This is a genomic window from Fusibacter fontis (assembly GCF_055378735.1).
In genome coordinates this window covers 3,229,606-3,287,276 of record NZ_AP042445.1, presented here as the reverse complement: position 1 = coordinate 3,287,276, position 57,671 = coordinate 3,229,606, and the positions used below count along the sequence as shown (strand labels likewise).

The window sequence follows — 57,671 nt, the reverse complement described above, 5'->3', positions numbered from 1 at the left end:
TTCATCATTAAAAGATAAACGGATTCTTCGTCGATAAATCCTGTTAATTTGAGCGCATAGTCCATTATAACAACAAGTACTGCTGAAATTGTGACACCACTCATACATCCAATAATTGAAACCAGTGTCTTCAAATTCACACCACTGACAATCACTAATGTCATAACAGTTGAATAAAGACATACTAAAATAGACCAAAAGTAGATATTATATCCAGAAAGGACTGCAGGAATAAACACCATAAAAACTGCTAGCACTGTAAACACTAAAGAAACAAGTGTTTGAAGTCCTTTAAGTCTACCAAATAGTAATATTAATCCTGCAAAAACAAGCGCTAATATCAATAGTTTGTCTGTTCTTAAATATTCACCATACACCCAATCAATGCTATATTGTTCACTCGAGATCTGATACATCAAAATTTTATCGCCAACTTCAACTTCTTTTGGCATAAAGGCAAAATAATTGTTGATGTTTTGTACAGCCTCAACTTCTTCACCTTCACGATTACCCGCTAGAATTTGCGCCTTAAACAAAATATCTTTATTTTCAATGGTGTCTTCTCCACTCGTTGGCACATCCATCTGTATTTCTTCGACAATTTCTGTGATTTCAGCTTTTACGACTTCCGTTTTATTGTCTCCACCAAATGCAGTCATCTCTCGACTCGCGATTTTATTCCCCACATAAATAAAAACAATCGATAAAATAATCACTGCGATGTAGACCAATGTCTGAATATGCTTTGTCTTGTTCTTCTTTTCTTTGATGATGATTTTTGCCATATGCCACCTTCATTGTTTTTTATTCATTATAGCTTGATTTGAGGTAGAGGTAAAGTTTTACATTCATAGTTGCAACTTATGTAATTGTTAGTATATAATTATACTATATTATATTTATGATTTCTCGTTTAAAAGAGGTTCGATTATGATTATAAATAAAGTCATCGGCATCGTCCATGAAGAACAGCTTAAGAAGTACCCTTCTTTAAAAGTCTTCATGAATGATCTTAAAAAAACACTAAATCAAGAAGCAATCCCCTTTTATTACTTCGGAGAATCGGACGTATGGATAAATGAGTCAAGATGTGATTCTTACAATCATCGTAATTTACTCATTCTACCAGCAGAGGACTATCTTCGTATTTTTAGTGACACCGATGAGGGCTCTCATAAACCTTTATCCATTCACGATTTTAACATTCTTTACACGTTTGTGTATTCGAACTCAAATCTAGTTGATGTGGTTGAAAAGTCTCTGAAAATGGGTGCTGATGATTATCTAGATTTAAACGCATGTCCAATTTTGAATTGTCTGCGTGTAAAACATACACTTTCGAAAATCAATACTCATACAAGTTCTCGAGACCAAAACACATCCTATGATTATTTTCAAATAGATCCATTTTCAAAGCAAATTATTTTTAAGCAACAGTTACTCGATTTAACACAATCCGAGTACTGTCTTTTTTATACCTTAGCGAAAAATCCTCATCGCGTATTTCCGATGGAGTATTTGTTTCAGATGATCTCAGGTCAAAAGAGTTGTGGCGACTACAATGCACTTATGACACAGATCAGTCGATTGCGAAAAAAACTGACACAAGTGGATGATTCTCACGCATATATTGTCAATGTTAGAAATCAAGGGTATCAGTTTAGACCCAAAGAGTCTCTGAAATAAAAGGCGTTCCCTTACTATGAAGGAACGCCTTTTGTTTATTTAACGACGATGTTGAAAATTTTTCCTGGAACAAAGATTTCTTTCACAACGGTTTTTCCATCGATGAAGATTTTAATTTTATCATCTGCCATTGCAAGTGCTTTCGCTTCTTCAGCAGTAGCATCGATTGGAAGTTGGATCAGACCTCTTACTTTACCATTAATCTGAACGGCCATTTCGATGACATCATCGACGATTTTATTCGGATCGTATTTCGGCCATGCTTGATCGATAATCATGCCTTCAAAGCCTAGTTGTTGCCATAGCTCTTCAGTCACATGGGGTGCCACTGGATTGAGAAGCGTTAAAAGTGTTTTATACTCTGCTTTATTCACTGTTCCCACGCGTTTAAAATCATTGATCAATCCCATCATGGCAGCGATAGCTGTGTTAAATTTCAGAGTTTCATAGTCTTCAGACACTTTTTTGATGGTTTTATTCATGAGCACTTCAAGCTCTTTTGAATACGCGTTTCCTTCAACGATTTCATCTGAAAGATTCCAAACTCTGTCTAAAAATCTTCGACAACCTTTAACGCTGTTTTCAGACCACGGTACACTTTTTTCGAAGTCTCCGATGAACATTTCGTACATTCTGAGCGTATCGGCGCCAAACTCTTCGATAATGTCATCAGGATTTACGACATTGCCCCTTGATTTAGACATTTTTTCGTTATTTTCACCCATGATCATCCCATGAGAGGTTCTTTTGTTATACGGTTCTTTCGTGTTCACCACACCAATATCAAATAAGAATTTGTGCCAGAATCTAGAGTAAAGTAAGTGAAGGGTTGTATGCTCCATTCCGCCATTGTACCAATCTACAGGCATCCAGTATTCAAGAGCTTCTTTACTTGCAAGCGCTTGATCGTTGTGTGGATCACAGTATCTCAAGAAGTACCAGCTCGACCCTGCCCATTGTGGCATCGTATCTGTTTCACGGTGAGCGTGTCCACCGCACTTAGGACATGTCGTGCTGATCCAATCTGTCATAGCCGCTAGTGGTGATTCGCCATTATCTGTTGGTTCATAACTTTCTACTTCTGGTAATGTTAATGGCAATTCTGATTCAGGTAACGTCACCCAACCACATGTTGGGCAGCTTACGAGTGGAATTGGTTCTCCCCAATAACGTTGTCTTGAAAATACCCAGTCTCTCAATTTGAAGTTGACTTTTCTCGTACCGATTCCTTGATCTTCTAAGAATTTCGCTATAGTTTCTTTTGCTTCAGCGACTCTCAATCCGTTGATAACTGGTGAATTCACCAATACGCCATCTTCAGTATCTGTAAAGGCTTCTAACTCAACATTTCCACCAGCAACAACTTCTCGAATTGGCAAATTAAATGCTTTTGCAAATTCCCAGTCTCTTGTATCATGACCAGGAACAGCCATGATCGCACCGGTTCCATAACTCATTAAAACATAATCTGAAACAAACACTGGAATTTCCTCTTTTGAAGCAGGATTGATTACTTTTAAACCTTGGATCATTACACCCGTTTTTTCTTTATTCATTTCTGTTCTTTCAAAGTCAGATTTTAACTTAGCTGAATTGCGGTACTCAAGTAGTTCAGCGTAATTTTCAATCAAATCTTTTCTTTCCTCAATCATAGGGTGTTCTGGACTTACAACCATGTAAGTCACGCCGTAAATGGTATCAGGCCGTGTGGTAAATACGCGAAGCTTATCTCCAGCAGTAGTTGAAAAATCAACTTCCATTCCGATGGATTTTCCAATCCAGTTCTTCTGTTGTGCTTTAACGCGTTCAATATAATCAAGATCATCTAAATCACTAATTAAACGATCCGCATATTCTGTAATTTTAAGCATCCATTGTGATTTTGCACGTTTGACAACTTGACCACCACAACGTTCACATGCGCCACCAACAACTTCTTCATTTGCAAGACCTACCTTACATGAAGTACACCAGTTGATATCCATTTCTTTTTTATAAGCCAATCCATTTTCAAAAAGTTTGATAAAAATCCATTGTGTCCACTTAAAATAATGGGGGTCTGTCGTATTAATCTCTCTTGACCAATCAAACGACATCCCTAGACTTTTAAGTTGTTCTTTAAATCGCTTGACGTTGTTTTCAGTGACAATTGCTGGATGGATTTTGTTTTTAATCGCAAAATTTTCAGTTGGTAAACCAAATGCATCCCAACCCATGGTATATAAAACATTATATCCTTCTAATCTTCTCTTTCTTGCAACGATATCAAGCGCTGTATAAGGTCTTGGATGACCTACATGCAATCCTTGTCCTGATGGATATGGAAACTCCACTAGTGGAAAATACTTTGGCTTTGAATAATCATTACTCGCTTTAAAAGCTTCTTTGTCATCCCATATTTCTTGCCATTTTTTTTCTATGACTTTGTGTTCGTACTCTCTCATACTCTATCCCCTTTCAAAAAATAAAAGGACCCTTCGTTTAGAGACGAAGGGCCCGCGTTACCACTCTATTTGATTGCGACTGCAATCCACTCAATGCTGTAACGGCGCAAACCGGCTGAAGCTCATGTCGTCATCTCTCAATGAAATAACACTTACATCAACAGCTCCAAGATGAGTTCAAGTCATTCAATCTCCGCTTTTCACCAACCAGCGGTTCTCTATGCATTGTATCTACTCTACTACTTCTTTTCATAGCTATTTTATTATCATTGAGAGTATTATAATACAGCAAATGGCGTTTTTCAAGAAATGTTTTCAAATTGACTATAGATGTTCTCAAAACAACTTATAACTTTGTATTTTTCACTTCTTCTTTCCATCTATCAAATGATGAATTCATATCCAGTTTATCTTTATTGCCATATTTTTCAACGTACTCTATGATTTTATTTTCATCTAGTCTTGAGGCATCTAACAAAACCATTTGATTTAAACCTTCGCCCATGAAAGTAACTGGATCCATTTCTTCATATTCTTCATCAATTCCATTGAGAATGGTGATTCCGATATTTTCACCGCCATTTCGAAATGGTACGACTTCAAATCCTTTTGATTGTAATGCGTTTTCTAAATTTTCCATTCCTGTTTGGATTGCAATTTTCATAAGTCCATCCTCCTTTTGATTCTTGTAATAATCAAACTAGAATAATATATTTTTCTAAACTTATTTATTGATTACCCCTTTTTTCTAAAATAACACCTCTTTTACCTTTATTCACCGCTTTTTGTACTTTTCGATCTGTTTTAGTTTCCATCACAATACTCAAGTCATAATCTTCAGGATATAAATCCTTAGAATCAATGTATGGAGCGACGCGCTTAACATTGACTTTCACTCGATTTCCCATGATTAAGAGTGTCATTTCACCTTTTTTATTCTCCGTTTCACAAACAGTCCCTTGTCTTTTCATGGTTTTGACATATACAACATCTCCCACTTTATATTGACTTTTAGGAGCAGGTGCATACTTCGATTTCGACAGCTCCGAAGACATGGATACGAGTTCCTGAGTGGTTTGCTTTATGGATTCTGACGCTTCATTTACAAGCTGCAAACTGTCAGCAAGCTGCAAATTGTCAGCAAGCTGCACTTCGTCAGCAAGCTGCATACCGTCAGCAAGCTGCACACTGTCAGCAAGCTGCATACCGTCACTATCGGCACCTTCCACCATAAGATTAGGCTGCATTTGTCCTTTGTTCGCCACTTCATAGGCACGTTTAACGAGCGTTTCTGGCAAACCAATTCGACTTGCAATATTAATTGCATTGCTATTACCACTCGTTCCCACTTCTAATTGATAGAGGGGTTTGAGTGTTTTCAAGTCAAAGCCCATACTTCCATTGATAAAATCTGGATGTTCTGTGGCAAATCGCTTAATTTCATTGTAATGTGTCGATGTCAATGTGAATCCTAATTTTGCATTCATTGCTTCAAGTACTGCAATGCCAATTCCTGTACCTTCTGAAGGGTCAGTACCTGAACCGATCTCGTCAAAAATAGATAACGAATTTTCAGTGGATTCCTCTAGAATCTGTATAATGTTGGTAATATGTGATGAAAACGTACTTAAATTTTGCTGAAGGCTTTGTCCATCGCCAATATCGCATAGTATTTTGTCTAAAATTGGGAGCGTTGTGCCTCTTTCACATGGGATGTGTAGCCCTGCTTGTGTCATCAAACAAAGGAGCGCGATTGTTTTCATGGTGACGGTTTTTCCACCTGTATTTGGCCCTGTAATCACTAAATTACGCTGCTTTTGAGTGAGTTTCACCGACATTGGCACGGCATCACGTCCCAACAAAGGATGTCGCCCTTCTATGATGTGAATGATTTTATTTGTATTAACAACACAAGGAACCGCTTCATAACGGCGAGATAGCTTTGCTTTTGCGAAGATAAAATCATAATGGGACATGATTTCAAAATTCAAATGTAGAGATGGATAATTATCCGCTATGCTATTTGTCAACTCTGAAATAATTCGATACACTTCATTTTCTTCATCAATTCTGAGCTGCGAAAGTTCATCTGATAGCTTCTTGATCGCAACTGGTTCAACGAAAAACGTTCCACCACTACGCGAACGATCGAGTACCATGCCATCGATAGTTTTTTTATGTTCGCTTTTAACAGGAATCACATATCGTCCATTTCTTTGACTCACTACATGATCCGCCAAAACGTTGGCATATTTAGAATTTACCAAGTAATCATTTATTTTTGTCTTAATCCGATCTTCTGCAATTTCAATTTTCTTTCGTATTTTTGAGAGTGCCGTCGATGCATTATCATCTACTCTTCCATATGTGACGCTTCTCACAATTTCGCTATAAAGCGTTTCAAGAGAAACAATACTCAGGGCATAATTTGCCACTTTTTCAGAGACATGCACTTTGTCTAACATAAATTTCTTAATGCGATTTGCATCTTTAATAAAATTTCCCATTGTTTCAATTTCAGCGACTCTTAAGACTTCATGTCTTGGAAGCTTATCGATAATCGTCTTGATGCCCTGCAAGCTATGAATTGGAACGCTGCTTGCATCATCTAAAATTTTACGGGCTTCTGTTGTTTCCTCAAGATGCCTTTGAATGAGGAAATAGTCCGTGTAAATTGGCAGTTGGTCGATGGTTTGTTTAACCTCATCTGATACGGCACATTCTTTTAGCGCTTCCTTGATCTGGTCAAAATCAAGACGCTGAATAGATGCTTTGATAATTTCATTCATTTTCATCGTACCGGTTATTTTCATCGTACCATTTGTTATATCATTATTTTGTTGATTCATTTTCATTTTCTCCTTATACCAGTTTTATAGTTTTACGTGTGTCTGGTATAGAACCATGTGAAATTATAAATGGGAATTATAAATAGGAACAATCCATACTTACAAAAAACAAAAACAACAGACCCACTGTCTGTTGTTTAATCGCTCAGCAATTTATCGTATATAAACACAGTGTTCTAAACCAAACTAGAATTTTTCGTACAACAATTAAGCCAATTAAGGCCCCTGTACAAAAAACTCATCTTAAGTTATGCGTTTAGAACGACTCCACTCATATTATACCTCCATTTAGATAGTTTCCCTATCTACTCGCAGTATAGTCTAATTTTGTAGTTGAGTCAATATTCCTTTTATCAATGTAATCCATTTGTTATAATTGAAAGAGATGGAATAAGAAACACAATACGCATCTGATAAGTTCATACATGAAAATATACATCTACAGAGCGTTCATCAATAAGGAGTCTACTATGGGAAAAACAGTATGGAGACCAGGAACGATGGTTTATCCAGCACCTGCCGTTATGGTTACTTGCGGCACAATGGAACATCCAAATATTATCACGATTGCATGGACCGGAACCGTTTGTTCTGACCCTGCAATGACATATATCTCAGTTAGAAAAGAACGCTATTCTTACGATTTAATCAAAGAAAGCGGCGAATTTGTCATCAATTTGACCACAGAGGCACTTGTTAAAGCGACCGATTATTGTGGTGTTAAATCCGGTCGGGATGTCGATAAATTTAAAGAAATGGGGTTAACGGCTATTTCAGGCACTTACACTCAAGTTCCACTTATAAAAGAATGTCCAGTGAGCATTGAATGTCAAGTAACCCAAGTGATAGAACTCGGTTCTCACGACATGTTTCTTGCAAAAGTTTTAGGTGTGACGATTGAAGATGATTACCTTGAAGGAACCGGTAAATTCCGATTAGATCAAGCAAATCCCATTGCTTACTTGCATGGTGGGTATTATACATTAGGAAAACAACTCGGAACTTTTGGTTACTCTATCATGAAAAAGAAAACTCAAAAAAAGCGAAGTCAAGTGTCTAAGAGAAAGAAGGATCTCCATGTTTAAGCGACAAACTGCTTACATCGACATTGTAGCAGAAGCAAAGAATTACAAAAGAATTCTAAATACTATCGACAAAGCAGGTCCGCAACTCGAGTCTATTACGCACCTTTCATTCACTCTTGAGCGCCCTAATTTTGTTTATGATCTATTAATCATCGACTACCACTTGTTAAAAAGCGCTTCTGAAGAGGCACATTTTTCCATGGAGGCACTCAAATCTTCTTATCGGTATATGATTGTCATCAATGTGCCAGTGGAAAACGACATCTATGAATGGCTTTACGAAAATGGGATTCAATTTTATTTAAGAGACAATTATTTCAACGCTGAATTTGATGCTGTCTTTGACTTATTTTTAAAAGCTCTCAATCACTCAAATCGCATACAACTTTTGGACAGTATTATCGACAGCGCACAAAATTCGATTGTCATTACCAATAAAAAAGGCTATATCGAATACGCGAATCCCTATTTCGTGAATCTGACCGAATACGAAACAGAGGATCTCCTTGCAAATTCACCCAATATAATTAAATCCGGACAGCATCCATCTGAATTTTATCAAAATCTTTGGGACACCATTTCATCTGGGAAGGTATGGGAAGGTACCTTTATCAACACGTCGAAAAATCGACATCTTTTTTACGAGGAAGCTACCATTACACCCATCCTTAACTCTCACAACCAGATTGAAAAGTATCTCAAAATCGGAAAAAATATAACGCGAGAAAAAATGCTTTTGGAATCTCTTTCACACGATGTTCAAATTGCCAAACGCGTTCTTAAAACTTTTCTACCTCACTCTTTTAAGCATTCAGATTTTCATTTTGAGTATTCACTGTCAGAATACAATGAAATAGGTGGCGATTTTGTCTATTTTGCCCGTGGTCGAGCAAACAAATTCAATTTTATGCTCATAGACGTCATTGGTCACGGTGTATCTTCAGCACTCATTGCACTTGTTGTTACTCAGCTTTTTGATGCACACATCAGTTATCTCACGTTAAAAGATGCCGTGTTTGAAATCAACAACAATCTTTGCGCATTAAACGATACAGACGAAGAAGATGGCAAGTACGTCACCGGTATATTTATTGAAATTGACATCGCGCTTCATACAATCCAAATCATCAACGCAGGACATCCACCTCTTTTAATCGAGAATCACGACAAATCCATACTGACCATCGAGTCTTCCAACATGATGCTTGGGGTACTCAATCAGCAAATTTTTACATCGCAAACTAAGTCTTATCCTGATATCAAAAAAATAATCGCATTTACAGATGGTCTCTATGAAAATCACAACCTAGATATCAACAAGGCTGTTCCTCATATTTCTCATCAAATAAATGCGATTGAAAATAGTCGCGATGTGCTCAATTTGTTTCAATCAAACAATCCCATGATTGATGATGAAACAGTTTGCATCTTCACTTTTAATTGCCAATAAACACGTCTTACACAATATTCACGTTCTTCATGAGATCGTGAATATTTTTATGTGTATCAATCAAATCGCTAATGGATTGATCAAAATTTAAACGATATATAATTCTCGCCATGAGTTCTGACATATCTACTTCTGCAAACCAAGGTGATTGTCTTGCTGCCTCAGGGACGTAAGATAAATTCGTCGTATAGAGCCTGTCAATCAAGCCCTCTTCATAAAATCGATTAAACTTTTCAACACCCTCTGTAAACAACGCGTACGTCGTAGCAACAAAGATTCGGTTTGCCTGGCGTTTTTTGAGTTCAATTGCGATGTCAAAAACAGATTCTCCAGACGCCAACATATCATCTACAATCAAGATATTGCAATCCTTTACATCTCTACCAATGTACTCATGTTGTACAATTGGATTTTTTCCTTTAACAACTTTACTATGATCGCGCCTTTTGTAAAAGAGACCTATATCCCAACCAAGAACACCATTGTAATAGACCGCACGATCCATTGCACCTGTATCCGGACTGATTAACAACATCTTTGATGGATCTTTAAAAAGCTCCGTTTCATCTGTCATAAATCGTTTAACAATATCAAGAGTTGGATACATGTTTTCAAATGAAATGAGTGGCACTGCATTTTGAATGGTCGGATCGTGTGCATCAAATGTCAAAATGTCGTTTACACCTAATTTTTCAAGTTCTTGAAGGGCCATTGCACAATCAAGAGATTCTCTTCCTTTTCTACTATGTTGGCGCGATGCATAAAGTAGTGGCATCATCAAAGTAATTCTTCTAGCCTTTCCTGCCATAGCAGAAAGTACACGCTTGATATCTTGCAAATGATCATCTGGACTTTTTCGATTCTCGTATCCATACATCGTATAGGAGACATTATAATTTCCAATGTCCGTGACAATATAAATATCTTTTCCTCTCACAGACTCCTCTAGAAATATTTTTCCCTCACCATTTGAAAATCGGATTTCCTTTTTCTTGATGATAAACGTATCTGGTATTAAACATTCATCCTCTACACAGTTACGTCGCATCTCAATCAAGTGATCATCAATGTATTTTCCAACGGTTTCACAGTTGTCCATGATAATTAATCCCAGTTCGCCAAATGGTGCATTTTTTTCAAAATCCTCTTTTCTCATTTTACCCTCCGTCAAACGAGTTTCTTCATACTCTATATTACCCAATGATGACAGTTTTATCCAGTGTTAAAATGATAATTTCATATTTTCATAAACAAGCTATAATGAATATAGGAGGTATATTATGAAACTGAATCAACTCATTGTAATTGGAATCTTATTCATGCTTTCTCTCATCTTATGTTCATGTAGTTCTAATCCTTCAACTCCCGTTGAAGATTCAACCGAGGCATCTACAGAGGCAACTACTGAGGAAATGACCGAGACGTCTACCGAGGCGTCTACCGAAGAATCTGCTGCAGTTCCATTAACACTTCTTGAAACTGCCACAGCTGTAACCAAGGCAATCGCATCATCTGATTATACAACTCTCGACACTTATGTTCACACAGAAAAAGGGCTATCATTTTCACCTTATGCTTATATTATTCCTGATGAAGACCAGCACTTTGATCAAGGTCAACTCTCTATTTTAGAAGAATCTGACCCAGTTTATACTTGGGGTGACTATGATGGTTCTGGCGAACCCATGGTATTGGACGCACCAGAATATATTCAAACTTTCGTTTGGAATGCCGACTATCTCAACGCCCCACTCATCGGCCAAAATCAAAAAATCGGTTCCGGAAATACATTATTTAACGTTTTGGATGTTTATCCCACTGCTTCTTATGTTGAATTTCACTTTCCGGGTTTCGACGAAACATATGAAGGGATGGACTGGAGCAGTTTGATTTTAGTCTTCGAACAAGTGGATGGCGATTGGAAATTATTTTACATCGTTCATGATCAATGGACAATATAAATGGAGTTACTGCAATCTAACACAGATTTGCAGTAACTCCATTTTTTAAGGAGAAGCTAATTCATTTTACTTTTCAACATCTACGTTAAAGATAAAATAGTAAGTTCCAACGTAAGGCATAATTTGGAATGTTTTATCTTCTGCTAACAATCTTGGAATTTCAGAAGTTGGCATATCATCTAAGATATCGAGTTCGTTTGCTTCATAAGCTGTTAAACCAGTTGATTGATCTACGATCATCATTGCTTCGATTTTTGTCAACTTAGTATCAGCTGCTTTCCAGTAGTTTTTATTTGGAACAAGTATAATTCTATCACCAGTTTTGTATTCTGATAATACAAATGGTCCATTTGATACAGTCATAGCTGGATCAGATGCCCAACCTTCTGGATTTTTCTCTACAACATCTTGTCTTACAGGCATAAATGTATAGAAAGTAGTTAAATCAAGGAAGTAAGGTGTTGGTGAGTTTAAAGTCACTTCAAATGTTTTATCATCAACTGCTTTGATCATAACATCTTCAATTTTACCAGTACCTTCATAGTACTCTTGAGCACCTTTAATGTAGAACATTTGGAAACCATATTCAGATGCAACAGCTGGATCGAGCGCACGTTTCCAAGCATATTCGAAATCTTGTGCTTTCACTGGTTGACCATCTGACCATTTAGCATCTCTCAATGTAAATGTGTAAACCAAACCATCGTCAGATACTTTGTAACTTTCAGCCATAGCTGGTTTAACGCCTTCATCATCTTTTCTCATCAAACCTTCAAATGTGTTGTTGATAATGTGACCACCATCTACAGCACTGTTAAGAGCTGGGTCAATTGTTTTAGGCTCAGAACCTAAATTCCATTGTAATGTACCATCATCAGTTGTTGTATTTCCAAAGTACCAGTGGCCCAATGTTGATAAATACCAACCTTTAACATGTTCTTTAACCATGATTGGGTTTGTGTAGTAGTAAATTGGTAATATAATCAAATCATCCATCATCATTTTCTCTGCGTCATATAAAAGTTGATCTCTTTCTGCGCCAGAAGCCAATTTTGATTTTTCAATCATATCATCATAAGCTTTTACTTTCCAGTGTGCATCATTGTTACCTGAATAAGATAACCATAAATCCAAGAATGTCATTGGATCTTCGTAGTCACCAATCCAACCAGCACGTGCTACAGAGAAGTTTCCTTGATGTCTTGTATCTTGGAATACTGCCCATTCTTGGTTAGAAATTTCTACGTTGATATTAAGATTTTTCTTCCACATTTCTTGAACAGCTTCACAAATTGCTTTGTGGCTTTCACTTGTATTATAGATCAGTGTTAAAGTTGGGAAGTTTTCGCCATTTGGGAATCCCGCTTCAGCTAATAATCTTTGTGCTTCCTCAACACCTGAACTATCTGCAGGTATGCCAAAGTCCCCAGCAGTTTCTCTAAAATCTGCTCCAGTAGAATCTTTTAATCCAGGAGGTACAAAACCAGATGCTGGTAATTGTCCTGCTCTTGCAACTTGTTCACAAATCAAAGTTCTGTCAATTGCAAGTGTCAATGCTCTTCTAACTTCATAGATTTTTACCACTTCTTCAGCAGTATATGTCTTAGGTGCTGCAGTTGTACCTTCAGTGGTTGCAACTGTCTCTTCTTCTGTCTCAGTTTTCTTGCTACAAGCAGTAAACGAGAACACTAACATAAATACTAACAACAATGCTAACAATTTTTTCATTAATCAAAAACCCCCTTTAATTATGATTGTCTGGTTTATACTTAAAACGCCTTAGCGTCAAGTAACAAAAAATAAATTATTCATCACACTACAAATATTTATCCAATATTTTTCAGAATATTCAATTATTTTAGAAATTCTATAAAAATGTTTCTTACTTAGAACGATTCAGATGACAAGCAGAAAAATGATTAGGCGAAACCTCAATAAATTCAGGTTCTTGCTCTTTACAAATTTCCATTGCATACTGACATCTCGTTCTAAAACGGCATCCAGTTGGTGGATTGATCGGAGATGGAACATCCCCTTGCAAAACAATTCGCTGCGATTCACTGGTTACGTCCGGATCCGGTATTGGAATTGCAGATAAAAGCGCTTGAGTATACGGGTGAACCGGATTGTCATAAAGCTCATCCGAGCTAGCAAGTTCCACCATTTTACCCAAATACATAACTCCAATTCGATCCGATATGTGTTTCACCATCGACAAATCATGTGCAATAAATAAATATGTTAACCCCATTTCCTTTTGTAAATCTTGTAGCATGTTGACTACTTGTGCTTGTATCGACACGTCAAGTGCTGATATAGGCTCATCACAGATGATAAAATCAGGACTTACAGCAAGCGCGCGCGCTATGCCAATTCTTTGCCGTTGCCCACCAGAAAATTCATGAGGGTAGCGATTGGCGTGATCTTTGCTTAATCCAACCTTTTCAAGCAATTCATATATAATTCTTTGTCTTTCCTCACCTTGTGCCAATTTATGGATATCAAGCGCTTCACCAATAATATCTCCAACGGTCATCCTAGAGTTCAGAGAAGCATAGGGGTCTTGAAAAATCATCTGCATTCTTTTCCTATAAGGTCTCATTTCCTTTTGACTTAATTGACTCAAATCCGTTCCATCGAAGATCACTTCGCCTTCTGTTACATCATAGAGCCGAATGACGGTTCTGCCAGTTGTTGATTTTCCACAGCCGGATTCACCCACAAGTCCTAGGGTTTCGCCTCTTAGGATTTTGAAGCTCACACCATCAACCGCTTGAACAGTTACGACATTCTGTCCTAAAATTCCATGCTTACTTACAAAGTGCTTTTTGAGATTCTTCACTTCGAGCAGCACATCATTTTGATTTAATTGTTTAGACATGTTGATCCCCCTTTGTAAAGACTTTGCTGAAATGCTCATTTGCTGGAGCGTCTTCATGTAAACGCCAACACATAGATCGATGTCCTGGACCTGCGCTAAAATAAGGTGGTTGTTGTTCTTTACAAATTTTCATTGCGTAATCACACCGAGCATAAAACGGACATCCCGAAGGAGGTTTCACCAAGTCAGGTGGTGTTCCATCAATTGGAATCAATCGTTCTTTATCTTTCTTGTGTAATTTCGGAATAGATTTTAAAAGTCCCATAGTATATGGATGTTTAGGATCGTAAAACACTTGTCTTGCTGTGCCTTCTTCCATGATCAGCCCGCCATACATCACGATAATTCTTGAGCATAAATCTGCCACAACGCCCAAATCGTGCGTTATGAGAATGATCGAAGTATTAATTTTCTCTTTTAAATCTTTCATAAGTTCCAGAATTTGCGCCTGAATCGTCACGTCCAGCGCTGTGGTCGGTTCATCTGCAATTAAAAGTTTCGGTTCACAAGAAAGTGCGATAGCGATCATCGCTCTTTGTCTCATACCACCACTAAACTCGTGAGGATAATTATTCAGTCGTTTAGCAGGCGATGGTATACCAACAAGTTCTAGCATTTTAATGGCTTTTTGTCTTGCTTGCGCATGCGTAACATGTTGATGTTCTAATATTGCTTCTATGATTTGATTCCCTATTGTATAAACTGGATTGAGCGAAGTCATCGGATCTTGAAAAATCATTGCGATATCATTACCTCTTACGCGACGCATCTCTTTTTCACTTTTGTTCACCAGATTCGTCCCTTCAAACAATATTTCACCATCAATAATTTTTCCAGGAAACTGCAGCAACTTCATAAGCGACATAGAGGTGACGCTTTTACCACTGCCAGATTCTCCTACAATACCAAGCGCTTCTCCTGCATTTAATCCAAAACTCACACCGCGAACTGCCTGTACTTCACCTACATGTGTAAAAAACGATGTTTTTAAATTGTTGACTTGTAATAATTTATCTGCCATTGTCTACACCTCTCTATTTTCTCAGTCTTGGGTCTAAAGCATCTCTTAATCCATCTCCCAAAAAGTTAAATGCGAGCATGGTAAATGATATTGCTAAAGAAGGATAGAACAATTGATAAGGATACGATCTTAAACCACCAAGTGCATCATTTGCGAGCGTTCCCCACGAAGCAAGTGGTGCGTTTACACCCAGTCCAATAAAACTTAAAAATGCTTCTGTAAAAATAGCACTTGGAATCATCATCGTCATGGATACAATAATCGGACCCATGGCATTTGGAATCAAGTGACGAATCATAATTCTAAAAGAACTTGCACCTAAAGTTCGAGCTGCTAGAACATACTCTTGTTCTTTTAAACTCAGCACTTGACCCCTAACAATCCTCGCCATGCTCACCCAGTAAACCGAGCCAAGTGCGATAATGATGGATTTGAGACCAGGCTCAAAAATAACAGATAACAAGATAACATATAACAGGAGCGGAATAACGTCGATGGTATCGACAATACGCATCATAAAATTGTCCACGCGTCCACCAAAATATCCCGATACGCCTCCGTATAACACGCCGATAAAGAAGTTTACAACTGTTGCAATCAAAGCAATAAGAAGTGAAATTCTCGCTCCATAGATGACTCTCGCAAGCATATCACGACCAAGCGCATCTGTTCCCAATATATAGGTTTTATTTCGAACTTTATCTGCGACAGTGGCTTCTTCACCGTCAATAAAAATTTTAAATTTTACACCTTCTGGATTTTCTTCAGGTGTTTTAGAAGCAAAGCTATAATCTAGAATCACTTCATGCCCATCAATGTTATAAACGCGATTTCTTTCATTGAGATTATTTTGAGCTTCTTTGATTTTCTCTCCTAGGACACCATTTTCAGTGACATTGAACAACTTGTATTCGCTGTGCATATAAAAATAAGTATCTTCAGTTACCCGATAAATTTCAATAGAAGGTGGTATATTGGCAAGAGTCAACTCTTGAGTTGAATAATCATGCTGAATCACGTAAGGTCCAAAAATTGCCGTTAAAGACATGAGTACAATAAACAACAATCCAATCATCGATAATTTATTCTTTTTAAGCCTTCTCCAAGCATCTTCCCAGTAAGTCATGCTCGGTCTAGAAATGACTTCACTTTCTTTATTTTCCTTGGGAATCGATTCCCACAATTCGCTTTTGATCGTCTGTTCTGCCATGTTGTCCCCCCATTACTCCATTTTTATTCTTGGATCAATAAAACTGTATACAATATCAACAATTAAAACCATAATGACCAAGAACAATGCATAGAAAATCGTAATTCCCATGAGAACGGTATAATCTCTATTTCCTACACTTTCAACGAAGTGTTTTCCCATTCCAGGAATTGCAAATACTTTTTCAATAACAAACGAACCTGTAAGAAGTGTTGCAATCATCGGTCCAAGATAAGTCACTACTGGAATCAATGCATTTTTAAGTGCATGTTTATAGATGACTTTATTATTGGAAAGACCCTTTGCCCTTGCTGTTCGAATATAATCTTGCTGTAAAACCTCTAGCATACTCGAACGCATAAGCCTTGCAACAAAAGATAATGAGAATCCCGATAAAGCAATTACCGGACCAATCATATGTTTCCACGATGTTAAACCATTGGATGGTAGAATATTATACTTCGCACTAAAGATATAAATAATTCCCGTAGCCATGACGAATGATGGTATGGTCACCCCCAGAGTCGCTAAAAACATAACCAATCCATCTTGCCATTTATTTTGCTTAAGCGCCGATACAATGCCAAGCGGTATACCTAACAAGATAATGACGATCACCGACCCCAAACCGATTTTTAGAGTTGCGGGAAACCCTTCATAAATCAATTGATTTACAGTTACGCCAGCTCTTTGAAATGACGGTCCTAGATTAAATGTCACAACGCCTTTCACATAGTCGAAAAATTGTTTCCAGAGTGGATCATCTAGATGATACTTTTTGTTCAGTGCTTCTAATACGGCGTCTGGAAGTTGCTTTTCCCTTGTAAATGGTCCCCCTGGGATAGCATGCATCATGATAAACGTAATCGTAATAATTACGAAGAGCGTTAATATCATCGCCAGAATTCTTCTCACTAAAAATCTGCCCAATTCTTTCACCCCTTAATTTTAGTCTGTTCTTCACTTTGCGCAATAATATCTATTATAATAATCCAATTGTTTGAATATTGCAATTAATTTCACTTTCGTAACACCGCACAATTGTCATATAAATTTATTTATACATCGTTCATTTGTGGGTTATTACAAATCGTTCATTATTTTTTGCTCTTCACATCTCTCCCAGAGAAATCATTTATGAATCATTGCTATCAGAAGATTTCATTTAATTTCATTTTTTATCAAAAATAGCCTGATTTTAAATTTGATCACGTGGGATATTTTCAGTCCTTGTGCGAATATGAACTTTTCGTAACACGAGTGTTTCGAGTTGTTTTTCGACTTCATTGCTTTTTCGTATTTTATGACATTTCAATCGAGTTTGAAATGCAATTGTCTGAATTTTCTGATACATGCCAATTTGCAAACTTTGGATTATTTTAATAAATGAATTGATTTTACATTTAATTGGTATATATAATGTTAATAATTATTTTAATGCGCCATTTAACGAACAAGTCAAATAGGATCGTATTTGCTCCCATTAATATGTCTATTTATAAAGAGGAGGCCACCCATGAAGCTCGATACAAATATGGAAAAAGTAGATCGCATGCATCTCAGAGCACGACTTGCATCAGGTAAAGTACCTGTTGATCTCGTTCTTAAAAACTGCAAAATCGTCAATGTTTTTAACGGAAAAATTGTAGAATCGGACATTGCCATTGATCATGGAAAAATAATTGGCATCGGTCATTACGAAGGGAAGAATTGTATTGATCTGAATGGTGCTTTTGTTGCGCCGGGATTAATTGACGCGCACATGCATATGGAATCGACTTTAGTTACCCCCGATCAAATGGCGCGAATCATTGTTCCTAGAGGCACGACAACTGTCATCGCAGATCCCCATGAAATTGCAAATGTTTTGGGGATTGAAGGCATTCAGTACATGATGGATTCCACAGACAGTTCCATACTCAACGGTTTCTTTATGCTGCCTTCCTGCGTACCCGCAACGCCTTACGAAAATTCAGGCGCTGTGCTAAAACGCGAAAATTTGGAAGCGCTTATCCACAATCCAAGAGTTTTGGGCCTCGGTGAAGTGATGGATTATCCAAGTGTCATTGAAGGGTCTTTAGAAATGCTCGACAAAATGGAAATGGCGGATCGCATGATCATCGATGGACATGGTCCGAGTTTGAGCGGAAAATCTTTAAATGCATACATGATCAATGGTATAAGAACGGATCACGAATGTACCACTATGGAAGAAATGGAAGAAAGAATCGGCCTTGGTATGTATATTGCCATTCGAGAAGGGACTGCAGCTAAGAATCTCGACACCCTAATCAAAGGCATCAATCACCAGACTAAAAATTTATGTATGTTCTGCACAGATGATAAACATCCTGAGGATATTCTTGAAAAAGGTCATATCGATTATAATGTGCGTCGCGCAATCGAACTGGGCATTGATCCAATTACAGCGATTCAACTTGCCACTATAAATCCCGCTAGATGTTACCAACTTCGCGATATAGGCGCGATAGCTCCTGGTTATGATGCCGATTTAATTGTTTTTGATAACTTTCAAGATTTTAATATCACTTCGGTTTATAAAAAAGGCATCAAGGTTGCTGAAAACCGAGTTGCGTTATTTGACTCGAATCCGATAAATTCGACGCACGTTCAAAATACAGTTAAACTAAAGCCTATTACCACAGAACAACTGAAACTCAAACTACAAAGTGACGTGGCACATGTGATCCGCATCACTTCTGGCTCAATTGTTACAGAGCATGCGATTCGTCGAGTTTACGTCGATGAAAATCAATATTTCAAACCAAGTGAACACCTTGATATTGTCAAGATCGTCGTTGCAGAAAGACACGGTCATACAGACCACATTGGAATTGGACTAGTTGAGAATTTTCATATTAAAAATGGTGCAATTGCAACTACTATCGCACATGATTCTCACAACATCATCGCGATTGGCGATAATGACAAAGATATTGCATGTGCCATCAATGAACTCATTCGACTTCAAGGTGGAATCACCATAGCCACTAAAGGCGCAATTTTGCATTCACTTGCCTTACCAATTGCCGGACTCATGGCGACAAACTCCATGGAATTTGTCTCTGAAGAACTCAAAAAACTACGTCTACTCACTCAAGAGTATTTGTCCATTCCAGAATCTCTTGAACCTTTTATGACTCTCAGTTTTTTAGCTCTACCGGTTATTCCAGAACTCAAAATAACCGATCGTGGTTACTTTGATGTTAAAAAATTTGACTTCATTCCAGTTTCTGAAAAGATATAAAAAAATGTTTGGTTAACATAATTCTGGGTATCATATAGATAAGCAAAACATAAGAAATTATGTGGCGCAAAACTGAAGGATCTAAATGATGAATTGTGAATTCGCTCACCTTCATCACATGATAGCCAGTTACCAACAAAAACTTTTCGGAATCATAGCAAAACATAAGAAATTATGTGACGCAAAACTAAAAGGACCTAAACTTTAAATCATCATTCAAATATGACACGATTTAAAGCATGGTAGCCAGTCACCGAGAAAAGTTTTTTTGTGCGTATTTTTTGCAGAAAACTACTTTTACAAAAAATAAAAAGGAGTTATTGCCATTAAATCATTTGAGATTTAACCGGCTATAACTCCTTATTTTATTTAGATCATTTATATCATTTTGTATACAGACTGAGCGATTGCAGATTGAAACATCTAGAAATCAACTGCTCAAAGCCTTTGTTTTTTCAATAATATGATGGTATCTATCGTATGCTCTTCCAACAGCTTCATCCCAAGACAAATAAATTTTTTCGGCCGCATTCGTTCCGATTTGTTTCAATCGTTCCCTATCCTCAGCACCTCTTAAGATTTCATTAGCCATCTCTTCAACAGTCTCTTTGATGACAATCCCCGTATCTTCGTGTTGAATTCCCTCTGCTGCACAACTTCCTTCAATTAATAAAGCTGGACAACCACAAGCAGCTGCTTCTCTCACCACGATTCCGTTGGTATCATAAGTCGATGGAAACAAAAATAAATTTGCACGACTAAAATAAACTCTTAACTCTTCTCGATCATAGACCGGTCCAGTGAAAATACAACGTTCACTCAAACCCAGTTCATCCACATAGGCCATAATATCTTTACGATCGACGCCTTCACCTACAAAGAACATTTTAAATTGCCCACCTTGATCCATAGCTGCCTTTAAACTATCAATGGTAAATTTTAAATTTTTATACCACATCATACGACCAACAAATAAATAGACGGTTTCATCCGATTGAAGCTGATATTTTTCTTCAAGCTTACGAACCGCTTCATGACTTGAAGCACCTCTCGCGAAATCCGTACCATTTTCCATCAAATAATACTCGCCTTTATATCCCAAGCTGCGTAAATTTTCACCAGCTCCTTCAGATACGACCCAAACTTCATCGCATGCGTTGATATTATTGAGAATAATTTTAACAGAAACATTTTTAACAGGTGTCAACGCTACTCGTTTGTCAATATCGACATCAAATTTAGTATGATATGTGAATACAATCGGTGCGCCTGTGTATTTTCGAACAATTCTCGCCAGCAAAGCAGACGTAAACGGACTATGAATATGCATAATATCTAATTGCTCTTTTTGGATTCGCTTAATTAAAAGAGGGTTGAATGGATTGCCAAAACGATATCCAACTCGTTTGCTTATATTGGCACTTGAATAACGAATCACCTTAAAAGCATACTCATCTTTCACTTTCGGATACCACGGTGTCGCAACAATTGCTTTTCCATATAATTTTTGAATGGTTCTCGCATAATTAACTGCCGTATTGGCAACACCATCTAAAATTGGTGGAAATGAATCGTTAAAGATACCGACATTTAATTTTTTCATAAAAACCCCTTATCACTCAATAGACTTACACCTAAATTTTATCATCATTCTAATCAACATCATAGTTAAAATTGGATTAGAACCGTTTTTAACTAAAACTTTTGGGTAATAAATACACGAATCGAATTTAAGAAAAGGAGCTCAATTTATGATTAAGAGAATGAAAGAAAAAAAACAAGCTGAGTTAAAAAAACAAAAGAAACACGTTTTCATGAAGGTGTGCGGTGCATTTGCTCTTGGTAGCATTATTTCAAGTGTAATCACTTTATTCACTGCTCCAAAATCAGGCAAAGAAATGAGACAAGATGTAAAAGACAAAGTGCTAGATGGCGCGGATTATTTGAAAGAAAATGCTTCAAATTCCATTAAAAAAGTAGGAACATCACTTGAAAATTTAGCACCTGTACTCAAAGAAAAATTCACTAAAAAACCTGCACCCCAAAACGATGTGACACCTACAGTTTTAGATGAACCTGAAGAAGAACTCATGTATGATGAAATTAAAAACTATGAAGATTAATCCACTTGAAAATAGGCTGTAATAGCCTATTTTTTTTCGACGATTATTATAAAAGGCGCATCTTTCGGTTGATTCATATAATTTAACATCATGACGTGAAATGCTTTCGCATCTAAATCAGCTGTATACTGTTTAACCCATTCTGCCTCTTCTCTCCCTTGATCATGCCCGCAATATACCGTGATAATCACAACCCCACCCTTTTTCACCACCAATAGGGCCTGCTCAATGCTTTGTCGCGTCGATGCAAGAAGTGTTGTAATCGATTTATCATAGCTGGGTAAATAGCCCAAATTATATAAGATCAAATCTTGTGAATTCATAGGACAATAGGTTAAAAGATTTTCATGTGATGCACAGTAGAGTTTAAAATTCATAAATCTTCCAGTTAATCTCTCGTAGGTTACATCAACCGCTTGCCTTTGTATATCAAAACCAATCACAGTCCCTGTAATTCCAACTTTTTCACATAAAAATTCTGTATCCTTTCCCTTTCCAATGGTTGCATCGACAACTTGCATACCACTTTCAAGATATCCTTCAAGTAACCCGTGTAAAAATGCATTTAAATTACGTATCATATCACGAATCTCCTTAAGTGACTTTTTTTATTGATGATACAGAATTAATGTATGTATCATCATAACGCGTTAATATTATACCTCTGAAAAATAAAAGGGGCTATATCTAAACGATATCTCCCCCAATTTGTTAAAGCAATTTGTTCTATAAAATCTTAATATCACATGGCTGAGATTTGGTATTACAACTCGATCCGCTACCACATCCGCTACACCCTGCACATTTTCCACTTTTTAAGTCTTTCAATGCGCGCTTTCCTGAAAAAAACAGAATAAACAAAAATATTGCACCAACAATCAATGTTGAACCCATATTAACCTACCATTTCTATCGCACCTTTTTTCTTTGCACGATTTATCAAATACACAATACTCACACCGTAAGCAATAGCAATAATCACAGCTGGTACAAAACCAACCGCTGGTTTTCCATATGCTATTAAGCTACCAATTTGAGTAATGAACATCGCGACGAGATATCCCACACTAAACTGGAAGAATAACCCTTTTAATAACCATTTTCCACTTTTCATTTCGCTTCTCATTGCACCCATTGCAGCAAAGCAAGGTGGTGTAAATAAATTAAATGCTAAAAATGCATATGCGGTTACAGGTGTAAAGAAACCCGATAATACACCTCCCGGAACATGTAAAGCATCTTCAGATGCAACTGTAAGTAATACTGCAAATGTCGCAACAACGTTTTCTTTTGCAATAAAACCCGTGATTGAAGCAGCGGCTAATTGCCATCCAACAAAGCCAAGAGGAATTAAAATTGGAGCGATAAAACGACCGACATACGCTAATATACTTGCACTTTGATCTGCAACTGGTTGGAAGTTAAATCCATATGCCTGCATAAACCAAACGAGCGTATTCATGACGAGAATAATGGTAGAGGCTTTAATAATAAATGCCTTTGCCTTATCAAACATTTGAATTGTAGCATGTTTAATACTTGGAATTTTATATTCAGGAAGTTCTAAGATAAAATGCGTCTCACTTTCGAAATTGAAGATGCGTTTTAAAAGCAATCCCCCAACGATAATCAATGCAAATGCAAGAACATATAAACTTGGACCAATCCAACTCGCATTTGGGAAAAATGCCATTGCAAACAACGTGATGATCGGTAGTTTCGCACCGCACGGAATAAATGGTGTTAAAATAGTCGTCATACGTCTTTCATTATCATTTTCAATCGTTCGAGTTGCCATGATTCCAGGAATTGAACAGCCAGATCCAACGATCATCGGGATAATCGATTTACCAGATAAACCAATTTTCTTGAAATAACGATCCATTAAAACAGCTACACGTGACATATACCCGCTGTCTTCAAGTAAAGACAAGCAGAAAAAGAGTACCATGATAAGTGGCAAGAAACCGATTACGGCACCCACACCTCCAATGGCACCATCGACGATGAGCGCTTGGAGCAACGGATCCACATGGATGCTTTCAAAGAATGAATTGGCAGCATTCGGAATGATTTCACCAAATAAAGTGTCATTAAAATATCCTGATAAGAATCCACCTAAACCCTCAATTGAAAACCAATATACAGCCCACATAATAAGGAAAAAGATTGGAAGTCCCCATAACTTATGTGCGACAATTCGATCCACTTTATCTGAAAAAGTGATTTTCGACATATCAGTTGCGGTAATGGTAACACTTTGAACAAGTTCAGATATATAGGATTGTCTGGCTTTATCCGCTTCAATACCGTCCTTATCCGTGGAAAAATCAAGTGCTAGTTGACGCTGTTTTGCAGTCCCTGCTTTGAGTGCAGCTTCGGTTAGTTCAACTAAACCTTTGTTCTCACTTGCAACTGTTTCAATAATAGGACAGTGCAATTTTTCACTTAATTTTTTGAGGTCTAATTGATTATTTCTTCTTTTAAGTACATCCGTCTTATTCAATGCAATCACAACAGGAATTCCTAACTCAATTAATTGAGTGGTAAAAAATAAACTTCTCTCAAAATTTGCACCGTCGACAATATTAATGATCACATCTGGCGATTCACTTAAGATAAAATCTCTCGTAACAGCTTCTTCATTGGTATACGGCGAAATTGAATAGGCTCCAGGTAAGTCAACAATTCTTACTTTGTCATTTAGCTTGTTGTATTTCCCTTTCAGAGGAGATTCTTTCTTCTCCACGGTTACGCCTGCCCAGTTTCCAACGTATTCTCTTTTGCCTGTTATGGCATTAAATAAGGTTGTTTTGCCGGAATTGGGATTGCCGGCGAGTGCGATCTTCATATGCTCTCTCCTTCGTTAATGATAATCATTATCAAGTTGTTTCCGAATTAAAACCGCCTTATCAGCGGTTTATATTTTTTGGTGATACTAATCAGCTAAGACAATTGCTTTCGCCATCGCTTCATCTAAAGCATATCTTGAATCTTTGATATTGACGATATAATTTCCTGCCAATATTGAAATCAGTGTAATTTCTTCACCTTCACAACAGCCTAGCGTAAAAAGAAAATTCTTTGTCTTGTCCTTACCTTCTACTTTCGCTATTGACTTTGTTTGACCCACTTTTGCTTTGGATAACATCATAAATTCACCCTCTTTTTTAATCCTGCTAATGATAATCATTATTATCTGCTCTTATTGATAAAGATTATCATATTCATTATTAACTGTCAATAGCATTGTGTTTTTTTTAACATTTGAAAGCTGTTAACTCTTCTTAACAGAATTTTCCTCTGAACGTTGAATAAGTTCAGCATCCCATTCAAGTAACAAAGCATGCGTTTTCAGCCACTCTTGTTTTTCTTTATATTCTGGATCAATACATGCAACAGCTTGCCAAAAATTTTTAGAATGATCTAAATGCTTTAAGTGACATAATTCGTGAACAATGACATAGTCCATGACGAACAAGGGGGCAAAAATCAAGCGCCAGTTAAGTAGAATATGCCCACGTGACGTACATGAGCCCCATCTAGATTTCTGACTTTTAACGGATACCTGTTTCGGTATGAGTCCAGTTGCTGCAGACATTTGTTCCATTCGATTTTTAATCGTATCTCCAGCAATTTTTTTGAGTTCTCTTTCCATTAAATGAAACAAAGCCATTTCATTAAAATCTGCACTAAACATGTGAATGCTATTTAAGGTGTCATCAATTACAACTTTTTCATCCCGCTTGAAAGCGACCTGATCCTTTTTCAGTGAATAACATTTACCCAGAAGTTCCCATTGGGCATTCTCATTAAAACTTAGTTGTCTTTTTGGTGTTAACTTTTGATGATTGAGATGCTTCATCACCCAATCTTCTTTTTGCTCAACGAACTGAAGGACAACGTGTTCAGGGCATTTATTAGGCGCCATCACTCGAATATTTCCTTTTTTATCCATGCTAATTGCGATTGATTTACGTTTAGAATACACCATCGTATAGCGAAACAATGTTTTATGTTGTTTATGATTTTCACTACTAGAATGTCTTTTTGTCATGAAAGTTTCCTTTATTTATGAATTTTCTGTTTTTTTTCCTTAAATTATCGTATATATTATATATTAAATAAGTCTTTCTACAAACACCATAGAAAACGATACAGCAATTAAGAAACAACAACAAAGAAACACCAACCATCCCGAAAGACTTTTCGAAAGACAATAAAGATTGAATTTGATCCAGAGATCCTGTTTTGAGTATATGAGGAGGTATTTATGCGTTTAGTAACTCGTTCTGATTTTGATGGTCTAATTAGCGGCATGCTTTTAAAGGAAGCTGGCATTATTGATTCATGGGTGTTTGTACATCCAAAGGATTTACAAGATGGTTTATTTACACCTACGGAAAATGATGTCCTTGCAAACGTCCCATTTGTTCCTGGTTGTGGGATGTGGTTTGATCATCATACCTCAGAGAATGAGCGTTTAGGCTGGACACAAGAAGTAAAAGGCGAAAGTCGATTGGCACCTTCTGCAGCTCGCATTATATATGAATATTATGGCGGCGCAAAACAATTTCCAAAGTACCAAGACATGATCGAAGCCGTTGATAAAGTGGATTCTGGTCAATTGACAAAAGATGAAATTCTTTCACCTACCGGTTGGATATTACTTGGATTTATTTCCGATCCAAGAACTGGTTTAGGTCGTTTTAGAGATTTTAGAATTAGCAATTATCAATTAATGGAAGAATTGATTAATCACTGCCGCAATATGAGCATCGATGAAATTCTAGCTCTTGAAGATGTGAAAGAGCGCGTCGATCTCTATTTCGAACAAGATGCGTTGTTTAAAGAGATGGTACAAGCCCATACGAGAATTGAAAAGAACGTCATTGTAACTGATCTTCGAGATGTTTCTCCAATTTATACTGGCAATCGCTTTCTAATTTACAGTTTATATCCAGAACAAAATGTGTCCATGTGGATCGTAGATGGCAAGCAAAAACAAAATGTTTCCATTGCTTGCGGTTATAGCATCCTCAATCGCACTTGTTCGGTTGACATCGGAAAGTTAATGCTCGAAAACGGTGGTGGTGGGCATAAAATGGTAGGTACCTGTCAAGTTGCTTACGATGGAGCAGACACGTCCATTGAAAATATCATTCTTGCATTACAAGCATAGTATCCTATTTATAAGCTTTGAATCAGCCATATTCGCGGTTTGCATCAACCGTATTACGCGATTGGCATTAACCATAAACCGGTTTTAACAATCTAATGTTACTCATAAAATAAAGCATCTAAAATGTCGTATGAAAGGCGTTCAAGATGCTTTTTTATGTGATTAACACGGGATTTATGATATAATATTATGATTCATATTACTTTAATCACATTGAACCATTTCATTTACTATTTACATTTTGAACCTAAGGAGTTATTTATGTATTATTCAAAACCTATTGAATCCACTTTAGAAGAGTTTCAAGTAGACCCTTCAAAAGGTTTGAGTGAATCTCAAGTCCAACAACGCCTAGAACAGTATGGCAAAAATGCCCTAGTTGGCAAAAAGAAAAAGAGTTTATTCTCATTATTTATATCTCAGCTAAAAGATGCTCTTATTTACGTCTTATTAGGAGCAGCGGCTGTTACCATTGCCATAAAAGAATATACAGACGCAATCATTATATTACTCGTTGTCATACTAAACGCAGTTATTGGCGTTTTTCAAGAATACAAGGCTGAAAAAGCCATTGAAGCACTTCAAAAGATGTCGTCTCCAAAGGCCTTAGTTAGAAGAGACGGACTAATTAAAGAAGTCAACTCGGAAGATATCGTCCCTGGAGATATTCTCATATTAGATGCAGGGCGCTACATCCTTGCTGATTTACGCTTAATCGAGAGTGCAAATTTACAAATTGAAGAAGCTGCGCTTACTGGCGAATCACTCCCAACAGATAAAAATGCCCTGAGTGTCTTAACAGAAGGAAAAACTTCATTAGGCGATCAGGAGAACATGGCTTTCATGTCAACGGTTGTAACATACGGCCGTGGTGAAGGAATTGCCATCGCAACTGGTATGAACACAGAAATCGGAAAAATTGCAAAGATTCTCGATGAAAGCGTCGAAGAAATGACCCCTTTACAGCGTCGATTAGATGAACTGGGAAAAATCCTAGGCATGCTTGCTTTAGGTATCAGTGCACTTATTCTCGTGATCGGTTTCTTCCAAAAAAGAGAGCTCTTCGACATGTTTTTAACGGCTATCAGTTTAGCAGTTGCCGCTATTCCAGAAGGGTTAGCAGCAATCGTAGCCATCGTTCTTGCCCTCGGTGTAACGAGGATGTCCAAGATCAATGCCATCGTCAAAAAACTCCCCGCTGTGGAAACACTCGGTTCTGTAAATATCATCTGTTCAGATAAGACCGGTACATTGACTCAAAATAAAATGACCGTTCTCAATACATTCGTTTGGGATAAACTCAGTCACCTAGATCCAACAATTAAAATCTCATCACACAGCTTAACAGAGGATGAAAAAATGCTGATTGAAGCATTGGTTCTATGCTCCGATGCGACATATGACGGAAAAGAAGGCACTGGAGATCCTACAGAAATCGCTTTAATTGCTCTTGGTTATCAACACGAGATGACCAAGCAACTTCTGAATGAACGACATCCAAGAATTTCGGAATTTCCATTTGATTCTGACCGCAAATTGATGTCAACACTTCATAAAGAAGCAACTGGATATCGCATCTTTACCAAGGGAGCGATTGATAGCATTTTGAAACACTGTACACATATTCTGATCAACGGGACTGTTGAACCTTTGACAGATGCGCACAAACAGACACTTATGCATCAAACCAATTTGCTCTCTGATCAGGCTTTAAGAGTCATCGCTTCTGCAACACGAGTTGTCGATCAACCCGTTGATTCTTCTGAAATGGAACGAGATTTAACCTTTGTAGGTTTGGTTGGTATGATTGATCCACCAAGACTTGAAGTAAAAGCTTCTATTGAAGAAGCCAAAGCAGCAGGCATACGTCCTATCATGATTACAGGTGATCATAAAAATACAGCTGTTGCCATTGCAAAAGAACTCGGAATTGCCTCTTCCATTGAAGAAAGTATTACAGGGGCAGAGATCGATATGCTCTCAGACGATGTGTTTACTCAAAATATCAATCAATATCGCGTGTTCGCCCGCGTATCCCCTGAACACAAAGTAAAGATCGTCAAGGCGTTTAAATCACATGGCAATATCGTATCCATGACTGGAGATGGCGTCAACGATGCCCCTTCTCTAAAATACGCCGATATCGGTGTCGCAATGGGAATCACCGGTACGGATGTTGCTAAAAGTGCAAGTGATATGATTCTAACGGATGATAACTTTTCAACGATAGTCAATGCCATTGAAGAAGGTAGAAATATCTATAACAACATCAAAAAAACTGTTGTGTTTCTATTATCTTGTAATTTAGGTGAAATTGTGACCATCTTGGCCTCTATTTTATTCTTTTGGCCAGTTCCATTGTTGCCAACACAAATTCTATGGATCAATTTGATTACGGACTCCTTACCGGCAATTGCACTTGGAATCGATCCAGGCGATAAAAACGTCATGAAACAAAAGCCAAGAAATCCAAAAGAAAGTTTCTTTGCTGAAGGCGCTGGATTACGCGCAATCTTAGGTGGTGTTCTCATCGGCGCACTGACTTTGATTGGATTCTATATCGGACTTTCTGAACATGGATTTAGCTTAGGATCAAAAGGCATCCCAGAAGATGTCATTAACTATGCACGAACGATTGCATTTGTTGTACTTGCTGCTTCACAACTATTTTACTCACTTGCAATGCGACATCGCATTCAATCGATTTTTCAAATTGGATTGTTTAAGAACAAAGCCCTTATCGGCGCAATTGTGTTTGGATTAGCACTTCAATTTATTGTAATTAGCGTTCCAACTTTGGCGAATGCCTTTAAAGTACAAATGTTGTCTGGAAGAGATTGGCTCATCGTTCTCGGTTTATCGCTGATTCCATTAACATTAAACGAAATCATCAAAGCGTTTAATCGTCTATTAAAAAGACAATAAAAACTCATAAAATACATGTTTGGAGGTACCTATGTACACAACACTTCCCCCTACCGGAATGCGTGATTTTTTACCAAGAGAAAAAGAAGTTCGCGAATATGTCATGAGAGAGATTCGCGACGAATATAAAAAAAGTGGCTTTACCGAAATTGAAACCTCTTTTATAGAGAATATTGAGAATTTAACAGGTGGTGATGGTGGTGAAAATACCAAACTGATCTTTAAAATCCTCATGCGTGGCGACAAACTTAAAAATGCTGATTTAGGCGATTTGGATAAATTGGCGGACCTTGGATTAAGATTTGACCTTACGCTTCCGCTAGTGCGTTTTTATTCAAATAATCGAAATGAACTGCCTCAAATTTTCAAGTCAATTCAAATGGGCACAGTATTCCGTGCTGAGCGCCCTCAAAAAGGTCGATATCGTGCATTTACGCAATGTGACATCGATATCATCGGCGATGAATCTAATCTCGCTGAAATCGAGATTATTCAAACAATTGCTAGCACTTTAAAACGTTTAACTTTTGAAAACTTCACGATAAAAATTAACGACCGTAGAATTTTAAGAGCACTCGTCACATCTGCTGGTTTTTCAGAAGATGAGTTTGCCGATATCGCCATCACACTTGATAAACTCGACAAAATTGGAAATGAAGGCATTCAAAAAGAACTGCTATCCAAAAATTATAATGAAGCTCAGGTAATCAAACTGCTAGATCAGTCCAATAAAATGGCGACTCTTGGCTTAGAAGGCATAAAAGACATTTGTTCTGAAGGATACGAGAATTTAACAGAAATTATTGAAGTAATCCAGTCATTAGAAGATCAGTTTAAAATTGAGTTCGATCACACGCTTGTAAGAGGCATGGGGTATTATACGAGCACTATTTTTGAAATCACATATGGCGATTTAAGTTACTCGATTGCTGGTGGTGGACGATATGATAAAATGATTGGAAAAATCTCTGGTTCAGATGTACCTGCTGTAGGTTTTTCAATTGGTTTCGAGCGCATTGTGGATTTAATCTTATCTGAGAATAAGGCACAAAGCAACGAAACGCGAATCGCCCTACTTTATGATGAAGCCTATCCGCTTAAAGCCGTAGTCCAAAAGGCAATTGAGATGAGACAAATTTACAACATCGTATCCATTTATAAACAAAAGAAAAAGTTAGGAAAACAGCTTATCCAACTAGATCGATCTGGATATAATGGTTATACACTCTATGGTGACGATATGATCGTTAAGCCATTTGAATCCAGATAACGATTTGAATCAAAATAATTTTTGAATCAAATGAGCCTTTAAACTCCATAAGCAATTTAGAAAATTGCATAATTCTTATTTGTGAGAATCGAGTTCTAATTTATTAGAATCTCAATTTTTGAAATGGCGTGATTGAGCCATTTTAATTTTAACAACACATGATTTTCACACACAAAAGGTAATTATGCAATTTCCACAATTATTAAAGCCACTACTCGTTAGTGGCTTTTTATTACTTTAATTAATGAACAAAACTTAATTTTTATGAATTAAAATTTATACTGTTCATATAAAACATTTTGAGGTAGTATAAAAGTACTACATTCACCATTGGAGGTCCTATATTATGAAAAGCATCAAACTCAGACTTGTAACACACATCTCTATCTTAGTGATCTTATCTCTCAGTATTTTAGGCTCACTCAGCTTGTTACAGGCAAAAAATGCCATTGAAAATGAAGCAATTGGTGGACTAGAAAGACTCAATAAAGAATCCAGTCATTCGATGAGTACGTCAGTTAATAGCCAATTGGCTTTTTTAAAACTCTTTGCTGCAAGTGACGAGATTCAATCTATGGATTGGGAAACTCAAAAGGCCTACTTGAACGCTCAAGTAAAAGGCAGTGATTTTATTTCATTTGCAGTGGTGGATCTACAAGGTAATGCAACATTTAACGACAATCAATCTGCCAACATCGCAGAAAGAGCTTACTTTAAGAGCGCATTAGCTGGTGATACCTTGGTATCCGATATGGTAATCAGTAAACTTACAGGTAAGCCAGAGCTCGTTTTTGCAACACCTATCTCAGTGGGTTCAAAAATTGAAGGCGTTCTCATCGCACGTAGAGATGGCTACATACTCTCAGATATTACCGATCAACTTGGGTACGGCAAGACCGGCTATGCCTATATGATCAATCAAGATGGGGCTGTCGTTGCTCACCCTGACCGCGCGCGAGTAGATGCGCTTCAAAATACCATCGAAGAGGCGAAAACAAACCCAGCACTCAGTGAAGTTGCTCAACTCATGAAATCCATTATTCAGAAAAAAACTGGTTTTGAAAAATATACATTTAACGACAAACGACTGATTGCTTCATTCACACCTGTTGAAAATACACCTTGGATACTCGTCGTAACAGCTGATGAGTCTGAAGTATTGAAAAATGTGTCATCTATCGTGAAAACTATTTTCTTGATCATTCTCGTATTTTTAGCAATCGGAATTGTCAGTGCTTATTTTATCGGTGCGAGCCTTGCAAAGCCAATTGTTCACATCTCAAAAGCCGCTGATAAAATTTCGCAATTAAATATCCGTGAAAATATCGATACGACCATTATTAAGAGACGTGACGAAATCGGGCTATTGGGAACTTCTCTCCAAAGAATCACAGACAACTTGAGATCCATATTGTTTGAAATCAACACATCATCTGAGATGGTAACAGCAGCGTCTGAAGAGCTCACAGCCAATTCACAAACGACGTCACTCTCAATTGATGAAGTTGCTAAAGCCATCAACGAAATCGCAGCAAGTGCAAATAGTCAAGCAAAAAATGTCGAAGAGGGTGTCGCGAAAAGTATTTTGCTAGGTGAAAATATCGAAAAAGATCAGCATGAGATGCACGCACTTAATCTCAGTTCCAACAAAGTGTCTGAGCTTGTAAACGAAGGTCTTTCAGAAATTGATCACCTCACGGCCATCTCACAGCAAACAGCAAATTCTACTGATTTAGTTCGACACGGAATTTTAAAAACAAATACAAGTGCTCAAAAAATTGAAGCAGCCAGTCAAGTTATTTCAAATATTTCGACTCAAACTAATTTATTGGCGTTAAATGCAGCGATTGAAGCAGCAAGAGCAGGTGAAGCTGGAAAAGGGTTTGCTGTAGTGGCAGAAGAAATTCGTAAACTCGCTGAGCAATCCTCACAGTCTACTCAAATCATTGATGACGTTGTGAAAGAGTTGCAGCAAAACTCTACTGAGGCGGTTAGAATCGTTGAAACCGTTGTTGAACAGATGAAAGTACAACAATCAAGCGTTGAAAGCACACATTCAAAATATCTCAATATTTCAGATGCGATCGGAAAGTCCGAGCAAATTGTCACTCAACTTAATCAGTCCTCTGTGCAAATGGATTCCATCAAAACTCAAATTATGCAGTCGATGGAACAGCTCGCTGTGATTGCAGAGCAAAACAACGCATCTACTCAAGAAGTTGCTGCATCCATCGAAGAACAAACAGCTTCTATGGAAGAAATTGCGAACGCAAGTGAAAATTTGTCGGAGCTCGCACAAAAATTATCCGGAATTATTAAACAGTTTAGATTATAATCAAAAAGACTAAGACGCGGAGGCTGATTCAATCTCGTATTCGCATCTTAGTCTTTTTATATTTTATGATGTTTATTTCCAAATTTTTATTCCTAAATTTTATTCCTAAATTTTATTGAAAAATCATCTTCAGATTTCATTGAATTTGTCTACTCAAGGACTTGATACTTCAGTTTAGCAAAACCCGAAAGCAGTTGTGGATCGATACTTTCTACTAGTTTTTCAGCATCTGACCAAAAATATTCCTGGTCTTCCTTTTCAATCTCAAAATCTCTTCTACTTAAATCTAGTGAATACAGGTAGCAAACATGATCGCTATTGCGCTTAATTGCACAAACACCCAAATAGAACAGTTCAGATTCATCAACGACTAGATTAAGCTCTTTTTTCATTAACTCTACCAGATCGCGTTCACGCGTCTCAGTTGCCTCTAAACTGATGCCACAAGTATCCGGATGTAGATCCCAACCAGGTATAAATTCATTTTTTAGTAAGTATTTATATTGCCCACTTTTCTTTTTAAATGGAATGATCATGCTTAAATTTGACATAAACGCCTCCTAATTGAGTTAATTTCATTTGAATCGGACAGAACCATGATAATTTCTTAAACTATTATTAAGATACCCAGAAAGCATAGGCATTATGCGAGTTATTTGATAAAATAATCCTAGCATCAGATATATTGACTCTTGAGGTGACTATGTATAACATTTTAATTATTGAAGACGATCTGACGATATCAAAATCTCTTAAAGCATTAATGGAAGATTGGGGATATACCGCACATATCGCAGATGATTTTAAAGATATCATGCCAACATTTTTATCATTTTCACCACATCTAGTGTTGCTTGATATTTCACTTCCCTACTTCAATGGATACCATTGGTGTAATTTGATTCGCTCTTACTCAAAGGTGCCGATTATCTTTATTTCATCTACGTCCGACAACCTAAACATCGTTATGGCAATGAACATGGGCGCCGATGATTTTATCGCAAAACCTTTTGATAAAAATGTTCTCATTGCTAAAATCCAAGCACTACTCAGACGCTCCTATACATTTGTTGGCCAAACGCATGCCATCGAGCACAAAGGCGTGATGCTCAATTTAAACGATACGACTTTGACCTATCAGTCTCACAAAATTGAGCTGACCAAGAACGATTTTAAAATCATTCAAATTTTAATGGAAAATGCAGGGAAAATCGTCACAAGAAATGACTTAATGACCAGACTATGGGAAAGTGATCATTACATTGACGACAACACCTTAACCGTCAATATCACGCGTCTACGAAAAAAACTTGAGGAAATTGACCTAAATGACTTTATCATAACAAAAAAAGGCATTGGATACCTGATTGAATAAGGATAGGAGCCCCGTATGAAGCACTTTACCAATCGAACACTTTTAGAATACATTCGTCGAAATTTGAAATTCGGACTTCTATTTATGCTCTATATGTTGGTATTTTCCGTCCTTTTTTCACTTCAGAACATTCCGCTTGACGCCATATTATACGGCATCATTCTTTCTACTTTTTTTGTCATCGTTATCTTAGTCTTCCGATTTTCAAAATTTCACTTAAAACATCAACATCTCCTTCATGTTTCAAAAAGGGCCACTTTAAATATCGACGACTTGCCCAAACCGAGGGATTTAATTGAAAACGACTATCAGACGATTATCAAAGAACTTCATCAGGCCTATCAAAAACTCGATACGGACTCCAATTATCGCCATCAGAACATGCTCGATTATTATTCAATGTGGGTGCATCAAATTAAGACCCCTATTTCAGCTCTTTACTTAGTGATCGATCAACAACAAAATGAACAAAGTTTATCCATGAAAACCGAACTCTTTAAAATCGAACAATATGTCGACATGGTCTTACAATATTTAAAACTTGAAAGCGAAACTTCTGATTTGCGCTTTGATACCGTTGATTTGGTGTCCATGATTCGCGCATCCGTTCGAAAATACCGCATGATTTTCATCGAAAAAGGAATCAGTCTTCACTTCGAAGAAATGAATCGCTTGATGATTACCGATGAAAAATGGTTTTGTTTTGCACTTGAGCAAATTCTGTCAAATGCGCTCAAATATACACATAAAGGAAGCATTACCATCAAGCTTTCTGAGACGCAACCGGATGTACTCCTTATTCAAGATACAGGCATCGGCATACACGCTGACGATCTGCCTCGTATATTTGACAAGGGATTTACTGGATATAATGGTCGACTTGATAAAAAATCTTCGGGAATTGGCTTATACCTCGTCAAACGTGCGCTTAACAAACTTTCTCACGACATACAGGTAACTTCTGAAGTGGGTAAAGGAACGACTGTAGCGATAGATATCAGCCGAAAACCACAAAGGTTCGAATAAATATTAAACCTTACAGAGATGTAAGATTGCTAAAAGAAATGTAAGCCAGTGTTATGGCATGGCATTTCTTTTTTTATTAAACTAAGAGTATCAAATAACAAACTAACAATTAACCTTTTGGAGGACAATATGTCATTATTAGAAGTCAATAATCTTAAGAAAGTCTACACAACACGCTTTGGCGGAAATCAAGTTACCGCTTTATCCAATGTCACTTTTTCAGTTGAAAACGGCGAATATGTTGCAATTATGGGGGAATCTGGTAGTGGAAAAACCACACTTTTAAATATACTCGCATCACTCGATAAACCTACTAGCGGAGACGTACTCCTCAACGGTAAATCGTTCTCAAGCATCAAAGAATCTGAAATTTCGGCCTTTAGAAGAGATCATCTGGGATTCGTTTTTCAAGATTTCAACTTACTCGATAACTTTAATCTTCAAGACAATATCTTTTTACCGCTTGTATTAGCAGGAAAAGACTACAAAGAGATGAAAAAGAGACTTGATCCAATCAGCAAGCAACTGTCTATTGAAGACCTTTTACACAAGTTTCCATATGAGGTTTCAGGTGGACAAAAACAACGAGCAGCAGTTGCAAGAGCGCTTATTACACAACCTGCAATTGTGCTGGCGGATGAACCGACCGGCGCGCTGGATTCAAAAGCAACAGATCATTTGTTGTCTCTATTTACAGAAATCAATCAACTCGGACAAACGATTCTCATGGTCACACATAGTACGAAAGCAGCAAGTCACGCTAAGCGCGTCTTATTTATCAAAGACGGCGAAGTTTTTCATCAAATCTATAAAGGCAATATGAGCAATGAAGCGATGTATCAAAAAATTTCCGACACACTCACAGTCCTAACTACCGGAGGAGAACAACATGAATAGCCTTTTTTATCCCAAATTGGCATTATCCAATATCAAAAATAACGTCAAATTATTTTTCCCCTATATTCTCATGAACGTCGGCATCATTGCCATGTACTTCATTATGCATTCACTTTCTGTTGATCCAGGTATCAAAAACATGTCTGGAGGTAGTTCACTTCAGCAATTATTGAGCTTTGGCACCGTTGTAATCGCCATTTTTTCAGCGATCTTTATCTTTTATACCAACAGTTTTTTATCTAAAAGACGTAAAAAAGAAATTGGACTTTACAACATCCTCGGAATGGGGAAACGCCACCTGAGTAAAATGCTTTTCATTGAAACGCTTTTCATTGCCTTAATTTGTTTAACACTCGGATTAATTACAGGCATTGTGCTCAACAAACTCATGGTTCTCATTTTACTAAAACTCGTTAAAGTCACTGTCACTTTAAAATTTGTTTTATCCATAAAATCAATTTTAGCAACCATACTTTTATTCTCAGTCATCTTTTTAGTGACGCTCATTTTCAACTTAGGCTCCATCCATTTGACCAATCCAATCGAGCTTTTAAAAGGTGGACAAACCGGTGAAAAAGAACCTAAAACGAAATGGCTCATGACACTTATAGGCATCATCACACTTGGTGCAGGTTACTATATCGCCCAAGTTGTTGAATCTCCTCTAGCCGCACTTGGATGGTTCTTTATCGCAGTCATCCTCGTCATGATTGGAACCTACTGTCTTTTTACAGCAGGCAGTATCGCTTTACTCAAATTACTCAAAAAGAATAAAAAACTCTATTACAAAGCCAATCACTTCAACTCAATTTCAGGAATGATATACAGAATGAAACAAAATGCTGTAGGTCTTGCTAATATTTGCATCCTCAGTACAGCTGTTTTAGTTACGCTTTCTACCACACTTTCGCTTTATGTAGGATTGGAAGATTTATTAAAAACTCAATATCCAATGGATATTAAAATTACCAATTTTGAAGCAACACCGGATAGTATCAGTGCAGTTGAGCAAATCATCGATCAAACAGTCGCTGAGTTTCCAGTGACTATTGATGGAAAAATGAGCTACCACTCCATCGGATTTCCTGTTATGAAGACAGATACCGGCTTTGAACCTACTGACGAGATCTCAGGGTGGTCGAATCTCAATTTTGTGACATTACTCACCCTTGACGATTACAACATCGCCTACAACGATTCTATCGAGTTAGACGACGATGAAATATTATTTCTCACAAGCGACTCCTCTTATAAAGATTCAACCGTTCACTTAGGAAGTGAAACATTGACCATCAAAAAACAATTGAGTGCCCTCTTTGACTACACTGGAAAAGAAGACGCACAGATGCAAATTGGGAGTTTAGTCATCGTCGTAAACAGCATGGATCGCTTACAAACGCTCTATGACACTTTTTACTCAGATGCAGATGAAGAAGCTACTGATAAAATTCAACACTTTACTATTTTCGATGTGAAAGGTGAAGAATCTGATGTCATCGCCTTTAATGATACCCTGTATCAAAACTTGAATGATAAAACATCAAATAATTCTATCAGCAGTATTTTCGCTGCAAAAAACGATTTTCTCTCCCTCTACGGTGGTTTGTTCTTTATCGGAATCTTTTTAGGAACACTGTTTTTAATGGCCACTGTGATGATTATCTATTACAAACAAGTGTCTGAGGGTTATGATGATAAATCGCGATTTGAAATTATGCAAAAAGTGGGAATGAGTTCAAAAGAAATCAAACACACCATTCGCACACAAATTTTGATGGTCTTCTTCTTACCGTTGATCTTTGCAGTGATTCATATTAGTTTTGCATTCCACGTTATCACAAAATTAATCGCATTATTTGGGTTTACGAATATTCCACTGTTCTTTTTATGTATGGTTGCAACCATCATCGTATTTGCCTTGATTTACTTGGTCGTTTATTTATTAACTGCACGAGTTTATTATAAAATAGTGAAATAAAAAAAGCTCATGTTCGAAACTGGTCGCAAATCGTCATCATCCACGCGCCACTCGACATGAGCTTATTTTTATTCATTTTCAACGAATCTATAGGCCGTCTCATCAGTTATCTGATACTTCAACTGATTGGGAATGCGGATTGTCAATGTTTGATTTTCAAACCAAACCTCTCCGTACCCTTGCTTGTCATCATAAGTAATTTCAGCCGTATACACGCCGTTATTGCCCCTAACTGCAACGGTTACATCGCCATCAGACTCTTGATCCCCATTCACATCATACAAAATGTCAAATGCCCATTCCTTTATCACATCTTGGTCGTTTGTTAATAGCAAGTGCATTTCACAAAAGGAGGCATCTGTTTTTAATATGCTGCTCAATACAGTTAGAGATGATATTTCCAAATTTTCATACGTCATTTTTCCAACCGTATAATCTGAAGGCGCCACCTCAGTCTCTATGATTACAGGATGATCCAGTTGTGTTTTAAGAAAAAAGCCCACTGCAACGACTGCCACGATTAATAAAGTTAAGTCGATGAATTTCTTTTTTTGGTAATCCGTTAGTTTCATAGAACTCCTATTATTGTTTAATTGCTTAATTGCTTAATTGCTTAATTGTTTAATTGTTTAATTGCTTAATTGTTAAATGTTTAATTCTTTCTATTCTTCAATTTTACCTTTGATTCTTAAATTTTTGCCCTTTAAATACTCGACAAAATCCTGATAGCTTCCTTTTACAAATCCCTTTTTATCCAATCGTATGGCCAAATCATTGACGAGAACTAATGCCACATATTCTTGATTAATGACGACATGAGAAATTTGATTCCAGTGAAATTCCGAGAGGGTATTGAGATCTTTCATGATGATTTTATCACCAACTAAAATATCTCTTTGCCAAGCATCTCCCCCCATCTGCGTTACTAATTTTTTATAGGTTTTTGAAGCGACATGCGCCTGTCTAAAAAAGGCATTATACGCAGCGAACAATAAAATTAAACCATAATAAAAAAAGTATCCCGATTGTCCACCTACCACAGACATCACAGCCATTACAAGGGATATTATCATAAAAACAATCCACATGATCTTCATGTAATTCATCTTAATCGGGTTTTTGTAAAACGAAAAATAGCGTTCTTTTGTCATTTGATATTGATTTTCAAAAAGTGTTTCCATTGTCTGCTCCATTCATGAGTTTCAGTTTTAGATGCGAAATTCCGTTTTGGTCGCTAAATTTTACATCCACATCTGTTGTAATTCAACACATTCTGTAAATTTCCTCTATTTTATTTTATTCAATTCTAAACGCGATTACAACATCATTTAAAATACTGAAATGATTAGGTGAAATGATTATCAATCCATTCGATTGAGTAACTTAAAAAAGAACAGACTTCGCTTAAGAGATTTCAGTTTTTGTCGATGTTTCAATCGAATCGTCTTTGACAATACTTCCCTCTCGTCAGAAGACAATTCAACGCTCTCAAGGATTTTTTTGAAATCCTTTAAATCTTGTATGTCTCCAGATATTTTATGAAAAACTTCAATTTCTTCACGTATTTTGAATGCCTCAAATACGATGAGATGACTTTCACTTAAAGTTTTAAATTTCTTTCCCTGAATGCGCGCAGAATGAATCCCTGATGGATGATTAAGCGCTACTCTCGCAAGTGTTCGTGTGTAATCTCTAAATTCATGCATCCACAGATCTTTTTTGCCTTGATTTTCAGCTATTTCATAGTGTATGTTTCTTAAATCGTAGCTCTCGCGAGGTGCATGGATATATTTCAAATGTGCTAGTTTTAAAGAATTGAGTAAATAGCTTTCTATTTCAGTATGTCTAAATTCCTCTTGTTCATTGATTCGAAGGCAGACGTGAAGTCGCCTTATGTCTTCAAGGGCTTTCAATTCACGCATCAACTGTTTGCTAATGTCTTTCATGAAACGAAATGCCTTCTGGTCATAGTTCCTTAAATACCAGCAGATTCCTTCCATTTCTCGAATCCGAATGCGCCTTTGATGCACCCAGTGATCCAATTCAATCTCCGTTTCATCATCTATTTCATGTAACTCAATTTGATTGTCGTCATATAAAAGCATTTCTAAGCGACGCACCCAATCTTCTATTGGTTTTACCTCGATTCGAACAGCCCGCATATTGCTAACTACCACACGTTGCTGCTGAATCCAATCGTTCGCTTCAATCAATCCTTCTAAATTATGTGCCAATGCATCCGCATCTTTAATCAGTTCATCATAAACATGATGAACTCGATTTTTTTTCGCGTGATGTTTTATTGCGTGTAAAATCAAGGCCTGCTTTTTCGTCGACAAATGTCCATCCGAGCGCAAAAGAGCCTGAGTCATAATCGCACTCATTTTTGCATGTCCCTTCCCAGAAATGCCACCCATAATGCGCCCTAAATCATGTCCGTAAGCGATGATCTTGGCTAGATTCTTATCGAGCTTCCGCTTATCTGCTAGTTGTTCAATAAAATGAACCACATCATTCAGATGTTGAACTTCAAACAAATGATCGTCACTATGATAAGCCGCATGCGTTGAAATATCTCGCATCATATTTACTGTTTTCATAAAAAAACCACCTTTATTATGGATCACTTATTGTTTACCCATAATTTTGGTGGCTAATGAAAAATTTATTTAGGAAAAATTTGTTTTGTTGATCTCACTATATTTTTTTCTTAGAAAGTCGGTTAGAGGTCACCATATAGTGAAGTGTCGACATCAACCAGATTAAAGTCATCAGAATAATTGGGTAGTTACCCGTTTCAAATAAAAGTTTCGTAAATAGCACGACAATATAGAGAAAGAGATACATGCCATTCATAAACGAATAGGTTTTAAACGCGGATTTATAAATGAGAAGCTGTTCAGCTTCATCACAACTTTCCATCCACTCCTTTTGAAATTTCATCGAACTCGGATCGCCTTTTTTCGTCGGATAGACCACTTTGATGAGTTTAATGCAATACATTTGAAGGGCTACGATTACAAGAAATGAACCCAAAAAGATTCCTATCGACGTAAATATTGCAGGATTGGATTGGTCGACTGAAAAACCAAATAATAAAAATGCCAAAATGGTATAGACGCTGGTCACGAACATATTAGCTGATAAAACACCGTCAATTTTTTCTTCTTTTTCATCATCTTCATCCGATGCTTTAAATTGTTTTAAAAGTTTACTGGCTATGACAATGGATACAACACCTGCAAATATCGCAATCCCTGCAGCGATGCCCTGTATGATGATTATATTGGATATCACCACATCCATTCCTTGATTCATGACCGTTTTCATGTGATCTGGATCTAAATGCAACAGAAGCGCCATGCCTCCAGCCCCTAACAAAGCCCCTAATATTAACCACATGAGTATTCTCAATATCGACTTAAATGCTTTCATTTTCTTCCTCCTCATATTGAAAGATTGCTTCAACTGTTGTTTGACATATTTTTGCAAGTTTTAGTGCCAGTGTCACTGAAGGTGAATAATCCCCTCGTTCAATCAAACTAATGGTTTGCCGTGAAACGCCTGCAAGATCACCTAGTTCTGACTGATTAATGTTCAACCTAGCACGATACGCCTTTAACTGATTGTTTAATGGCATATACGCCTCCTTACTTTTAGATTATATTTTCTGCATCCAATATTTCCTTTTGGCTCATTTGAGTGCTCTAGAAAACTCAAATAGTTGTTTGGCAACTTTTGTTGTCGTTTTAGCAAATATCATTGTCAATTTGACAAATTTATTTGTCATACTCACTATAACATTGACAACTTTTGTTGTCAACAAAAAAAATTAAAAAACCTTCACCCTCTCAAATCGCTATTTATAAATTAAGCGTTGATTGGTTAAAGGTTTGGATTGAAAAGTTTGAATTGAAAGGTTTGAATTGAAAGGTATGGAATGAATGTTTCAAACTTAACCCTACGCCTAAATTACTTTTTAGGCGCAGGTGCTTTCATTACCACAAGTTCTAATAGTGCTTCATGTTTATTCATGACATTCATTTTAGTATCAACCGGTATTACTAAAAGCGATCCTTGTGCATAAACATGAGGTTCTTGTGCATCTAACTGGATTGTTAAAAACCCTCGGATAACCGTCATATAAACATTTGCATTTGAAAAATGCTCAGGTAAAACTTCCCCCATGTTCAATAGCATATGATTATAATGAATATGTTCGTCATGTAACACTTTTTCAATAACTTTCTCGCTCTTTCCCTCAACAGGCACTGTCAATTGGTAAATAGTTTCAATCATGCGTTCTCTCCTTAATGATGAATTTCTAAGACGTTTGTTGATTTATACGACCATTTTACTTCAATCAACTGAGTTTTTCAGTAACAATTGTTACATCTAAAATTTAACTTTGAGAACATCTCGTTTTTATCTCAATTTAACATGCCATTGTTACAATAAAGAAGTCATAAACCGTCATATTAAGGAGGTATCTATGTCCACGCTCTATCATTTTATTGAAAAAAAAGACTGGTTACTTTATCAGTTGCTGAACTCATCCAATAAAAACCAATCTGTCTTTAAATTTATGCGGCTAGTCACACACTTAGGAGACACTTTAGCCAGTTTCATTTACATCTATATTGCATTTCTGATGTCTGCACACTGCGACAAACCTATATTTCCATTAATTGCGGGAGCTGTTGTATTCACTCAAATTCCCGTTCAAGTGATCAAACGACTTGTCAATCGAAAACGCCCTTATCATCAAACAAATCTTGTTTTTGTATACAACCCTCCCAAATGTCAGTACTCATTTCCATCGGGGCATACCGCTTGTGCTTTCTCAGTCGCTTGGATTTTATTGATGTCCTATCCTGTATTCGGTCTATTTGCACTCGTTCTTGCATCACTTGTGGGAATCTCGCGAATCGTCCTAGGTTATCACTTCCCAACGGACGTTCTCATCGGTTGCCTGCTGGCTCTTTGTGGTGCGTCACTCTCTTACTTGCTTATAGCCTAAATTTACGGTTGAGTCGTCGTTTCTGTTGATTCTGTTGATTCTGTTGTACTATTGTTCATCGAATTTGGATTATAATAATTCGGACTTTTTAACGTTTTTACAAGTGCATCCGATTGTTCTTCATTCAGCTGCAAAGCACTGATTCCATAGTAGTGTTGCGCAGCTTCTTCTATGCCATAAGCCCCTTCGCCAAAATACGCAACATTGCAGTAGAGCTCCAAAATTTCATCTTTCGTCAAAACATCCTCTAACTCAAACGCTACAAGCAATTCTGCCACTTTGCGTTCGTATCGTTTTTCAAATGAAAAGTACAGATTTTTTGCTAGTTGTTGCGTAATGCTACTTCCACCTTCAACGTTAGAACCTGCCTTGATATTTTTCAAAAACGCCCGAACAGTTGACGAAAGATTGATGCCTTTATGATCATAAAATCGTTTATCTTCAGAAGCTACTACCTTTTGCAAGAATAAAGGAGAAATCGCCTCTATGGTCACATAGTGGTCCTTTTTCCGCAAGGATTCACATTTTTCTTTTATAGGTGTTTCTTTTAAAGCTGTTTCAAACATATCATAGCCTTTGGTCAATATCGGAGCGACTTTAATCACAAAAAAAATCACCAATGCAATTACAATCGCTGGTATTAACCATCGACGGATCCATCTAAACATAGTCACCTCATTTATATCAAAATTGAATGATGTCTCTTGTATTTTACTGTATGTAACCTCTCAAAGTCTAGTTAAATGAATGAAACTTATTTCATTAAAATATAAGAACCAAAATAAAAGAAGCTTAAATAAAACGAATCGTGTTTTACTTAAACTTCATCATAATTAAATATCATCATGCTCAATAATCAATACATTATCGCCCAGTTGAATATCCACTTGAGTCAATGCTTCTACAATAGGTTGATTTGTACTGTAAGGAATCTCAATTAAAACAATTTTGTACCCCTCACCAAGATATTTTAATATATTATTTTGATACCAATCAAGGTAAATACAAACTCGAGAATCTTGGTCGAACTGACGTCCATACGTACAATAACTTGTTAAATCATCCACCTCATCAATGGTTCTCACGCTGTATTCATTTATTTTGTCTTCAATTTCAGGTTCAACATCCTTATACGCGATAGCTAAAATTGTGTATTTATACATTGTTCGTCCTCCTATGCCTCTCATCTTACTCATCATATTAAAATAAAATTATCAGATACTCCTGTGAACAGTTTATCATGTCTATTATATGGATACAATGAAAATAACGTTATCCATTCAAATGGTTCAACTCAAAAAAATCTGGGTATATTTAGACCAAATCTTGGAGGTACATATGTCTGAAAAAACGATTATGCTCATTGAACCCATCTATACCATTCGTCAAAGACTAAAAATCGCGCTTGAACATGCGCATTATAAAGTGATAGAAGCTTCAACTTACGACGAAATGATTCTAGGACTAAAATCTAGACAACATCCAATTGATTTGCTTGTCATTGATTTTGAGTTACGCGACTTACAAGGAAATCGTGGGATTCACTGGTTAAAATCCAATCGAATAAATAAGCCGATTATCGTTCTATCTGGAGACAATCGTCGAACGACTATTTTTGAGGCGATTCAAAATGGAGCATCTGATATTATTATTCGCCCGTTTGATGAAAGTATCATCGTTCAAAAAATTGATAAGCTACTGCTTTCAGAGCTTATTAGACCAATGAATGAAATTATCTTTAACATCCCCGAACTCATCGAAAAAGAATGTATCAAAGCTAAAAAAGGGAATTATGTGTTTTCACTCGGACTCGCGACTTTTGTCAATCCAACTGAATCCAACTCACCTCACAACGAAATGGCTCACTATCGCTTATCTTCTAAACTCTTACCTGAACTGAGTGCGCTATTTTTTGAAACAGATTACTTCTTTCAATTTGGCTCACAGTCTTTTATTGGACTGTTTTTGTTTTGCGATGCACTTCATCTAAAAATAATTGAAGATAAAATGCATACAGCATATAAACACCTGGCAAATCAGCAGCCTATCTTTGAAGATTATCGTTTTGTTACGACGTTTACAACATTCCCGACAGATTACGAAACACTTCTTGATTATTCACAATTAATCCCAGATATATCAAACAAACTTAAAGAGCAATTAGACACATTCGGTGTTTCAAAATAAATATTAAATTCGCTTGATGTCACGATATGCGACCACTTTGTTTTTCCCTGTCATTTTAGCATGATACAACGCTTCGCTCGCTCTCTCGATAATGACTTCAAGCGATTCTTCATGTTCAATCATCTCAGAAATTCCAATACTTACAGTCACCTGGGCTCCCAGTTCAAATCTGTGCTGTCCGATATAACCTCTGAGTCGATCGGTTGTGTGAAATGCTACTTCTTCACTTATTTCAGGCATCATCAGAATAAACTCGTCACCCGAAAAATGTGCAAAAATGTCAGATTTACGAATATTCGTTGAAATCAAGTCAGCCAGTTCCTTCAATACTTTATCTCCTTGAACTCTTCCATAATCGTCATGGATACGTCTTAAATAATCCACACTAAAGATTGCGATGGAAAAAGGTTTAGCCGATCGCAAGCTTCGATAATACTCTTTGTATGCAAACTCAAAAAAAGTATGACGGTTGTAATTATGTGTCAAATGATCCACGACCTCTTGTTCAACTTCCTGTCTTTTCGCGAATTTTAGCACAAAACACAATGCGAGAATCAATCCTTCAATCAAGGTGAGAAGCACAATTGCGCCGATGCGATATTTTTTTAAATGGACCAGGTGTGCATTTTCTCCAATGGACACAAAATAGCCTATTGGCTGATGATCAATGTTCATGATTTGAGTGAAATATGCCGTGAATATTTTTTTGTCATATAAAAATTCAACACCAAACGATTGGTTCCGCTTAAGTTGATCGCCTACTGCCTCATTGATTGCTTGTGAAAACACTTCGTTCATCAGCAAATACTCGGTAGCTTCTTTTGACTTGTGTTGTATGAGTTGATTGACGATTTCCCGATCCATCAAATAGTTCTCGGACAAGTAACTTTCGATATATTGATCTTGAATGCTTTGAAAAACGGTATCTTCGACGATTTCTCGTTCAACGATAAAGTACATATCTTTTGATTGAAGGAGCTCTTGAAGAGATTGAATCATAGTTGCCACAGACACAGAAAGTTCAACACTTCCATAGTGATTTCCTTCTTCTAAAAGCGGATACACAAATCGATAACCATTATAGGTGCGCCCCTCTTCAAACCCTTCGACAAAAACGCGATCTTCATTGGCAATCCGGACAGACGCTCTTATTTCCATTAGATAATCACCATATTTTTCAGGCGCATGAAATCTTAAAAAACTCTCTCCATCGGGTAATTGAAAACTTAATTGTGAAAAATGGTATTTTTGCGCAGCCTCAAAACTAGGTCTCAAAAGACTCAGTAATTCATTTCTCTTTTGCATCTTGACGGTTTCGTCATCGGTATTTGCAGTTTTCATTAGACGATAAACATCTGGCGTTTGAATGCTTGTTTCCATAATATAATCTGAAAAATCCCTATAACTTTGCGTGATGCTCTGGATCATTGCTTGTTGCGAAACTAACTCACCTTGGATATAAGTATTTTTAACTTTTTGATAAATTAAGCAGAATACAAGCGTGTTCATCGTTAAACAAATCACAAATAAAATTGCAAGCCGTAAACCTTTTCTGAACTGTTGATGCATGTATTTCATTGTCTGATTCCTCTCATTCAATTCGTATCGTTAGTCATTCACACGTCATCTTTATACCCTTTTTTAATTTTAAATCTCTAAAAAACACCTCTATCAAAGAAAACACAGCTTAAAAATTCGGGCGTACTCCACAAAAAAAGTGTAAAGTTCTAAGCACCCAACACGCTTGATCTTTACACTTTTATAAAAGATATTATTTTGTTCACTCAAAAGCATACTGAATTACTTAACTAAATGATATGGATGCATAATAATGATCCAAGTCAAATCCTGGCGTCGTCACAGATACAATTGAACGATTAAACACTTGGCTTTCTGCCAATGATTTTTCAAGAGAATCATGTGTGATACTGCTGATCCATTTGTGAAAGTCATCAATTTTTAAACCATTGTGATTGTTTAAATCCACAATGGTATGTTTGACCAAGTCAATCATCAGCGATTCATTATCTTTTGGATTGAGCTGCTTCATCGATTCAGTGACTTGTTTTGGCGCTCTGACCAATTTTGAACTAAACTCGTGCAAATAGAAATAGAGTCCATAATTATAAAATTTACCTGTATTGACATCAATAAACCATAGGTCTTTATCGAGAGCAGTCGAAGTCAGGCCCATGTATTTTAAAGCGGTTAAGTCATAAAAAATGCCTTCACAGATTTTTCTCGAACCTAGAGGTTTCAGGTATCCCATCACAGTTTCCAATACGACGATCGGTTCAACACCTTTCATTTTTTTAAAGACAATATAACCATGTGTTTCGGTTTCAAATGTATCAATGACTTCAGGAATTTGAATTTTGAAATAACTGCTCTCACATTTTTTCACAATTTCCAAAGAGTCTATAAAAATTTTACGTTTGAGTTTAGTGATTTCAAGCAAAACATGTTCCTCTGATAGATAGAGGTATCCAAGTTCAATCATGACGCGCTTCAAATATTTAAATCGAATGCACTTGCCTTCATTACTCTTAAGCTCAATACTGCGTTTCTTCTTGCTTCTCTTCAGTAGTTCTTCTTGTTCGTGATAAACAGGACATTCATCTTGAGCTGGCGCTTTATGGTTATAAGAATGTGATTCTTGACGCGTTGAGCTTTTACGACGATAAATGAGTCGTTCCTTTTCATAAAACTTATTTTGTGCAATGAGTATTTGACCTTCATTATAAAGTGCATTAATTTTACTCATAATAAATAAAGCTTCCTTGACATCTGATACATCGGGATGCCAAATTTTAGCAAGCTCTCGATATTCGCGCTTAATTCCTTTTACAGTAAATAATTCAGACGGCATATCGCAATTCATTATGTAATTTTTATCGTTAAATTTGCTTTTTTTAGACATTTTCACCTAACCAAATCCAATCTTATTCTCCGTTTTATTATACATCTCTCAAAATACATAAACAAATCTTTTATCCAATAGATTTCCCTCATAATAACTAAGACGTCCATCATCTATGGTATCATCAAATTTACATTCATCCCTTTAATATTCCACAAATGGACTGTTTTTTCTATCCATACTGCCTAACTTCATGTTACAATATAAGTCGTGTAAGGAAATCATTGGAGGTGATTGCTTTGTTTAATACCCAAATTTTAAAACTTAAAAATCACATATTGTGCCTAGCATTTATGGTATGTCTCATTGCGGTCATTTCATGTGGGTCTATTTCAAGTTATGCTCTGGAAATCCAAGAAACTCCAACAGGCGCCTCTTATTTAAGCAGCATTCGAACTTATTATATGACCAACCAAATAGATAAAGCTTATTCCATGACACTTGAAGCATTAAGCGCAGTAGATCCAAGTATAGATGCAAATAAGACTCACTATTTAGAGCTTCTAACATACGCTGCATATATTGAAAGCAACTACGCGATTTATGATGAAATGATGCATCATGCGATTGAACTCTATCAACTATCTGATTCTGAAGAGTATGCACCTTATCGAATGAATGCGCTCTATATTCTCTCCTATTATGATTATACCACTTACAATAATACGCGAATGGAAGAAAAGTTGAATGAAATGCTTTTACTACCCGTTGATGAACAACATCATCCAAAAATGATTTACTATTACAGAAACCTTGCATTACTCGCCATGGATAATCACGCAGTCGACGATGCCATTCAATACTATGAAAAAGCTTATGAACTTTCAAATATAATCCCTGTGGACTACTCACCTGATTTGCCCGCAGTTGTACTTTATGATTTAGCCTCTGCATATGAATCAAAAGGCGATTATAAGATTGCCCTAACATTATTATCAGAAGCGATTGATATAACGGATTCCTACAATTCAGATTTGCTTTTCCCCTACAAACTTAGACTCGCCTATTACTATTATCAAACTGGGGAATATGAGCTTGCTAAAGTTGAATTACTCGAGGCGGATCAACTATTTGAAAAAACATCAAAGTTGTATCAGACTGAATTTGGAAATTCTGAGTATCATCAAATATTCGCACTCATTGCATACGCACAAAAAGATTACGAAGTGGCATCACAACATTTTTATGAATATATGACAGCTGAACTTCCAGCTGATAGCACTCAGACAACTCTGAATGCAAGTAAAGCAGCATCCGAATTTCAGCTCTCTAGTATCAAAGAACAATTAAATTTACTCGAATCTTTTCAAAATGCAAAACGTCAGACGGTTCTATTCTCAGCGATAGCAATCATCCTTTTTATCACATTATCTACTATAGGATTATTGTATTTGAAGCGTAAAAAAATGCATCAAAAACGCATATATACACTCCTCAAAACAGATCCTCTGACTCAACTAAAAAACAGAAAAAGTATATTAGAAAGCCTCAATGACCTTTCTAAAAGTTCCATATGTATTGTCCTAGTTGAAATCAATCATCTAAAAAAACTCAATTTTGCAGTTGGTGAGACCTTTGGAGATGAAGTCATCCAATATGTTGCACACTTGCTTCAAAGTTTAGACGAACCGGATTCACTTGTTGGACGCTATAGTGGCGATACATTCTTGGTTATTTTACCTTACAGCGCCATTACCTCAACTACCATTAAATTCAAACAACTACAAGCTGAACTGTACCACCATGATTGGTCACAACCGAATTTTCAAATCACCACTTCCATTGGAATTGTTTTTGGTCCAACAACAGACACGCGTCTTTTATTATCCGAAGTGGACGCTTGCTTATCACGCGCAAATGATAAAGGCGGAAACTGTATAGAATCTTCGCATCTTATGTAATCAAGGGCTGTACATTTAACTTAATTTAATTATCAAAAAACAAAAAAGGACGAATCTCTTACGCGTTAGTTTTAAGAGGTTCGTCTTTCTTTGATCACTTCATCACAATTTTTATCAAAATTAACGACTTTATCAGTCGGGTTATAGACTTGCAGAGGCTATCTGATGGTATTACATACTGCCTCAACATCTTTTTGTGCGACAATTACTGAAGGTTGTGAAAATGCTGTCGCTGACATTACTAAAAAAGATAATACATTCATAACTTTTTTCATAAAAAACTCCTTTCGATTGGCCACAATTATTTGATTAAAAAACCAGTTGTTAGAAAAATGAAATAAATAATTTTATATGGCACGTTTCTTGCTTGAACTTATTATACCACGGTTCTGTTTATGTTGAATCAAACGCACCTATTTTTGTATGTTATACACATAATGTTTTTTTGTGTATTCATAGTGCAAAACGTTTTGTAATTCGCATAAATAATTCCGCAAAATCTTAAAAGCTTTATTTTAGAATAGTTTTAGTCGTCGAATTCTTTTTAAAACCAATTTTTACATTACTATTTTTTGTGTTTGAGTTAAAAAAATAGCGACATTAGTTTGTGTTTTTACTACAAGCCAAGTCGCTTTTTTCTTTTACATTTCAAGAATATTTTTTGCAAATTTTTGAATTTCTTCATCCAAAAATCCCATTTCAGGTTTACTTTCAGACATGACCTTTTTCATCATCCATCTATAGATAAAATTCAGCCGTTCAATGTGAACTTCGCCTCCTAATTGAGCGATTTGAACAGCATGACCGAAGAGTTCTCCCGGAACCTGTTTTCTCAAAAGAGCTACCCCTTCTTCCCCTCTTGCCAAACCACAGACAAAAAGGTGAATTTTCATATCTAAAAGCTGTTTTTTATTGTGAATCATCATTTGGCTGACTTTGTTTCTAATTTGGCCCATATACAGCGGGGAACCAACGACCACCACGTCGTAATCTGCCAAGCGCACGCGTTGATGCTTTTCTAAATTTAACAACTCAACATCTTGATTCGGCAAATACTCTTTGATTTTTTCAGCACATACTTGCGTTGTACCTGTTTTTGTACCATATGCGATCAATATTTTCATCATGTCCTCCAAACTTGAGTTTGAAATTTATCCTATCAATAGTTTTATTATAACAGTCGATACATAGCAATAAAAGAATTTTTAAAAGCATCCAATTTGATTATTTAACAATCGTCACGACTTTTCCAACAGGATCCCATTTCACGGACGCACCTAGATTTTCACTCACAAATTTCAACGGAACCAGCGTTCGATTATTTTTTAAAAATGGCGCTACATCCAGCGGCACTTCTACGCCATTTACCAACGCCGCTTTTTTTCCAACCCACAACTCAATAACCACCCGATCAGTTGTATAGGTTATTTTTTTGTTGTTAGGATCCCAAGCGACAGACGCACCCAATTGATCGCCAATTATTTTCAAAGGAAGTACTGTTCTACCATCAAGGAGGATAGGCGCTGTGTCCATTTTCAAACTCACACCACTCACATCCATCCATTCAGATCCAATTGTCAACTTCAACGTTATTTTTTCATCTGACATCAAGCTTAATCTCAAAGGTTCATCGTATCGTGTTCCCCAAGTTGAACCACCATCCAAACTTGCATCAATACCTTCATCTGGAATCGCAGGATGAAGGAGAGTCACTTTCATAGAACTTGAAGGATTGTCAAAAAAAGCAATCAAATAAAGATTTTTACTATCACCTAAAGGATCTATCGAAAAATTACTCCTATAGGTGAATTTGGTTTTAAGCGATTCAACCGAACCCGTAAAACCATATAGATTTCTCATTGTTCCAGAGATATCTAATTTTTGCAAGTCTTTAGAATATGGATTTTCACCAACCAGCATGAGATTATGATAATGTCCATCACCTGTGTATTCTACTTTCAAAGTATATCGTGTACCTGGTTCAACTTCGCACTTATAAACCGACACATATGGTGCGTACTCTTTATAATAAAGCGCATTCATACGATCTTTTACCGTTGTGTCATACGGATACGCCGGAGAAGAAATGAGGGTTTCTTCATTTACATTGAAACTATTTATCGGATTCGCCACTCCAAAGGATACAACTGACGCAAAGAATAGCACCAATAGTATCATCATACCAACATGACTTTTTTTCATTTCACACCTCCAAAACTTTGTTCACATAACAACAGCGATTAGGCAAATTTTCTTTATTATCTTACCCCACATTCAACTTTTTTACCAAAAATAAAAAGTGATCCGCAATAGATGCAGATCACTTGATAAATCGTAATGATGAATACCAAACTTTTTTATCCCCTTAAATTCTTGCCAAAATGATAAAATTCAAGATAAACAGGATCGTTGCAACAAGCAATATTGGATGAATCTCTTTGGCTTGCTTCTTGATAAGTTTGATTAACACATAGAAAATGAAACCTGCTGCGATTCCGTAAGAAATGCTGTAACAGAATGCCATGAAAATACCTGAGAAAAACGCTGGAATCGCTTCACTTAAATCATCCCATTTAATTTCTTTAAATGCCGACATCATCATGACACCAACTAAAATAAGCGCAGGCGCTGTAGCTGCTGCAGGCACAATTCCTGCGACTGGTGCTAAAAAGATACATCCGATAAACAGGAGTGCGGTCACCAAACTCGTTAATCCAGTTCTACCACCAACGCCAATTCCAGCAGCGCTTTCAACATAAGTCGTCGTATTTGATGTTCCTAAAATAGCCCCTACAGAAGTTGCAATTGAGTCTGCAAATAATGCTTTGTCCATTTTCGACTTAAATCCACTGCTATTTTCCATCGTTTTCTCGTCTTCTTCGCTAAAAATACCACTTCTTCTACCTGTACCAATAAATGTACCAATTGTATCAAAGGTATCTGATAAACTGAAGGCAAAAATCGTCATTAGCACGAGCGGAATCTTAGATGCATCTGTAAAGAGAGAAAGCATCCCATCTTTTCCAAGAGCCACACCAAATACATTACCTAATTCTTTGAAAGAGTCTGCAACACCAGCTGTTGCACCTACTTGAGATAAATCTACAACTCCCATTGGTACCCCAATTGCCGTTGTTAAAAGAATACTCCACAGAATAGCGCCTTTTGACTTAAGCATCAATAAAACCACTAAAATCACCAATCCAATCAGAGCTAGAAGCACTGATGGCGATGTGAATTTTACTAGTTCTGGAACAATTGCAGAGTTCGCAATGACCGTTCCACCATCTAATACAATATTATCTCCAGGGTTTGATGTAAACTGTAAAAAGCCTGCATTTTTAACGCCAATGTAAGCAATAAAAATACCAATACCACCACCAATTGCATGTTGAATTGAAGCGGGAATTGCTTTGATAATCGATTTACGAATCTTCGTTACAGTAATAATAACATTAATAATTCCGCATAAAAAAACCATTGCCAACGCCTGTTCCCACGAAAAACCAAGCGCAAATACAACTACATACGTAAAAAACGCATTCAATCCCATCCCAGGAGCCTGCGCATACGGAACATTGGCAAAAAGTGCCATTACAAGTGTTCCAACCGCAGATGCAATAATGGTTGCTAAAAATACCGCTCCCCAAGGAATTCCAGTTTTTGATAACATTCCCGGATTGACAAAGATGATATACGACATTGCGAAAAATGTCGTAAAACCAGCAATTACTTCTGTTGAAATTTTCGTCCCATTCTCTTTGAGTTTAAAGAACTTTTCCATGATTTAAATCCCCTCTATATATTTTGTTATTAAAATAGACAGATTGAAGATTTTCTTCAATAAAAAAGCAACCGTTACCGGTTGCTGACTGTTCTCGCGAAGCATCATAAAATCCGAACATTTTCTAAAAACGCCTCAAATTTGTATTCTGCTTTCCCAATAGTCGAACATTTTATGGTTGTCCGGTAGAAACTTAGGGTCCATATCACCCAGATTATATTGGCTATCTATTCTAACATTCACATTTTACTATTTTTACTACAAAAGGTCAAGTCAGTTTAGACGAATTTTCATCACTATTTTGTTGTTTTTTTATAAAGTCACATATTTGATCAAGCGCACGCTCCTGCTCTGGAATCGGAAAGACAATCCAATCGTGTTGCATTTGCAAATACTCAATTCCGACAAATTCAGAGCCAACAGCGTTTATTTCATTACAGAGTTTGTGACAATCTGGACGAAGCACTTCATCCGAACCATATAGCACAAAAACTTTTCCTAAGTTCGTCAAATCACCGTAAATTGGCGAAACTCTAAAGTCATCCAATGATAACGATCCAGCATATCGTCTCCCAGCTTCTTTAAGTACCTCTAAATTTAAGAAGACATCCTTTTCATCATAGCTTTGGATCTCTTCATTTGACATCGATACATCTAACCAAGGAGACAACAAAACAACGCCTTCTGGTTGAATCCAAGGACTCCCTAACAGTATTGCATCGCGAATCAGCATTGCTAACACCAACGCCAATCCACCTCCTGCCGAATCTCCCATTAGAATCCATCGATCCTCAGGATGTCGAGACATCAGCAAATCATATGTTGACAATACCATTTCAAGTGTTTGTTCACAGTGGCTTTCAGGTGTAACAGGATATTCGACAAACGTCACCGCATGTTGACACCTCTTAATCAATTTATTGATTAAGATAAAATGATTGATGGATGACTCCGCTGCATATCCACCACCATGAAAATAGAGAATATGCTCATTTCCCTGTCGATTTTGAGGTGAAATCGTATAGATTTTCCTGCCCTGAACTTCACTTTCCTGAATTGCGTTGTTCTTTCCCAGAATCAAATATATATATGGGTATTTAGCACGCCTCGGATGTTCAAAATTCATTTTTTCTTTAAAACGAATCCAACTTGCCGTCCGATAGATGGCATTCGCCTTTTTGCTAATAATCGCATCACTCATCTAATCAACCTAACTTTGAATAGTTTTCTTCAATTAAACGTCGTTTTTCTGTCCATAAATCAAAAGATAAATTGACATAGTATTGATCTGGAGTTTCAAAACGCAATAGCCCGTCCCAAAGCTTCTCAATTTCCGATTTACAGTAATCTCTTATTTTATCAAGCGTCGGAAATTCATAGACGAGAACCCCGTTATGAACAATTTGTTCTTGTAACCGTTTTGCCGTATAATTTTTCGCCGTTTTTTTCTTCCATGGCATTGCTTCGTCAAAAAGTACATAGGACTCCCCTACTTCTTCATTTTTCAACGTCAACAGGTCTGCGAAAGCTTTGCCAGTTACATTATCAAAGAAACGCCAAACTTCTTTAAACCCTGGATTCGTTACTTTAACCAAGTCCTCCGACAACTTAATTCTCGGATCAACTTCACCGTCTTTTTCAACCGCTACTAGCTTATAAACACCACCATAAACTGGTTCAGAGGACGCTGTCATCATGCGTTCTCCAACTCCATACGAATCGATTGGCGCTTTTTGCATTTCTAATTCCCTGATTTTATATTCATCAAGAGAATTAGAAACGGTAATTTGAACTTCTTCAAGACCCGCTTTATCGAGCATTTTCCTTGCTTCTTGTGACAAGTATTTCAAATCGCCACTATCTAAACGAATGCCTTTAAACGCCTCTTTTGGCATATGTTTAAACACTTCAATCGCAGCAGGCACACCAGAACTTAACACATTATAAGTATCCACTAAAAATACAGATCGTTTAGGATACGCGTGTGCGTATTTCTCAAACGCCACTTGATCATCGCCATAAAACTGTATCCAGCTATGCGCCATTGTTCCGACAACCGGTATATCAAACATCTTATGCGCAAGCAAGTTACTCGTTCCTACGCAGCCACCAATAAACATTGCACGCGCACCATAAATCGTCGCATCTGCGCCATGTCCTCTTCTCGGCCCAAAATCAACAACGGGCTTTGAACCTGCTGAACGCACAATTCTACTGGCTTTAGTTGCAATTAAACTCTGATGATTTAACGTCAATAGCAGCACCGTCTCAATTAACTGCGCTTCAAGAATTGGCGCTCCAATTGTCACAATAGGCGTATTTGGAAAAACAGGCGTTCCTTCCGGAATTGCCCAGACATCTCCAGTAAACTTAAAGTTTTCTAGATACGCTAAAAACGGCTCTGTGAAGAGATTCATTCCACGCAGCATCTCAATATCTTCTTTTTCAAAATGAATATTCAATATATAATCTACGAACTGCTCTAATCCAGCTGTGATAGCGAATCCACCACCATCAGGTACTTTTCTAAAGAAATAATCAAAATAAACACGCACTTGCGTGTCACCGTTTACCATATAACCATTGGTCATGGTCATTTCATAAAAATCCACTAACAAAGAAAGATTTTTTTCATTTTTCCATTCTATTAGACTCATCAGATTCCTCCGCAAAATCGGGCGCAATGCATGCGCCAAATCACGATACATTGCTAGATTATTCAATTGTTTCACAATCTTATTTTACCACATTATTTTAACCAATGTCGCTATTAAGAAAATTTTATAGTTTATCACTCATATAAATTTCCGCCCATCTTAATAGTTTCTTCACAAATTCTTTCCAAATGCTAACATTCTGTTTATTTGCACTTAACAAATGCCCCGTATAATAA

At 36.9% G+C, this 57,671-nt stretch carries 49 protein-coding genes, 3 riboswitches and 1 other annotated feature (1 of these 53 running past the window's edge); of the genes, 17 read left to right on the top strand and 32 right to left on the bottom strand.

The genetic code is table 11. The annotated features are described in order from the left end of the window. Positions 1 to 785, bottom strand: partial view of a YibE/F family protein gene (locus ACZ41W_RS14895; RefSeq protein ID WP_464312786.1) — the 5' portion only. Its footprint begins 427 nt before the window's first position; only the first 785 of its 1,212 coding nucleotides appear in the window; its start codon is at positions 783 to 785; its stop codon lies beyond the left edge, outside the window. 145 nt (positions 786 to 930) lie between these two features. Here ACZ41W_RS14895 and ACZ41W_RS14890 point away from each other — a divergent pair, with 145 nt between their 5' ends. Further along, complete coding sequence (locus ACZ41W_RS14890; protein WP_464312785.1) at positions 931 to 1,686, top strand: winged helix-turn-helix domain-containing protein; 756 nt, start codon at positions 931 to 933, stop codon at positions 1,684 to 1,686. Positions 1,687 to 1,721: 35 nt separating this feature from the next. On the opposite strand, the gene leuS is transcribed toward ACZ41W_RS14890, so the two are convergent. From leuS to ACZ41W_RS14875, 3 genes are all read right to left on the bottom strand, one after another. Next, positions 1,722 to 4,130, bottom strand: coding sequence for a leucine--tRNA ligase (gene leuS / locus ACZ41W_RS14885; protein WP_464312784.1), 2,409 nt, complete (start codon positions 4,128 to 4,130; stop codon positions 1,722 to 1,724). Positions 4,131 to 4,166: 36 nt separating this feature from the next. Beyond that, positions 4,167 to 4,392, bottom strand: a binding site (T-box leader). An 84-nt stretch (positions 4,393 to 4,476) separates the two neighbouring features. Beyond that, positions 4,477 to 4,794 carry a YkuS family protein gene (locus tag ACZ41W_RS14880; RefSeq protein WP_464312783.1) on the bottom strand — a complete coding sequence of 106 codons (318 nt, stop codon included), beginning with the start codon at positions 4,792 to 4,794 and terminating at the stop codon, positions 4,477 to 4,479. A 64-nt stretch (positions 4,795 to 4,858) separates the two neighbouring features. Continuing rightward, positions 4,859 to 6,979 (bottom strand): endonuclease MutS2, encoded by a 2,121-nt coding sequence (locus tag ACZ41W_RS14875; protein WP_464312782.1) that lies wholly within the window; start codon positions 6,977 to 6,979, stop codon positions 4,859 to 4,861. Between the two features lie 470 nt (positions 6,980 to 7,449). Here ACZ41W_RS14875 and ACZ41W_RS14870 point away from each other — a divergent pair, with 470 nt between their 5' ends. Together ACZ41W_RS14870 and ACZ41W_RS14865 are read left to right on the top strand one after the other, a co-directional pair. Continuing rightward, positions 7,450 to 8,064, top strand: coding sequence for a flavin reductase family protein (locus tag ACZ41W_RS14870; protein ID WP_464312781.1), 615 nt, complete (start codon positions 7,450 to 7,452; stop codon positions 8,062 to 8,064). Then, complete coding sequence (locus ACZ41W_RS14865) at positions 8,057 to 9,514, top strand: SpoIIE family protein phosphatase (protein ID WP_464312780.1); 1,458 nt, start codon at positions 8,057 to 8,059, stop codon at positions 9,512 to 9,514. The genes ACZ41W_RS14870 and ACZ41W_RS14865 overlap by 8 nt, the downstream gene beginning before the upstream one ends. A 7-nt stretch (positions 9,515 to 9,521) precedes the next feature. Here ACZ41W_RS14865 and ACZ41W_RS14860 read toward each other — a convergent pair whose 3' ends face one another. Continuing rightward, a complete protein-coding gene (locus ACZ41W_RS14860; protein WP_464312779.1) occupies positions 9,522 to 10,670 on the bottom strand; it encodes a ribose-phosphate pyrophosphokinase in 1,149 nt (382 codons plus the stop codon). Between the two features lie 124 nt (positions 10,671 to 10,794). Between ACZ41W_RS14860 and ACZ41W_RS14855 the strand changes: the two genes are divergently transcribed. Beyond that, the gene (locus ACZ41W_RS14855) at positions 10,795 to 11,475 is read left to right on the top strand and encodes a hypothetical protein (protein ID WP_464312778.1); all 681 of its coding nucleotides are present in this window, start codon (positions 10,795 to 10,797) and stop codon (positions 11,473 to 11,475) included. Positions 11,476 to 11,541: 66 nt separating this feature from the next. On the opposite strand, the gene ACZ41W_RS14850 is transcribed toward ACZ41W_RS14855, so the two are convergent. The 5 genes from ACZ41W_RS14850 to ACZ41W_RS14830 all read right to left on the bottom strand — a co-directional run bounded on the left by ACZ41W_RS14850 (position 11,542) and on the right by ACZ41W_RS14830 (position 17,517). Continuing rightward, positions 11,542 to 13,203 (bottom strand): peptide ABC transporter substrate-binding protein, encoded by a 1,662-nt coding sequence (locus ACZ41W_RS14850; protein WP_464312777.1) that lies wholly within the window; start codon positions 13,201 to 13,203, stop codon positions 11,542 to 11,544. Positions 13,204 to 13,357: 154 nt separating this feature from the next. Beyond that, the gene (locus tag ACZ41W_RS14845) at positions 13,358 to 14,356 is read right to left on the bottom strand and encodes an ABC transporter ATP-binding protein (protein WP_464312776.1); all 999 of its coding nucleotides are present in this window, start codon (positions 14,354 to 14,356) and stop codon (positions 13,358 to 13,360) included. Further along, positions 14,349 to 15,377, bottom strand: a complete 1,029-nt coding sequence (locus tag ACZ41W_RS14840) for an ABC transporter ATP-binding protein (protein ID WP_464312775.1) — start codon at positions 15,375 to 15,377, stop codon at positions 14,349 to 14,351. Before ACZ41W_RS14840 ends, ACZ41W_RS14845 begins: the two co-directional genes overlap by 8 nt. A 13-nt stretch (positions 15,378 to 15,390) precedes the next feature. Continuing rightward, positions 15,391 to 16,587 (bottom strand): ABC transporter permease, encoded by a 1,197-nt coding sequence (locus ACZ41W_RS14835; RefSeq protein ID WP_464312774.1) that lies wholly within the window; start codon positions 16,585 to 16,587, stop codon positions 15,391 to 15,393. 12 nt (positions 16,588 to 16,599) lie between these two features. Further along, positions 16,600 to 17,517, bottom strand: a complete 918-nt coding sequence (locus ACZ41W_RS14830) for an ABC transporter permease (protein WP_464312773.1) — start codon at positions 17,515 to 17,517, stop codon at positions 16,600 to 16,602. A gap of 586 nt (positions 17,518 to 18,103) precedes the next feature. Here ACZ41W_RS14830 and ade point away from each other — a divergent pair. Further along, on the top strand, positions 18,104 to 19,855 hold the full coding sequence (gene ade / locus ACZ41W_RS14825; RefSeq protein ID WP_464312772.1) for an adenine deaminase: 1,752 nt from the start codon (positions 18,104 to 18,106) through the stop codon (positions 19,853 to 19,855). A 31-nt stretch (positions 19,856 to 19,886) separates the two neighbouring features. Continuing rightward, positions 19,887 to 19,992: riboswitch (cyclic di-GMP riboswitch) on the top strand. 9 nt (positions 19,993 to 20,001) lie between these two features. Continuing rightward, positions 20,002 to 20,113, top strand: a riboswitch (cyclic di-GMP riboswitch). A gap of 172 nt (positions 20,114 to 20,285) precedes the next feature. Here the strand turns inward: ade and ACZ41W_RS14820 are convergent. Continuing rightward, the gene (locus ACZ41W_RS14820) at positions 20,286 to 21,458 is read right to left on the bottom strand and encodes a glycosyltransferase (protein WP_464312771.1); all 1,173 of its coding nucleotides are present in this window, start codon (positions 21,456 to 21,458) and stop codon (positions 20,286 to 20,288) included. 148 nt (positions 21,459 to 21,606) lie between these two features. On the opposite strand from ACZ41W_RS14820, the gene ACZ41W_RS14815 reads away from it, so the two are divergent. Beyond that, positions 21,607 to 21,978 (top strand): YtxH domain-containing protein, encoded by a 372-nt coding sequence (locus ACZ41W_RS14815; RefSeq protein WP_464312770.1) that lies wholly within the window; start codon positions 21,607 to 21,609, stop codon positions 21,976 to 21,978. 26 nt (positions 21,979 to 22,004) lie between these two features. On the opposite strand, the gene mnmM is transcribed toward ACZ41W_RS14815, so the two are convergent. From mnmM to ACZ41W_RS14790, 5 genes are all read right to left on the bottom strand, one after another. Continuing rightward, the gene (gene mnmM / locus ACZ41W_RS14810) at positions 22,005 to 22,559 is read right to left on the bottom strand and encodes a tRNA 5-(aminomethyl)-2-thiouridylate-methyltransferase MnmM (protein ID WP_464312769.1); all 555 of its coding nucleotides are present in this window, start codon (positions 22,557 to 22,559) and stop codon (positions 22,005 to 22,007) included. Positions 22,560 to 22,704: 145 nt separating this feature from the next. Next, positions 22,705 to 22,872: a FeoB-associated Cys-rich membrane protein gene (locus ACZ41W_RS14805; protein ID WP_464312768.1), complete on the bottom strand. Its 168-nt coding sequence runs from the start codon at positions 22,870 to 22,872 to the stop codon at positions 22,705 to 22,707. Position 22,873: 1 nt separating this feature from the next. Next, on the bottom strand, positions 22,874 to 24,829 hold the full coding sequence (gene feoB / locus ACZ41W_RS14800; RefSeq protein ID WP_464312767.1) for a ferrous iron transport protein B: 1,956 nt from the start codon (positions 24,827 to 24,829) through the stop codon (positions 22,874 to 22,876). A gap of 87 nt (positions 24,830 to 24,916) precedes the next feature. Further along, positions 24,917 to 25,132, bottom strand: a complete 216-nt coding sequence (locus tag ACZ41W_RS14795) for a FeoA family protein (protein WP_464312766.1) — start codon at positions 25,130 to 25,132, stop codon at positions 24,917 to 24,919. Between the two features lie 123 nt (positions 25,133 to 25,255). Then, positions 25,256 to 26,035 (bottom strand): M48 family metallopeptidase, encoded by a 780-nt coding sequence (locus ACZ41W_RS14790; RefSeq protein WP_464312765.1) that lies wholly within the window; start codon positions 26,033 to 26,035, stop codon positions 25,256 to 25,258. 216 nt (positions 26,036 to 26,251) lie between these two features. On the opposite strand from ACZ41W_RS14790, the gene ACZ41W_RS14785 reads away from it, so the two are divergent. From ACZ41W_RS14785 to ACZ41W_RS14770, 4 genes are all read left to right on the top strand, one after another. Next, positions 26,252 to 27,160: an exopolyphosphatase gene (locus ACZ41W_RS14785; RefSeq protein WP_464312764.1), complete on the top strand. Its 909-nt coding sequence runs from the start codon at positions 26,252 to 26,254 to the stop codon at positions 27,158 to 27,160. 261 nt (positions 27,161 to 27,421) lie between these two features. Continuing rightward, positions 27,422 to 30,085: a cation-translocating P-type ATPase gene (locus tag ACZ41W_RS14780; RefSeq protein ID WP_464312763.1), complete on the top strand. Its 2,664-nt coding sequence runs from the start codon at positions 27,422 to 27,424 to the stop codon at positions 30,083 to 30,085. A gap of 31 nt (positions 30,086 to 30,116) precedes the next feature. Beyond that, complete coding sequence (gene hisS / locus ACZ41W_RS14775) at positions 30,117 to 31,355, top strand: histidine--tRNA ligase (protein WP_464312762.1); 1,239 nt, start codon at positions 30,117 to 30,119, stop codon at positions 31,353 to 31,355. Positions 31,356 to 31,701: 346 nt separating this feature from the next. Next, a complete protein-coding gene (locus tag ACZ41W_RS14770) occupies positions 31,702 to 33,690 on the top strand; it encodes a methyl-accepting chemotaxis protein (protein ID WP_464312761.1) in 1,989 nt (662 codons plus the stop codon). Positions 33,691 to 33,839: 149 nt separating this feature from the next. Here ACZ41W_RS14770 and ACZ41W_RS14765 read toward each other — a convergent pair whose 3' ends face one another. Continuing rightward, positions 33,840 to 34,241 carry an NUDIX hydrolase gene (locus ACZ41W_RS14765; RefSeq protein ID WP_464312760.1) on the bottom strand — a complete coding sequence of 134 codons (402 nt, stop codon included), beginning with the start codon at positions 34,239 to 34,241 and terminating at the stop codon, positions 33,840 to 33,842. 152 nt (positions 34,242 to 34,393) lie between these two features. Between ACZ41W_RS14765 and ACZ41W_RS14760 the strand changes: the two genes are divergently transcribed. The 4 genes from ACZ41W_RS14760 to ACZ41W_RS14745 all read left to right on the top strand — a co-directional run bounded on the left by ACZ41W_RS14760 (position 34,394) and on the right by ACZ41W_RS14745 (position 38,966). Further along, positions 34,394 to 35,065, top strand: coding sequence for a response regulator transcription factor (locus ACZ41W_RS14760; RefSeq protein WP_464312759.1), 672 nt, complete (start codon positions 34,394 to 34,396; stop codon positions 35,063 to 35,065). A 15-nt stretch (positions 35,066 to 35,080) separates the two neighbouring features. Further along, the gene (locus tag ACZ41W_RS14755; protein ID WP_464312758.1) at positions 35,081 to 36,091 is read left to right on the top strand and encodes a sensor histidine kinase; all 1,011 of its coding nucleotides are present in this window, start codon (positions 35,081 to 35,083) and stop codon (positions 36,089 to 36,091) included. A gap of 129 nt (positions 36,092 to 36,220) precedes the next feature. Continuing rightward, entirely contained in the window at positions 36,221 to 36,988 is a 768-nt protein-coding gene (locus tag ACZ41W_RS14750) for an ABC transporter ATP-binding protein (RefSeq protein ID WP_464312757.1), read from the top strand. Continuing rightward, the gene (locus ACZ41W_RS14745; protein WP_464312756.1) at positions 36,981 to 38,966 is read left to right on the top strand and encodes an ABC transporter permease; all 1,986 of its coding nucleotides are present in this window, start codon (positions 36,981 to 36,983) and stop codon (positions 38,964 to 38,966) included. The genes ACZ41W_RS14750 and ACZ41W_RS14745 overlap by 8 nt, the downstream gene beginning before the upstream one ends. Before the next feature lie 68 nt (positions 38,967 to 39,034). Here ACZ41W_RS14745 and ACZ41W_RS14740 read toward each other — a convergent pair whose 3' ends face one another. The 6 genes from ACZ41W_RS14740 to ACZ41W_RS14715 form a co-directional block, all read right to left on the bottom strand. Beyond that, a complete protein-coding gene (locus ACZ41W_RS14740) occupies positions 39,035 to 39,538 on the bottom strand; it encodes a hypothetical protein (RefSeq protein WP_464312755.1) in 504 nt (167 codons plus the stop codon). 90 nt (positions 39,539 to 39,628) lie between these two features. Beyond that, a complete protein-coding gene (locus ACZ41W_RS14735; protein ID WP_464312754.1) occupies positions 39,629 to 40,147 on the bottom strand; it encodes a hypothetical protein in 519 nt (172 codons plus the stop codon). 180 nt (positions 40,148 to 40,327) lie between these two features. After that, complete coding sequence (locus ACZ41W_RS14730) at positions 40,328 to 41,566, bottom strand: HD domain-containing protein (RefSeq protein WP_464312753.1); 1,239 nt, start codon at positions 41,564 to 41,566, stop codon at positions 40,328 to 40,330. A gap of 97 nt (positions 41,567 to 41,663) precedes the next feature. Continuing rightward, complete coding sequence (locus ACZ41W_RS14725) at positions 41,664 to 42,401, bottom strand: DUF3169 family protein (RefSeq protein WP_464312752.1); 738 nt, start codon at positions 42,399 to 42,401, stop codon at positions 41,664 to 41,666. Continuing rightward, on the bottom strand, positions 42,388 to 42,606 hold the full coding sequence (locus ACZ41W_RS14720; protein WP_464312751.1) for a helix-turn-helix transcriptional regulator: 219 nt from the start codon (positions 42,604 to 42,606) through the stop codon (positions 42,388 to 42,390). The genes ACZ41W_RS14725 and ACZ41W_RS14720 overlap by 14 nt, the downstream gene beginning before the upstream one ends. Before the next feature lie 332 nt (positions 42,607 to 42,938). Continuing rightward, positions 42,939 to 43,265 (bottom strand): cupin domain-containing protein, encoded by a 327-nt coding sequence (locus tag ACZ41W_RS14715; RefSeq protein WP_464312750.1) that lies wholly within the window; start codon positions 43,263 to 43,265, stop codon positions 42,939 to 42,941. 193 nt (positions 43,266 to 43,458) lie between these two features. Between ACZ41W_RS14715 and ACZ41W_RS14710 the strand changes: the two genes are divergently transcribed. Then, the gene (locus ACZ41W_RS14710) at positions 43,459 to 43,986 is read left to right on the top strand and encodes a phosphatase PAP2 family protein (RefSeq protein ID WP_464312749.1); all 528 of its coding nucleotides are present in this window, start codon (positions 43,459 to 43,461) and stop codon (positions 43,984 to 43,986) included. 2 nt (positions 43,987 to 43,988) lie between these two features. On the opposite strand, the gene ACZ41W_RS14705 is transcribed toward ACZ41W_RS14710, so the two are convergent. Further along, positions 43,989 to 44,654, bottom strand: coding sequence for a transglycosylase domain-containing protein (locus ACZ41W_RS14705; protein WP_464312748.1), 666 nt, complete (start codon positions 44,652 to 44,654; stop codon positions 43,989 to 43,991). Between the two features lie 165 nt (positions 44,655 to 44,819). Further along, the gene (locus tag ACZ41W_RS14700; protein WP_464312747.1) at positions 44,820 to 45,149 is read right to left on the bottom strand and encodes a hypothetical protein; all 330 of its coding nucleotides are present in this window, start codon (positions 45,147 to 45,149) and stop codon (positions 44,820 to 44,822) included. 175 nt (positions 45,150 to 45,324) lie between these two features. Here ACZ41W_RS14700 and ACZ41W_RS14695 point away from each other — a divergent pair, with 175 nt between their 5' ends. Beyond that, positions 45,325 to 46,173 carry a response regulator gene (locus ACZ41W_RS14695; protein ID WP_464312746.1) on the top strand — a complete coding sequence of 283 codons (849 nt, stop codon included), beginning with the start codon at positions 45,325 to 45,327 and terminating at the stop codon, positions 46,171 to 46,173. 3 nt (positions 46,174 to 46,176) lie between these two features. Here ACZ41W_RS14695 and ACZ41W_RS14690 read toward each other — a convergent pair whose 3' ends face one another. Then, positions 46,177 to 47,751 (bottom strand): diguanylate cyclase, encoded by a 1,575-nt coding sequence (locus ACZ41W_RS14690; protein ID WP_464312745.1) that lies wholly within the window; start codon positions 47,749 to 47,751, stop codon positions 46,177 to 46,179. Between the two features lie 226 nt (positions 47,752 to 47,977). Then, positions 47,978 to 49,093: a J domain-containing protein gene (locus ACZ41W_RS14685; protein ID WP_464312744.1), complete on the bottom strand. Its 1,116-nt coding sequence runs from the start codon at positions 49,091 to 49,093 to the stop codon at positions 47,978 to 47,980. A gap of 239 nt (positions 49,094 to 49,332) precedes the next feature. On the opposite strand from ACZ41W_RS14685, the gene ACZ41W_RS14680 reads away from it, so the two are divergent. Then, entirely contained in the window at positions 49,333 to 50,994 is a 1,662-nt protein-coding gene (locus tag ACZ41W_RS14680; protein WP_464312743.1) for a diguanylate cyclase domain-containing protein, read from the top strand. 641 nt (positions 50,995 to 51,635) lie between these two features. Here ACZ41W_RS14680 and ACZ41W_RS14675 read toward each other — a convergent pair. The 5 genes from ACZ41W_RS14675 to ACZ41W_RS14655 form a co-directional block, all read right to left on the bottom strand. Further along, entirely contained in the window at positions 51,636 to 52,118 is a 483-nt protein-coding gene (locus ACZ41W_RS14675; protein ID WP_464312742.1) for a flavodoxin domain-containing protein, read from the bottom strand. A 100-nt stretch (positions 52,119 to 52,218) separates the two neighbouring features. Then, entirely contained in the window at positions 52,219 to 53,196 is a 978-nt protein-coding gene (locus ACZ41W_RS14670; protein WP_464312741.1) for a copper amine oxidase N-terminal domain-containing protein, read from the bottom strand. A gap of 163 nt (positions 53,197 to 53,359) precedes the next feature. Further along, positions 53,360 to 54,778: an NCS2 family permease gene (locus ACZ41W_RS14665; RefSeq protein ID WP_464312740.1), complete on the bottom strand. Its 1,419-nt coding sequence runs from the start codon at positions 54,776 to 54,778 to the stop codon at positions 53,360 to 53,362. Positions 54,779 to 54,918: 140 nt separating this feature from the next. Then, positions 54,919 to 55,020, bottom strand: a riboswitch (purine riboswitch). A gap of 26 nt (positions 55,021 to 55,046) precedes the next feature. Next, on the bottom strand, positions 55,047 to 55,979 hold the full coding sequence (locus tag ACZ41W_RS14660; protein WP_464312739.1) for an alpha/beta hydrolase: 933 nt from the start codon (positions 55,977 to 55,979) through the stop codon (positions 55,047 to 55,049). Positions 55,980 to 55,983: 4 nt separating this feature from the next. Further along, positions 55,984 to 57,435 carry a nicotinate phosphoribosyltransferase gene (locus tag ACZ41W_RS14655; protein WP_464312738.1) on the bottom strand — a complete coding sequence of 484 codons (1,452 nt, stop codon included), beginning with the start codon at positions 57,433 to 57,435 and terminating at the stop codon, positions 55,984 to 55,986. Positions 57,436 to 57,671: the final 236 nt, after the last annotated feature.

What these genes read in the sequence shown, in the direction of transcription:
- ACZ41W_RS14785 (WP_464312764.1), top strand. Translation starts at nt 26,252, where the DNA reads ATGCGTTTAGTAACTCGTTCTGATTTTGATGGTCTAATTAGCGGCATG.
- ACZ41W_RS14850 (WP_464312777.1), bottom strand. Translation starts at nt 13,203, where the DNA reads ATGAAAAAATTGTTAGCATTGTTGTTAGTATTTATGTTAGTGTTCTCG.
- ACZ41W_RS14855 (WP_464312778.1), top strand. Translation starts at nt 10,795, where the DNA reads ATGAAACTGAATCAACTCATTGTAATTGGAATCTTATTCATGCTTTCT.
- hisS (WP_464312762.1), top strand. Translation starts at nt 30,117, where the DNA reads ATGTACACAACACTTCCCCCTACCGGAATGCGTGATTTTTTACCAAGA.
- ACZ41W_RS14705 (WP_464312748.1), bottom strand. Translation starts at nt 44,654, where the DNA reads ATGTTTAGATGGATCCGTCGATGGTTAATACCAGCGATTGTAATTGCA.
- ACZ41W_RS14695 (WP_464312746.1), top strand. Translation starts at nt 45,325, where the DNA reads ATGTCTGAAAAAACGATTATGCTCATTGAACCCATCTATACCATTCGT.
- ACZ41W_RS14750 (WP_464312757.1), top strand. Translation starts at nt 36,221, where the DNA reads ATGTCATTATTAGAAGTCAATAATCTTAAGAAAGTCTACACAACACGC.
- ACZ41W_RS14660 (WP_464312739.1), bottom strand. Translation starts at nt 55,979, where the DNA reads ATGAGTGATGCGATTATTAGCAAAAAGGCGAATGCCATCTATCGGACG.
- ACZ41W_RS14795 (WP_464312766.1), bottom strand. Translation starts at nt 25,132, where the DNA reads ATGATGTTATCCAAAGCAAAAGTGGGTCAAACAAAGTCAATAGCGAAA.
- ACZ41W_RS14805 (WP_464312768.1), bottom strand. Translation starts at nt 22,872, where the DNA reads ATGGGTTCAACATTGATTGTTGGTGCAATATTTTTGTTTATTCTGTTT.
- ACZ41W_RS14835 (WP_464312774.1), bottom strand. Translation starts at nt 16,587, where the DNA reads ATGGCAGAACAGACGATCAAAAGCGAATTGTGGGAATCGATTCCCAAG.
- ACZ41W_RS14735 (WP_464312754.1), bottom strand. Translation starts at nt 40,147, where the DNA reads ATGGAAACACTTTTTGAAAATCAATATCAAATGACAAAAGAACGCTAT.
- ade (WP_464312772.1), top strand. Translation starts at nt 18,104, where the DNA reads ATGAAGCTCGATACAAATATGGAAAAAGTAGATCGCATGCATCTCAGA.
- ACZ41W_RS14765 (WP_464312760.1), bottom strand. Translation starts at nt 34,241, where the DNA reads ATGTCAAATTTAAGCATGATCATTCCATTTAAAAAGAAAAGTGGGCAA.
- ACZ41W_RS14745 (WP_464312756.1), top strand. Translation starts at nt 36,981, where the DNA reads ATGAATAGCCTTTTTTATCCCAAATTGGCATTATCCAATATCAAAAAT.
- ACZ41W_RS14715 (WP_464312750.1), bottom strand. Translation starts at nt 43,265, where the DNA reads ATGATTGAAACTATTTACCAATTGACAGTGCCTGTTGAGGGAAAGAGC.
- ACZ41W_RS14760 (WP_464312759.1), top strand. Translation starts at nt 34,394, where the DNA reads ATGTATAACATTTTAATTATTGAAGACGATCTGACGATATCAAAATCT.
- ACZ41W_RS14865 (WP_464312780.1), top strand. Translation starts at nt 8,057, where the DNA reads ATGTTTAAGCGACAAACTGCTTACATCGACATTGTAGCAGAAGCAAAG.
- ACZ41W_RS14740 (WP_464312755.1), bottom strand. Translation starts at nt 39,538, where the DNA reads ATGAAACTAACGGATTACCAAAAAAAGAAATTCATCGACTTAACTTTA.
- ACZ41W_RS14685 (WP_464312744.1), bottom strand. Translation starts at nt 49,093, where the DNA reads ATGTCTAAAAAAAGCAAATTTAACGATAAAAATTACATAATGAATTGC.
- ACZ41W_RS14770 (WP_464312761.1), top strand. Translation starts at nt 31,702, where the DNA reads ATGAAAAGCATCAAACTCAGACTTGTAACACACATCTCTATCTTAGTG.
- ACZ41W_RS14875 (WP_464312782.1), bottom strand. Translation starts at nt 6,979, where the DNA reads ATGAATCAACAAAATAATGATATAACAAATGGTACGATGAAAATAACC.
- ACZ41W_RS14655 (WP_464312738.1), bottom strand. Translation starts at nt 57,435, where the DNA reads ATGAGTCTAATAGAATGGAAAAATGAAAAAAATCTTTCTTTGTTAGTG.
- ACZ41W_RS14845 (WP_464312776.1), bottom strand. Translation starts at nt 14,356, where the DNA reads ATGTCTAAACAATTAAATCAAAATGATGTGCTGCTCGAAGTGAAGAAT.
- ACZ41W_RS14665 (WP_464312740.1), bottom strand. Translation starts at nt 54,778, where the DNA reads ATGGAAAAGTTCTTTAAACTCAAAGAGAATGGGACGAAAATTTCAACA.
- ACZ41W_RS14670 (WP_464312741.1), bottom strand. Translation starts at nt 53,196, where the DNA reads ATGAAAAAAAGTCATGTTGGTATGATGATACTATTGGTGCTATTCTTT.
- ACZ41W_RS14880 (WP_464312783.1), bottom strand. Translation starts at nt 4,794, where the DNA reads ATGAAAATTGCAATCCAAACAGGAATGGAAAATTTAGAAAACGCATTA.
- ACZ41W_RS14860 (WP_464312779.1), bottom strand. Translation starts at nt 10,670, where the DNA reads ATGAGAAAAGAGGATTTTGAAAAAAATGCACCATTTGGCGAACTGGGA.
- ACZ41W_RS14675 (WP_464312742.1), bottom strand. Translation starts at nt 52,118, where the DNA reads ATGAAAATATTGATCGCATATGGTACAAAAACAGGTACAACGCAAGTA.
- leuS (WP_464312784.1), bottom strand. Translation starts at nt 4,130, where the DNA reads ATGAGAGAGTACGAACACAAAGTCATAGAAAAAAAATGGCAAGAAATA.
- ACZ41W_RS14890 (WP_464312785.1), top strand. Translation starts at nt 931, where the DNA reads ATGATTATAAATAAAGTCATCGGCATCGTCCATGAAGAACAGCTTAAG.
- ACZ41W_RS14755 (WP_464312758.1), top strand. Translation starts at nt 35,081, where the DNA reads ATGAAGCACTTTACCAATCGAACACTTTTAGAATACATTCGTCGAAAT.
- mnmM (WP_464312769.1), bottom strand. Translation starts at nt 22,559, where the DNA reads ATGATACGTAATTTAAATGCATTTTTACACGGGTTACTTGAAGGATAT.
- ACZ41W_RS14820 (WP_464312771.1), bottom strand. Translation starts at nt 21,458, where the DNA reads ATGAAAAAATTAAATGTCGGTATCTTTAACGATTCATTTCCACCAATT.
- feoB (WP_464312767.1), bottom strand. Translation starts at nt 24,829, where the DNA reads ATGAAGATCGCACTCGCCGGCAATCCCAATTCCGGCAAAACAACCTTA.
- ACZ41W_RS14840 (WP_464312775.1), bottom strand. Translation starts at nt 15,377, where the DNA reads ATGGCAGATAAATTATTACAAGTCAACAATTTAAAAACATCGTTTTTT.
- ACZ41W_RS14710 (WP_464312749.1), top strand. Translation starts at nt 43,459, where the DNA reads ATGTCCACGCTCTATCATTTTATTGAAAAAAAAGACTGGTTACTTTAT.
- ACZ41W_RS14690 (WP_464312745.1), bottom strand. Translation starts at nt 47,751, where the DNA reads ATGAAATACATGCATCAACAGTTCAGAAAAGGTTTACGGCTTGCAATT.
- ACZ41W_RS14720 (WP_464312751.1), bottom strand. Translation starts at nt 42,606, where the DNA reads ATGCCATTAAACAATCAGTTAAAGGCGTATCGTGCTAGGTTGAACATT.
- ACZ41W_RS14815 (WP_464312770.1), top strand. Translation starts at nt 21,607, where the DNA reads ATGATTAAGAGAATGAAAGAAAAAAAACAAGCTGAGTTAAAAAAACAA.
- ACZ41W_RS14790 (WP_464312765.1), bottom strand. Translation starts at nt 26,035, where the DNA reads ATGACAAAAAGACATTCTAGTAGTGAAAATCATAAACAACATAAAACA.
- ACZ41W_RS14730 (WP_464312753.1), bottom strand. Translation starts at nt 41,566, where the DNA reads ATGAAAACAGTAAATATGATGCGAGATATTTCAACGCATGCGGCTTAT.
- ACZ41W_RS14700 (WP_464312747.1), bottom strand. Translation starts at nt 45,149, where the DNA reads ATGTATAAATACACAATTTTAGCTATCGCGTATAAGGATGTTGAACCT.
- ACZ41W_RS14870 (WP_464312781.1), top strand. Translation starts at nt 7,450, where the DNA reads ATGGGAAAAACAGTATGGAGACCAGGAACGATGGTTTATCCAGCACCT.
- ACZ41W_RS14725 (WP_464312752.1), bottom strand. Translation starts at nt 42,401, where the DNA reads ATGAAAGCATTTAAGTCGATATTGAGAATACTCATGTGGTTAATATTA.
- ACZ41W_RS14780 (WP_464312763.1), top strand. Translation starts at nt 27,422, where the DNA reads ATGTATTATTCAAAACCTATTGAATCCACTTTAGAAGAGTTTCAAGTA.